The sequence below is a fragment of the Xanthomonas hortorum pv. cynarae genome (assembly GCF_002939985.1).
GTDB lineage: Bacteria > Pseudomonadota > Gammaproteobacteria > Xanthomonadales > Xanthomonadaceae > Xanthomonas > Xanthomonas hortorum_D.
In genome coordinates, this window is sequence record NZ_MDFM01000002.1 from 1 (window position 1) to 57,671 (window position 57,671).

General features: G+C 63.9%; 32 protein-coding genes, 1 other RNA gene and 4 pseudogenes (1 of these 37 running past the window's edge). 17 read left to right on the plus strand and 20 right to left on the minus strand.

Features of this window, described 5'->3' with window-relative positions:
- Nucleotides 1-276 precede the first annotated feature (276 nt).
- Together XcyCFBP4188_RS01500 and gshB are read right to left on the minus strand one after the other, a co-directional pair.
- Entirely contained in the window at nucleotides 277-1,152 is an 876-nt protein-coding gene (locus tag XcyCFBP4188_RS01500) for an energy transducer TonB (RefSeq protein ID WP_023904778.1), read from the minus strand.
- A complete protein-coding gene (gene gshB, locus XcyCFBP4188_RS01505; protein WP_006450733.1) occupies nucleotides 1,149-2,099 on the minus strand; it encodes a glutathione synthase in 951 nt (316 codons plus the stop codon). Before gshB ends, XcyCFBP4188_RS01500 begins: the two co-directional genes overlap by 4 nt.
- A gap of 236 nt (nucleotides 2,100-2,335) precedes the next feature.
- Between gshB and pilG the strand changes: the two genes are divergently transcribed.
- From pilG to XcyCFBP4188_RS01545, 8 genes are all read left to right on the plus strand, one after another.
- Nucleotides 2,336-2,737, plus strand: a complete 402-nt coding sequence (gene pilG / locus XcyCFBP4188_RS01510) for a twitching motility response regulator PilG (RefSeq protein ID WP_023904776.1) — start codon at nucleotides 2,336-2,338, stop codon at nucleotides 2,735-2,737.
- Nucleotides 2,738-2,754: 17 nt separating this feature from the next.
- Nucleotides 2,755-3,117 carry a response regulator gene (locus XcyCFBP4188_RS01515; protein ID WP_006450735.1) on the plus strand — a complete coding sequence of 121 codons (363 nt, stop codon included), beginning with the start codon at nucleotides 2,755-2,757 and terminating at the stop codon, nucleotides 3,115-3,117.
- Nucleotides 3,117-3,647: a chemotaxis protein CheW gene (locus XcyCFBP4188_RS01520; protein ID WP_006450736.1), complete on the plus strand. Its 531-nt coding sequence runs from the start codon at nucleotides 3,117-3,119 to the stop codon at nucleotides 3,645-3,647. Before XcyCFBP4188_RS01515 ends, XcyCFBP4188_RS01520 begins: the two co-directional genes overlap by 1 nt.
- Before the next feature lie 39 nt (nucleotides 3,648-3,686).
- On the plus strand, nucleotides 3,687-5,723 hold the full coding sequence (locus XcyCFBP4188_RS01525; RefSeq protein ID WP_006450737.1) for a methyl-accepting chemotaxis protein: 2,037 nt from the start codon (nucleotides 3,687-3,689) through the stop codon (nucleotides 5,721-5,723).
- A gap of 115 nt (nucleotides 5,724-5,838) precedes the next feature.
- Nucleotides 5,839-13,017 carry an Hpt domain-containing protein gene (locus XcyCFBP4188_RS01530; protein WP_006450738.1) on the plus strand — a complete coding sequence of 2,393 codons (7,179 nt, stop codon included), beginning with the start codon at nucleotides 5,839-5,841 and terminating at the stop codon, nucleotides 13,015-13,017.
- A gap of 7 nt (nucleotides 13,018-13,024) precedes the next feature.
- Nucleotides 13,025-14,212 carry a chemotaxis protein CheB gene (locus XcyCFBP4188_RS01535; RefSeq protein ID WP_006450739.1) on the plus strand — a complete coding sequence of 396 codons (1,188 nt, stop codon included), beginning with the start codon at nucleotides 13,025-13,027 and terminating at the stop codon, nucleotides 14,210-14,212.
- Between the two features lie 34 nt (nucleotides 14,213-14,246).
- Nucleotides 14,247-14,723 (plus strand): chemotaxis protein CheW, encoded by a 477-nt coding sequence (locus XcyCFBP4188_RS01540; RefSeq protein WP_006450740.1) that lies wholly within the window; start codon nucleotides 14,247-14,249, stop codon nucleotides 14,721-14,723.
- A 51-nt stretch (nucleotides 14,724-14,774) separates the two neighbouring features.
- Nucleotides 14,775-15,347, plus strand: a complete 573-nt coding sequence (locus tag XcyCFBP4188_RS01545) for a GNAT family N-acetyltransferase (protein WP_006450741.1) — start codon at nucleotides 14,775-14,777, stop codon at nucleotides 15,345-15,347.
- A gap of 659 nt (nucleotides 15,348-16,006) precedes the next feature.
- Here the strand turns inward: XcyCFBP4188_RS01545 and XcyCFBP4188_RS01555 are convergent.
- Nucleotides 16,007-16,687, minus strand: coding sequence for a hypothetical protein (locus tag XcyCFBP4188_RS01555; RefSeq protein WP_146094020.1), 681 nt, complete (start codon nucleotides 16,685-16,687; stop codon nucleotides 16,007-16,009).
- 482 nt (nucleotides 16,688-17,169) lie between these two features.
- Here XcyCFBP4188_RS01555 and XcyCFBP4188_RS01560 point away from each other — a divergent pair, with 482 nt between their 5' ends.
- Nucleotides 17,170-17,358 (plus strand): hypothetical protein, encoded by a 189-nt coding sequence (locus XcyCFBP4188_RS01560; RefSeq protein ID WP_146094021.1) that lies wholly within the window; start codon nucleotides 17,170-17,172, stop codon nucleotides 17,356-17,358.
- 462 nt (nucleotides 17,359-17,820) lie between these two features.
- Here XcyCFBP4188_RS01560 and XcyCFBP4188_RS01565 read toward each other — a convergent pair whose 3' ends face one another.
- Both XcyCFBP4188_RS01565 and XcyCFBP4188_RS01570 read right to left on the minus strand, forming a co-directional pair.
- Nucleotides 17,821-18,393: a sigma-70 family RNA polymerase sigma factor gene (locus XcyCFBP4188_RS01565; protein WP_043907183.1), complete on the minus strand. Its 573-nt coding sequence runs from the start codon at nucleotides 18,391-18,393 to the stop codon at nucleotides 17,821-17,823.
- A gap of 29 nt (nucleotides 18,394-18,422) precedes the next feature.
- The gene (locus XcyCFBP4188_RS01570) at nucleotides 18,423-19,910 is read right to left on the minus strand and encodes a vWA domain-containing protein (RefSeq protein ID WP_428977225.1); all 1,488 of its coding nucleotides are present in this window, start codon (nucleotides 19,908-19,910) and stop codon (nucleotides 18,423-18,425) included.
- Between the two features lie 926 nt (nucleotides 19,911-20,836).
- On the opposite strand from XcyCFBP4188_RS01570, the gene XcyCFBP4188_RS01575 reads away from it, so the two are divergent.
- Nucleotides 20,837-21,901, plus strand: coding sequence for a glycosylasparaginase (locus XcyCFBP4188_RS01575; protein ID WP_104591521.1), 1,065 nt, complete (start codon nucleotides 20,837-20,839; stop codon nucleotides 21,899-21,901).
- Nucleotides 21,898-22,629 (plus strand): copper homeostasis protein CutC, encoded by a 732-nt coding sequence (locus tag XcyCFBP4188_RS01580; RefSeq protein ID WP_006448637.1) that lies wholly within the window; start codon nucleotides 21,898-21,900, stop codon nucleotides 22,627-22,629. The genes XcyCFBP4188_RS01575 and XcyCFBP4188_RS01580 overlap by 4 nt, the downstream gene beginning before the upstream one ends.
- Nucleotides 22,630-23,211: 582 nt before the next feature.
- Here the strand turns inward: XcyCFBP4188_RS01580 and xopL are convergent.
- Both xopL and XcyCFBP4188_RS01590 read right to left on the minus strand, forming a co-directional pair.
- Complete coding sequence (xopL, locus tag XcyCFBP4188_RS01585) at nucleotides 23,212-25,020, minus strand: type III secretion system leucine-rich repeat domain-containing effector XopL (RefSeq protein WP_046932925.1); 1,809 nt, start codon at nucleotides 25,018-25,020, stop codon at nucleotides 23,212-23,214.
- Between the two features lie 85 nt (nucleotides 25,021-25,105).
- Nucleotides 25,106-26,255 (minus strand): annotated as a pseudogene (locus XcyCFBP4188_RS01590) (sialidase family protein).
- A gap of 394 nt (nucleotides 26,256-26,649) precedes the next feature.
- Between XcyCFBP4188_RS01590 and XcyCFBP4188_RS01595 the strand changes: the two are divergent.
- Nucleotides 26,650-26,979 carry a RebB family R body protein gene (locus XcyCFBP4188_RS01595; protein WP_074058000.1) on the plus strand — a complete coding sequence of 110 codons (330 nt, stop codon included), beginning with the start codon at nucleotides 26,650-26,652 and terminating at the stop codon, nucleotides 26,977-26,979.
- A gap of 62 nt (nucleotides 26,980-27,041) precedes the next feature.
- Here the strand turns inward: XcyCFBP4188_RS01595 and XcyCFBP4188_RS01600 are convergent, their stop codons facing one another.
- On the minus strand, nucleotides 27,042-27,257 hold the full coding sequence (locus tag XcyCFBP4188_RS01600; protein WP_095575229.1) for a hypothetical protein: 216 nt from the start codon (nucleotides 27,255-27,257) through the stop codon (nucleotides 27,042-27,044).
- Nucleotides 27,258-27,574: 317 nt separating this feature from the next.
- Between XcyCFBP4188_RS01600 and XcyCFBP4188_RS23720 the strand changes: the two are divergent.
- A pseudogene (locus XcyCFBP4188_RS23720) lies at nucleotides 27,575-27,688 on the plus strand (transposase); the annotation flags it as partial.
- Nucleotides 27,687-27,871: pseudogene (locus tag XcyCFBP4188_RS23725) on the plus strand (IS3 family transposase); the annotation flags it as partial. The pseudogenes XcyCFBP4188_RS23720 and XcyCFBP4188_RS23725, both read left to right, overlap by 2 nt.
- A gap of 147 nt (nucleotides 27,872-28,018) precedes the next feature.
- Here XcyCFBP4188_RS23725 and xopAU read toward each other — a convergent pair.
- Nucleotides 28,019-29,680 carry a XopAU family type III secretion system effector serine/threonine kinase gene (xopAU, locus tag XcyCFBP4188_RS01610; protein ID WP_233397301.1) on the minus strand — a complete coding sequence of 554 codons (1,662 nt, stop codon included), beginning with the start codon at nucleotides 29,678-29,680 and terminating at the stop codon, nucleotides 28,019-28,021.
- A gap of 284 nt (nucleotides 29,681-29,964) precedes the next feature.
- On the opposite strand from xopAU, the gene xopK reads away from it, so the two are divergent.
- Both xopK and XcyCFBP4188_RS23730 read left to right on the plus strand, forming a co-directional pair.
- Nucleotides 29,965-32,538 carry a type III secretion system effector XopK gene (xopK, locus tag XcyCFBP4188_RS01615; protein ID WP_267929404.1) on the plus strand — a complete coding sequence of 858 codons (2,574 nt, stop codon included), beginning with the start codon at nucleotides 29,965-29,967 and terminating at the stop codon, nucleotides 32,536-32,538.
- Between the two features lie 426 nt (nucleotides 32,539-32,964).
- A pseudogene (locus XcyCFBP4188_RS23730) lies at nucleotides 32,965-35,243 on the plus strand (Ulp1 family isopeptidase).
- A gap of 232 nt (nucleotides 35,244-35,475) precedes the next feature.
- Here XcyCFBP4188_RS23730 and XcyCFBP4188_RS01635 read toward each other — a convergent pair.
- The 9 genes from XcyCFBP4188_RS01635 to XcyCFBP4188_RS01685 form a co-directional block, all read right to left on the minus strand.
- Nucleotides 35,476-37,317: a glycoside hydrolase family 35 protein gene (locus XcyCFBP4188_RS01635; protein ID WP_074057994.1), complete on the minus strand. Its 1,842-nt coding sequence runs from the start codon at nucleotides 37,315-37,317 to the stop codon at nucleotides 35,476-35,478.
- A 56-nt stretch (nucleotides 37,318-37,373) separates the two neighbouring features.
- Nucleotides 37,374-39,719, minus strand: coding sequence for a GH92 family glycosyl hydrolase (locus XcyCFBP4188_RS01640; RefSeq protein ID WP_104591525.1), 2,346 nt, complete (start codon nucleotides 39,717-39,719; stop codon nucleotides 37,374-37,376).
- Between the two features lie 137 nt (nucleotides 39,720-39,856).
- Nucleotides 39,857-41,320 (minus strand): glycoside hydrolase family 125 protein, encoded by a 1,464-nt coding sequence (locus XcyCFBP4188_RS01645; RefSeq protein WP_006451434.1) that lies wholly within the window; start codon nucleotides 41,318-41,320, stop codon nucleotides 39,857-39,859.
- Between the two features lie 203 nt (nucleotides 41,321-41,523).
- The gene (locus XcyCFBP4188_RS01650; RefSeq protein WP_006451435.1) at nucleotides 41,524-42,948 is read right to left on the minus strand and encodes a 6-phospho-beta-glucosidase; all 1,425 of its coding nucleotides are present in this window, start codon (nucleotides 42,946-42,948) and stop codon (nucleotides 41,524-41,526) included.
- A complete protein-coding gene (locus XcyCFBP4188_RS01655) occupies nucleotides 42,945-43,862 on the minus strand; it encodes a carbohydrate kinase family protein (protein ID WP_006451436.1) in 918 nt (305 codons plus the stop codon). The genes XcyCFBP4188_RS01650 and XcyCFBP4188_RS01655 overlap by 4 nt, the downstream gene beginning before the upstream one ends.
- Complete coding sequence (locus XcyCFBP4188_RS01660; RefSeq protein ID WP_006451437.1) at nucleotides 43,859-45,226, minus strand: APC family permease; 1,368 nt, start codon at nucleotides 45,224-45,226, stop codon at nucleotides 43,859-43,861. The genes XcyCFBP4188_RS01655 and XcyCFBP4188_RS01660 overlap by 4 nt, the downstream gene beginning before the upstream one ends.
- Nucleotides 45,220-47,133: a beta-galactosidase gene (locus tag XcyCFBP4188_RS01665; RefSeq protein WP_006451438.1), complete on the minus strand. Its 1,914-nt coding sequence runs from the start codon at nucleotides 47,131-47,133 to the stop codon at nucleotides 45,220-45,222. Before XcyCFBP4188_RS01665 ends, XcyCFBP4188_RS01660 begins: the two co-directional genes overlap by 7 nt.
- A gap of 64 nt (nucleotides 47,134-47,197) precedes the next feature.
- A complete protein-coding gene (locus XcyCFBP4188_RS01670; protein ID WP_233397307.1) occupies nucleotides 47,198-50,086 on the minus strand; it encodes a TonB-dependent receptor in 2,889 nt (962 codons plus the stop codon).
- A gap of 739 nt (nucleotides 50,087-50,825) precedes the next feature.
- Complete coding sequence (locus XcyCFBP4188_RS01685) at nucleotides 50,826-53,495, minus strand: glycoside hydrolase family 3 C-terminal domain-containing protein (RefSeq protein WP_104591527.1); 2,670 nt, start codon at nucleotides 53,493-53,495, stop codon at nucleotides 50,826-50,828.
- 151 nt (nucleotides 53,496-53,646) lie between these two features.
- Here XcyCFBP4188_RS01685 and XcyCFBP4188_RS01690 point away from each other — a divergent pair.
- Nucleotides 53,647-53,723: non-coding RNA, sX9 sRNA (locus tag XcyCFBP4188_RS01690), on the plus strand.
- A 150-nt stretch (nucleotides 53,724-53,873) separates the two neighbouring features.
- Here XcyCFBP4188_RS01690 and XcyCFBP4188_RS22985 read toward each other — a convergent pair.
- Together XcyCFBP4188_RS22985 and XcyCFBP4188_RS01700 are read right to left on the minus strand one after the other, a co-directional pair.
- The gene (locus XcyCFBP4188_RS22985; protein WP_104591528.1) at nucleotides 53,874-56,555 is read right to left on the minus strand and encodes a beta-mannosidase; all 2,682 of its coding nucleotides are present in this window, start codon (nucleotides 56,553-56,555) and stop codon (nucleotides 53,874-53,876) included.
- Nucleotides 56,556-56,576: 21 nt separating this feature from the next.
- Nucleotides 56,577-57,671, minus strand: partial view of a family 20 glycosylhydrolase gene (locus XcyCFBP4188_RS01700; protein ID WP_167393492.1) — the end only. It continues 1,350 nt past the right edge of the window; only the last 1,095 of its 2,445 coding nucleotides appear in the window; its start codon lies beyond the right edge, outside the window; it ends in the stop codon at nucleotides 56,577-56,579.

The window sequence follows — 57,671 nt, forward strand, 5'->3', positions numbered from 1 at the left end:
AGCCGGCACCACCGTGCCCGGCTTACGGAGTGGCCAAAGCCCCTCCAACAACACAGTTGCTACAAGGACGTACTTGCGGCGTGTCCTGCGATGGTGGGCGGGCAAGGGCCCTGCAGCCAGGCTGCAGATCATCCGCTCTGCTTCTGCTCCTCCCAACACAGCCAAGATCTCACGGTCTTAAGGTGGCTGACAAACCGTCGCGAGCAGTTGGCAAAAGATGGCGACATATTTGGTCGCATCATCGATCAAACACACCACACCTCAACCCACCACACCTCAACGATCGTCGTGCAGCTCGCCGCCGGGCAAAAACAACCACGTGCGCGTGACCTGCAGGATATCCACATCGTCCTTGGTGCTGGGTAGCGGCGGAAACGGCTGCGCCAGCTGCACCACGCGCAGCGCCGCTGCATCCAGCGCCGGGGTGCCGCTGGAGATCAGCACGCGGCTGCTTTCCACGCTGCCGTCGCGGCGTACGCCCACGCTGATCACCACCTTGCCGCCGAGTCGGCGCCTGCGCGCTTCATCCGGGTAATTGAGATTGCCGACGCGCTCGGCGCGGTCCACCCATGCACGCAGATAGTTGGCGTAGGCGTATTCGCGCGTGCTGGCCGAGACGAACTTGCGATTGGGACGCTTGGCGTATTGCTCCGAGCGCAGATGCACCTCTGCCGCGAGCCGGGCCATTTCCGCGTCGCGCTGCACGCGTTGCGCATCGGCCGGGGTGAGCGGGTCGGTCTGCGGATTCGGTTGCGGGGTCGGCACGGTCTGCTCGCCGCGGCGACTGGCGACCACGCGGGTCTGCGTCGGTTCGGGCGCCTGCACCGTGGTGGCGCGCTGCGCCTGCGCTGCCAGTCCACTGCGGTCCTGCGGCACCACGCCGGGCTGGCTGTCGCGCGGGCGCTGCGCGGTGGCGTGATTGCCGCCGCCCTGCTGATTGGCCTGGGCCAGGAAATCGGCCTGCTTGGGCGTGAGCGGGGTGCTGGTCTGGCTGAAGATCACATCCAGCGTCGGCACCAGCGGCGCGTCTTCGCTGACCGCAAAGCCCACGCCCAGGATCAGCACCCCGTGCAGCAGCAACGAGATCACCAGCGTCGTGGTCAGCCGCCGGCGCTCGTCCATGGGGGCCGGCAGTGCCGCAGCCGCGCTCATTGCGCAGCGCCGGCCTCGATCGCGTCGAACAGCAGCCCGGCGATGTTCAAACCGAACTGCGCATCCAGCTCGCGCACGCAGGTCGGGCTGGTGACGTTGACCTCGGTCAGGTAATCGCCGATCACATCCAGGCCGACGAAGCGCATGCCGCGGCGGCGCATTTCCGGGCCGACCTGCGCGGCGATCCAGCGGTCGCGCTCGGACAGCGGGCGGCCTTCGCCACGTCCGCCGGCGGCCAGATTGCCGCGGAATTCGTCGCCTTGCGGAATCCGCGCCAGGCAGTAGTCCACCGGCACCCCATCGACCAGCAAAATGCGCTTGTCGCCGGCGGTGATGTCGGGGATGAAGCGCTGCGCCAGGGTCAGGTTGCGGTTGCCGTCGGTCAACGTCTCCAGGATCACGTTGAGGTTGGGGTCGCCGGTGCCGCTGCGGAAGATCGAGCGCCCGCCCATGCCGTCCAGCGGCTTGAGCACGGCTTGCCCATGTTCCAGCACGAAGGCCTTCAGCGCCGCCGCATCGCGGCTGACCAGCGTCGGCGGGCAGCATTGCGGAAACAGCAGCGCGGCCAGCTTCTCGTTGTAATCGCGCAGACCCTGCGGGTCGTTGACCACTTGCGCGCCAGCGCGCTGGGCGACGCTCAGCACCTGGGTGTCGTAGATGAACTCCGCATCCACCGGCGGGTCCTTGCGCATCAGCACCACCTGGCCGGGACCGAACGCCAGCTCGGCGAATTCGCCCAGCGTGAACCAGCTGGCCTTGTCTTCGCGCACGCTCAGGGGCGCGACCTGCGCCACCGCGCGTCCGTCGCGCAGGCTGAGTCCGCCGGGGCGCACATACTGCAAACGGTGGCCACGGCGCTGCGCTTCCAGCAACATGGCGAAGGTAGTGTCTTTGGCGATTTTGATGGAGGCGATGGGATCCATCACCACAACGACGTCGAGCGACATGGGACTAAACCTTTCGAACAGACTGCCGATGGTAACTTCAAGCGGTGGGCGATGGCGCGCCTGGCGGGTCGTAGTGCGCGACTAGCCGGTCTTGACGCACCCAGACGCGGTCGGAACGTCCGCCTGGCGGGGCCCCGGCAATGCGCCCTTGACAGTCAATGCGGGTCTTGGGATATACATGCAGTTTCGTAGCGACGACGGAAAGGAAGAAGCGTTGCACGTCCGGGGATATTTGCATGAGTGAACACATTGCTGCGGGTGGGGAACTCGCAGGACTGAAGGTGATGGTCATCGACGATTCGAAGACTATTCGCCGCACCGCCGAAACGCTGCTCAAGCGAGAAGGGTGTGAAGTAGTGACAGCAACGGATGGTTTCGAGGCACTGGCCAAAATTGCGGACCAACAACCTCAAATCATTTTTGTCGACATCATGATGCCGCGCCTGGATGGGTACCAGACGTGCGCGTTGATCAAGGGCAACCAGCTCTTCAAGTCGACGCCGGTGATCATGTTGTCGTCCAAGGATGGCCTGTTCGACAAGGCACGCGGCCGCATCGTCGGCTCCGAGCAATATCTGACCAAGCCATTCACTCGTGAAGAACTACTGAGCGCGATTCGCACGTACGTCCACGCCTGACCAGGGGGAAAGGCAACATGGCTCGAATTATATTGATCGAGGACTCGCCCACCGACCGGGCAGTCTTCAGTCAATGGCTGGAAAAAGCAGGCCATACCGTCGTCGCCACCGACAACGCCGAAGCGGGACTTGAGCTGATTCGCAGCCAGGCGCCCGATCTGGTGTTGATGGATGTGGTGCTGCCCGGCATGAGCGGCTTCCAGGCAACGCGTGCACTTGCACGCGACCAGGCCACCAAGGACATCCCCGTGCTGCTGGTCAGCACCAAGGGCATGGAAACCGACAAGGCCTGGGGTTTGCGACAAGGTGCCAGCGACTACATCGTCAAGCCGCCGCGCGAAGACGATCTGATCGCCCGCATCAAACAACTGGTGCGTTGATGCGTTCTCCATTCGACATTCTTGAAGACTACGAGCGTCGTAGTCTTGCGCACGCCACGGCGCTGCCGGAACGCCAGTTCTCGGCCGATATCTGGCGTGGCGTCGGTTATCGCGTCGGTACCCGGCGCCTGGTCTCGGATTTCCGCGAAGTGGCGGAAATCGTGCCGATGCCGCCGGTCACACCGGTGCCGGGCGCACAGCCCTGGCTGCTGGGCGTGGGCAACCTGCGCGGCAACCTGTTTCCGGTGATCGATCTGAAGCAGTTCCTGGAGGGCCGGCGCACGGTGTTGCAGGAAGGCCAGCGTGTGCTGATCATGCGCCAGAGCGGCGGCGACGTCGCGCTGACCATCGATGAGTTGTACGGCCAGCGCAGCTTCGAGCAGGTCCAGGCGGTCGAACCCGGCGAGTTGGCGCAAGGCCGCTACGCCCATTTCATTGAACGTGCCTTTCGCAACGAGACGCAGGACTGGGGTGTGTTCTCCCTGGCGTTGCTGTCGCGCACTCCTGAATTCCGGCAGGCCGCGGCCTAAGCCGCGACCCCGCCACGTCATACAGATCGAGGTCGAACCATGAGTACCGCCCCGGACGCCCGCAAGACCAACAAGCTCGGCAGCGTCAGCACCAGCTTCTGGCTTGGCTTGCTGGTGTTGTCGATGATCGTGTTTGGCGCCAACACCGGCGTCGCCACCTGGCAGGGCAGTCGCCTTGCCGGCGCCGGCACCGGCGCGGCCGATCTGCAGGTGCTGTCGCAGCAGCTGGCCAACCAGGGCCGCGAAGCGGTCTCCGGTGATGCGAGGGCGTTTGCCACGTTCAAGGAGACCAAGGGCCGCATCGACAGCACGGTCAGCGAACTGGATGGCCGTTACGGCCAGGAAGGCTCGGTGGCCAGTGCGATGGCGCAGCTCAAGGCGACCTGGGTGCCGCTGAGCAAGAACGCCGATCAGATTATCGCCAGCGAACCGGCGGTGCTCGGTCTGGCCGGCAACGCCGAGCGCTTCTCCGGCAGCGTGCCGCAGTTGCAGGCGCAGTTGAACGAAGTGGTGCGCGCGATGACGGTCAGCGGCGCGCCGGCCTCGCAGATCTACAACACGCTGCAGCAGGTGGTGGTCGCCGGCACCATGGCGCGTCGGGTCACCGAAATGCGCGCCGGTGGCGCCAATGCGGCGGCCTCCGGCGATGCGCTGGCCCGCGACTCGGTGGTGTTCACGCAGATGCTCGAAGGCCTGCGCACCGGCAACGACGAACTGGGTATCGCCGCAGTACGCAACCCGGCCGCGCTGTCGGCGCTGGAGCAGTCGCAGGCGCAGTGGACGACGATGAAGAAGGACATCGACGCCATCCTCGCCACCTCGCGCAATCTGTTCGCCGCGCAGTCCTCCGCTGCCGCGCTGACCGTCGGTTCGAACAAGATGCTCGACGACAGCAAGAAGCTGTTCGACGCGTTCTCGGCGTTCGGGTCGGTACGCGACACGCGCCTGTTCCCGAATTTCTGGCTGGGCGTGGTGTCCGGCCTGGTGGCGTTGCTGGCGATCATCGGTTTCGTCTGGAGTTCGGTGCGGGTGCGCTCGCGCGAGCAGGACGTGCGCTACCAGGCGCAGGTGGAATTCAACAGCCGCAACCAGCAGGCGATCATGCGGTTGCTGGACGAAATCAGCTCGCTCGGTGAGGGCGACCTGACCGTCAAGGCCTCGGTGACCGAGGACATGACCGGCGCGATCGCAGACGCCATCAACTACGCCGTGGACGAGTTGCGCCACCTGGTGACCACGATCAACGACACCTCGGCAAAAGTGGCCGTGTCGACCCAGGAAACCCAGGCCACGGCGATGCAGCTGGCCGACGCGGCCGGCCAGCAGGCCAACCAGATCACCACTGCCTCCGAGCGCATCAGCGAAATCGCTGCCAGCATCGAACAGGTCTCGCGCAACTCCACCGAGTCGGCCGAAGTGGCGCAGCGCTCGGTGGTGATCGCCGCCGAAGGTGCCGGCGTGGTGCGCGAGACGATCCAGGGCATGGACCAGATCCGCGACCAGATCCAGGAAACCTCCAAGCGCATCAAACGGTTGGGCGAGTCCTCGCAAGAGATCGGCTCGATCGTGGAGCTGATCAACGACATTTCCGAGCAGACCAACATCCTGGCGCTCAACGCCGCGGTGCAGGCGGCCTCGGCGGGCGAGGCCGGTCGCGGTTTCGCCGTGGTGGCCGACGAAGTGCAGCGCCTGGCAGAACGTACCTCCGGCGCGACCCGGCGGATCGAAGGCCTGGTGCAGACCATTCAGGCCGATACCAACGAAGCGGTCAGCTCGATGGAGCAGACCACCTCCGAAGTGGTGTCCGGTGCACGCCTGGCCGAAGACGCCGGTACCGCGCTGACCGAAATCGAGCGCGTGTCCAACGCACTGAATAATTTGATCAAGAACATCTCCATCGCCGCGCACCAGCAGTCGGCCGCAGCGACGGATATCACACAGACCATGGGCGTGATCCGTCAGATCACCAGCCAGACATCGCAGGGTGCGGAGAAGACAGCCAAATCGATCGGCAACCTGGCCGAGCTCGCTGCCGATCTGCGCCGTTCGGTCGCCGACTTCAAGCTGCCGGCGTGACCACGACGCGCAACGGGAAAGGATCACAGCAGATGGCGCGTAGTCGCGTTACGTCGATGCAGGAACAGACCGGTCGCCGCGTGAGCGGTGCCTCGGTCGTAGGCAGGGGGCTGCAATGAGTGCGCTTCGCGATGCGATGAGTCACGCCGCGCTGGGCTGGGTCAAGCCGGAGTTGGACGAGACGTTGCGCCAGGCGCGCAACGAGATCGAGTATTTTGCCGAAGAACCGTCCGACACCAGTCGGATGCGCTTCTGCGCCGGCTATCTGCACCAAGTGCAGGGCACGCTGCGCATGGTGGAGTTGTACGCCCCGGCCATGGTGGCCGAGGAGCTCGAGCTGCTGGCCCAGGCCGTGCAGGTGGGCGAGGTGGCCGACCGCGACGAAGCCTGCGCCATGCTGATGCGCGGCACCGTGCTGCTGCCCGATTATCTGGAGCGCCTGCAAAACGGCCATCGCGATATTCCGATCGTGCTGCTGCCGTTGCTCAATGAAATCCGTGCCACGCGTGGTCAACCGGGCCTCAACGAGAGCGTGCTGTTCGCGTTCGATCCGCAGGCCGGTGTCGCCACCGAAGCCGAACTGGATCACGCACGCGGCAGCCTGAGCGGGCGCAATCGCGAGTTGCTCGACACCGTCGGCAACGCGGTCAAGGAAGAATTGCTGCGCGTCAAGGACGCGCTGGATCTGCACCTGCGGACCGGCGGCGACATCGCCGAGCTGCAGACCCAGGTCAAGGATCTCGGCAGCGTTGCCGACACCCTGGGCATGATGGGCCTGGGCGTGGCGCGCAACGTGGTCGTGCAGCAGCGAGATGCGCTGGCACGCGTGGTCGATGGCCATGTGCAGATGGACGAAGGCGTGCTGCTGGATATCGCCGGCGCGCTGCTCTATGTGGATGCTTCGCTGGACGATCAGGTCGCCAGTCTGGGCGCCGACTTCAGCGAAAACGAAGACGGCAGCAGCAGCGCCACCTCTGCAGAAGTGCGGCGCACGGTGGACGTGCTGGCACAGGAAGCGATCGCCAATTTTGGTGCGGCGCGTGAGCATTTCGTCGCCTTCATCGAAACCAATTGGGACCACGCGCGTCTGAGCAATGTGCCGCATCTGCTCGGCGAAGTCGGCGGTGCGTTGCGCATCCTCGAATTGCCGCAGGCGGCCGATTATCTGGAAGGTGTGCGTCGTTACGTCGATCTGGAATTGATCGGCAAGCAGCGCGTGCCCAGCGGGCGTCAGCTCGATACCTTGGCCGATGCGATGGCCAGCCTGGAGTATTACCTGGAAGCCCTGCGCGAGCGCCGTCCCGGCCGCGAAGAGATTCTGGACATCACCCGCAACAGCCTGGAAACGCTGCGCTATTGGCCGCTGCCGTCGGGCCAGCCGTCCGAATTGCCGGTGGGTGCCGACCAGCCGGGCGACGTGGTCGAGCCGCCGCCGGTTGCCGCCGCGTTCGCACCGCTTGCCGCTGCGCCGGGCGTTGTGGCCGCCAACGATATTGCGCCTACGCCTTCGCTGGAATGGGCCAACGAAACCGTGACCGAGGCGCCGTTCGCTGCCAGCGTGGTGCACGACACCGGCGCTGCCGCCACCGATACGGTGTTCTCGTTCGACCCGGTCGCTGCCGAAGAAACCGTGTCCGGTCAGGCGCACGTGCCGTTTACGGTCGCGCCGCTGGACCTGTCCGACGATGGCGCGCAGGCGCCCGGCGACTGGCAGTTGGAAACCACCGAGCAAACCGCCCCGATCGCCACCTCCGCGTTCGACCCGGTATCGGCCGAGCAGGACGGCACGGTGGCGGCCGAGCTTGCGCAGGTCAGTTACACGGTGGATCTGAGCGCGCTGGAGCAGGACGACATCGCAACGCCGGTGGTTGCCGAGCAGGCGCCGCTGCAGATCGAGCAGATCGATCTGCCGGGCGATGCGGATCAGACCGAAGTACCATTGGACTTCATCGCCGAGGCCGAAGCCAACCCCCGCCGCGCGCAGACCAGCATCGACGATGCGTTCTCGCCGCCGCCGTTGCCGCCACTTCCGCCGCAGGAACCGGACAACCCGTTCGTCGACGTCGAGCCAGAGCCGCAGACTCCGCCGGTGGAAGACACCGCAGAGTCGAGCCCGCCGCGCGTGCAGCAGGCGGTGGTCAGCGAGTTCGAACTGGACGACGCATCGGCCGCGTTCCTGGCCCAGCTCGACGCTGCCGCTGCGCAGTTCGACGTGAATCGTCCGCAGGCGCCGTTGACGACCAAGACCACTTCCTACGCTGCCGCCGACACCCACGCAGAGCCAGACACTGCGCAAACAGCGCCGGTGCAGGTACCCAGCGAACCCGTGCAGGGCACTGCGGACGCCGGCATCTTTGGCGGCTTCGGCGACAGCGATATCGACGACGATATCCGCGACGTGTTCCTGGAAGAGTTCGACGAAGAACTGGTCAATCTCGGGCAGCTGTTACCGGTATGGCGTGCCGCCCCGAACAGCCCCGAAACCATGCGTCCGATCCGCCGCGTCTTCCACACCTTGAAGGGCAGTGGTCGGCTGGTCGGCGCGCATGTGCTGGGCGAGTTCAGCTGGAAGATCGAGAGCATGCTCAACCGCGTGCTCGACAACTCGCGGCCGGCCAGCCCGGCGGTCGTGGCGATGGTGCAACTTGCGTATGACGTGTTGCCGCAATTCAATGCGGCGCTGCGCGCTCAGGGTCGCATCAGTGCAGATCTGCCTGAAATCCAGGCCGTTGCCGAGCGCGTTGCCGCCGGCGAAGAACTTTATTACGTGCCTGCGCCGGCGACGCCAGCGACGGCTGGTGTTGCAGATGTCGCAGTCATTCCAGACATTCCGGCCATTGCCGGCGTGCTGCCCGCAATCGGCGGCACCCCCGCGTCGGTAGACAGCGTGCTGCGCGAGATTCTGGAAGCAGAAGTCGCCACCCACCTGGAAACCGTCAACGCCTGGCTGCAGGCCGCCCAGGTAGAGCCGCAACTGGTCAGCGAAGAAGTGCTGCGCGCCGTGCACACGATGAGTGGCGCGTTCGCGATGACCGACGTGCCGGAAATCACCTTGGTGACCACGCCGGCCGAAAGTTACGTCAAGCGTCTGCTCGCCGCCTCGGTGACGCCATCGGCCGACGGCATCGATGCCATCAAGGCGACCGCCGCGGCGATCGCCACCACCGTCACTGCGTTGCGCGCCGATGCGCCGCTGATTCCATCGTTTGCGCCATTGACCGAGCGCCTGCGCGCGTTGGCGGATACGCTGCCGGAAGCGCAGTGGCCACCGCAGGTGTTTTTGGAGGAATTGGACGGTCTCGACGCGACGAGCGACGAGGCAATCAGCAACGACACGGCGGTCGAGCTGACCGGCATGCAGGATCTGTCGCAGTATCTGGATGCGAGCGCATTGTCGTCGCATCCGGCCGATACCGCCACGCCGACCCCTGTTGCCGATGAGGCGACGCAGGATGCCGATACGCAGGCTGCTGTCGATGCCGATGTACCGATCGCGGTCGACGAGCTGGCCGAAGCGGAAGCCGAAGACACCTCGGCGCTCGCGTTGGAAGCGCCTGCGCCAAGCGAAGCACACGAGACCGCCGATGTTGTGTCGGCAGAGCAGGGTGTTGCATCGGCAGAGCAGAGTGGCGATGTGGCCGAGACCGCGCATGCAGCGAGCGGTGATGCGTTCGCATCTGCCGCCGAGTCGGAGCAGGTCGTTGACGCGTTGCAAGGCGATGTTGCGCAGCACGAGGGCACAGACGAAAGCGCATCGCACACTGCCGACGCGCACGACACCCCGGCCGATGAGCCGGTGGTCGAAGCCGACGCCTGGGATGCGACCGAACTGCAGCACGCCCCGATTGCCGACACGGCGGCGCATCACGACGAAACACGCGACGTGCCGGAAGCGACCGAGCACGTTGCGGTGGACGAGTTGGCCGACGCAGAAGCTGCGTTGGGTGATGCGCAAACGCTTGTTGCGCCGGACGCTGAGTTGGCAGATGCCGAGCGCGCAGAGGCAGAACATGCAGAGGGCGAGCAGCAGGCGCTGACTGAGCACGCGGCCGTGCACGATCAGCACGCCCAGATCGATGGCGACGCACCGGCGCAGGATGCCGGCGCGCAGTTGGTTCACGCTACGCCGTCTGCTGACCAAGCGCCTGTCGAGACCATCGAAGCGTTGCAGGCGGTACACGACGAGGCCCCGGTGGCCGATGAGACGCCTGCATCGACGGCCGAAGACTGGACGCCGGAAACCGCAGCGCTGGACAGCGTATCGACCGATCAGGACGAACAGGTTTCCGCAGTGCACGACGATGCTGCCGTGGCCACGGAAGACAGCGCACAACTGGGCGAGCAGACCTATTCGGAACAACACGCCCAGTCTGGCGAACAGGTGCACTCGGAAGAGCCCGCGCCTTCGTATGAGCATGCGGAAGCTGAAACGCATGTTCACTCCGACGCGCAGACGGACGATCAGGCGCGTTCGGAAGAACACGCCCACTCGAACGAAGAAGTGCTGTCGGACGCACAGGCGCACGAGCAAACTGCCGAAGTCTTACCCGAGCACACCATCGAGTCGGTGCAGGCCTTCGAGATGGCACAGGTGGCCGATCAGGTCGAAGAGACCGGCGATCCGCAGTCCGAGATCGCACCGGAGCTGCATGCCGACGCGGCTGCAGATGTCGATGCGGATGCCGACAGGGACGGCGACACCGATGCCGACGCTCGACACAGCGACGAACACGCAACGCACGACACGATCGTGGCAACGGATCATGTCGAACCCACTGAGTACGTGGATCACACTCAACAAGCCGAACACATCGAGCACATCGAACCGGCCAGCGAAGAGTCGGCCAGCGAACCAGAAGCCAGCGAGCAGGAAGACCCCACAACCGCAACCTTCAGCGCGCCGGTGGAAGAAGCCGCACCGGCCGACACCACTGCCAACGATGCCGGCGCTGCCTTCGATATCGGCCAGCTCAATTTCGATCAGCTCGATGGCGAATTGGTCGACATCTTCGTCGAGGAAGGCCGCGACCTGCTGGACCATTGCGATGGTCTGATCGCCCGCATGCGCGAAGTGCCGGAAGACCGCGATGTCCTCAACGGACTGCAGCGCGATCTGCACACGCTCAAGGGCGGCGCGCGCATGGCCGGCATCAACGCCATCGGCGATCTCGGTCATGCGATCGAATCGTTGCTCGAGGCGGTGGCGGCCAACCGCACCGACATCGATCGCGATGACGTGCGCCTGTTCGAACGCGGCTTCGATCGTCTGCATCAGTTGTTGACCCGAACCGGCATGCACCGCGCAGTGGCGATGCCGACCGACCTGGTGGAAGCCTTCGAAACCCGCACCCGTGGCCGCAACGCCGCCCCGCCCAGCGACGCCGATGTGCGTGCGATCGCCAAGGCGTCGGTGGAACCGGCACCGCTGTCGGCGCCGATCCCGGTCGAGGGCCAGGTCGAGGAAGAACTGATGCCGCGCGCGCAGCAGGAACAGGTGCGCGTGCGTGCCGACCTGCTCGACCGCTTGGTCAACCACGCCGGCGAAGTGGCGATCTACCGCTCGCGGCTGGAACAGCAGATGGGTGCCTTCCGCGGCGCCATGGGCGAACTGGATCGCACCAACGCCCGTCTGCGCGACCAGTTGCGGCGTCTGGATCTGGAAACCGAAGCGCAGATCGTGGCGCGTTATCAGCGCGAGCAGGACCAGGGCGACCGCACCTTCGATCCGCTGGAACTGGACCGCTTCTCCACCCTGCAGCAGCTCAGCCGCGCGCTGAACGAATCGGCAGCCGACTTGGGCGGTCTGCAGGGCGTGCTGGAAGATCTCTCGCGGCAATACGACGGCCTGCTGCAACAGCAGTCGCGCGTCAGCTCCGAACTGCAGGACGGCCTGATGCGCGCGCGCATGGTGCCGTTCGACGGGCTGGTGCCGCGTCTGCGCCGGGTGGTGCGCCAGGCGGCCACCGATACCGGCAAGCAGGTGCATCTGGTGCTGGAAGGCACCCAGGGCGAACTGGATCGCAATGTGCTCGATCGCATGGTCGCGCCGTTGGAGCACATGCTGCGCAACTCGGTCGCGCATGGCCTGGAAACGCCGGAACAACGGCGCGAAGCGGGCAAGCCGGAAGAGGGCAGCATCGCGATCCGTCTGCGCCGCGAAGGTTCGGAAATCGTGCTGGAAGTGGCCGACGATGGCGCCGGGCTGGACCGCGAGGCGATCCGTCGCCGCGGCGAGCAGCGCGGCCTGATCGAGCCGGGCCAGGAGCTCAGCGAGGCCGAACTGGATGGCCTGATCTTCGCCTCCGGGTTCAGCACCTCCGAGCAGGTCAGTCAGCTGGCCGGCCGTGGCGTGGGCATGGACGTGGTGCGCAACGAAGTACGTCAGCTCGGCGGCACGGTGGATATCCACTCGGTGCGCGGCCAGGGCGTCACCTTCACCCTGCGCCTGCCGCAGACGTTGGCGGTCACCCAGGCGGTATTCGTGCGGATCGGCGAAACCACCTTCGCGGTGCCGGTGGGTTCGGTCAGCGGTATCGGCCGCATCTCGCGCAGCCGTTACGAATCGGGCGAGGGCGGTTACCACTACGCTGGCGAGGAGTACGTGCTGCACGATCTCGGCTCGCTGGTCGGCCAGCCGGTTGCGCGTGCCGATGGCCAGGCGCAGGTGCCGTTGTTGCTGGTGCGTGCGGGCGACCTGCGCGCGGCAGTGGCGATCGATCAGGTGCTGGGCAACCGCGAAATCGTGGTCAAGCCGGTGGGTCTGCAGATCGCCTCGGTGCCGGGTATCTACGGCGCCACCATCACCGGCGATGGCCGCGTGGTGGTGATCCTGGACGTGGCCCCGCTGGTACGTCGTTACCTCAGCCAGCCGGCGCGTCCGGCGCTGGAAACGCCGGCCGAAGCGCAGCGCCAGGTACCGTTGGTGATGGTGGTGGACGATTCGCTGACCATGCGCAAGGTCACCAGCCGCGTGCTGGAGCGCCACAACCTGGATGTCACCACCGCCCGCGACGGCGTCGAGGCGCTGGAACTGCTCGAAGAGCGCGTGCCCGACCTGATGCTGCTGGATATCGAAATGCCGCGCATGGACGGCTACGAGCTGGCGACCGCGATGCGTGCCGATCCGCGCTTCAAGGCCGTGCCAATCGTGATGATCACCTCGCGCAGTGGCGAGAAGCATCGCCAGCGTGCCTTCGAGATCGGTGTGCAACGTTATCTGGGCAAGCCCTACCAAGAGTTGGATCTGATGCGAAACGTGTATGACCTGCTGGGGATCGCCCGTGTCCGAGAATAATGGCGCAATGGGAACGCCGGTCGCCCTGCTGGGCCGGCCCGGTCCGGCGCGCGAGCGCCTGCGTGAAGCGCTCGGTCTGGCCGGCGCGCAGGTGGTGCTGGAAGACGATCCCTCTGCGGTGGACGTGCAGATGCTGCGCGACGCCGAGCCGGTGGCGGTGCTGGTCTCGCTGGAGCCGTCGATCGAAGACGCACTCGAGGCGCTGGAGCCGGCCTTCAACATGCCGGGCGTCACGGTGATATTCGACGAGGCCGAGCTGACCGTGCGCCGCGAGGGCTGGGAAGCGCAGCGCTGGGTACGCCACCTGGCCGCCAAGCTGCACGGCCATGCCGACGTGTTGCCGCCGGGCACCGAGAGCGAGCCCTCGCTGCAGCCCGAGCCGGGCCTGGAACTGGCGCCGCGGCAGCATTCGGATCTGCAGCTCGATCAACATCTGGAAGCGGCGGCGCAGATCTTCGAACGCATTCCTGGCGATGGATTTTTCACGCGTTCCGGCAGCACTGATGCCGCTGCGGTTGTTGACGACAAACCTGGTCTGTCGCTGGGCGATTCCAGCACCTGGGGCCTGGTCGATGAGGTCGCCGTGGTGGTGCGCCCGCGTGCCGAGCTGGACGTGGCGTCGCTGTCGACCGGCGGTTTGTCGCTGGTGGAGCTGGACCACACGGGCGAGGCCGCCGGCGCGGTGCTGGTGATGGCCGGTATCGGTGGCCCGGATGCGATCCGTCGGCTGCTGGGCGCGCTGCCGCCGCAGTTTCCGCGCCCCGTGCTGGTGCGCATGACGCTGGATGGTGGCCAGTACGGCAACCTGGTGCGGCAGATGGGGCGTGTGTCTGCGCTGCCGGTCGAACTGGCTGAAGTCGGCCAGGTGATCGTGGCCGGCAAGGTGTATGTACTGCCCGAAGAAGTCGGTGTGCAGCAGCATGCGGGCGCCCTGGCCTTTATCGCGCACACCGATCCTGCCGCGCTGGTGGCCGCGTTGCCGCCGGCCGACAGTGCGGTGCTGATGCTCAGCGGTGCCAACGAGGCGCTGGTGGATGCGTCGCTGGCACTGGCGGAACAGGGCGGTTGGTTGGCGGGTCAGTCCGCCGACGGTTGCTACGACCCGGCCGCGGCAGCACGTCTGGCGCGCCAAGGCATTTTGACCGGCGACCCTGCGCAATTGGCGCAGGCGTTGGCTCAGCGCTGGCCGGCGTAAGCCGGGCGCTTCCTCTCAGATCGGAACAAGTGCGATGAGCTACGCCAACAATGACGAAATCCGCGGCGTCCTGATCCAGGCCGGACAGGAGCGCGTGCTGCTGCCGAATGCCACTGTGGCAGAGGTGATGTCGCGGGTAGCGGTCGAGCCGATGGCCGACATGCCGCGCTGGGTGGTCGGGCGCATCGACTGGTACGGCTGGAAAGTGCCGTTGCTGTCGTTCGCGCGCCTCAGCGGCATGGGCGAAGAGCCCGCCGCAGTCAACAACAAGGTGATCGTGCTGAAGGCGCTGGGTGGCGATCCGGCGCTGCCGTATTTCGCGCTGCTCACCGCCTCGTTCCCGCAGTTGATCTCGGTGCCGCGCGATGGCCTGCTGGCCGACGCCTCCGAAGACGCACTGCCCGACGGCGTGCACATGCGTGTGCTGCTGGGCGAGCAGAGCGCACTGCTGCCGAACCTGGATGCGATCGAAGCGCAGGTTGCGCAGGCGCTTGCGGCGGTTGCTGCCTAAGCGCGGCTGGCTAGACGACGACGCGGCGGCATCTGTACTACGCGCACTGTCATGAGCCTTCCCGTCTTCGCGCCAGTGCATCATGCAGACGGTGTGGTGCTGTGCGATCTGGCGGTGGTCGATCCAGCGGCGATGGCCGAGTACCACACCCGTAACCGCGCACATCTCGCCGGTGCGATGCCGTTGCGGCCGCCTGCGTTCTACACCACCGACGGCTGGCGGCGGCTGAGTATCGCCTATCGCACTGCGGTGCCCGGCGAACGCGAATTGCAACTGGTGTTGCTGCGCGAGGCACAGGTGATCGGCACGGTCGGCTTCACCCAGATCCAGCGTGGCGCTTTCCAGGGCTGCCATCTGGGCTACGGCCTGGATGCGCAGCAGCAGGGACGCGGGTTGATCCAGTGGGCGGCCACGCAGGGCATCGCCTTCGCATTCGGCCCGCTCGGGCTGCATCGGGTGATGGCGCAATACGTCCCCGACAATCTGCGCAGTGCACGCGTGCTGCAGCGGCTGGGTTTCCAGGTCGAAGGTTATGCCCGGCGTTATCTGCAATTGAACGGCGTCTGGCGCGACCATGTGTTGACCAGCAAGTTGCGCGACGACGACCCGCCTGTTGGCGCTTAGAGCGGCTAACAAAACTACTTCACGCCAGTCCACTGCAGGCCGGCTGATCTGCTGCCTGCCTGCAGGGCCCTTGCCCGCCCACCATCGCAGGACACGCTGCAAGTACGTCCTTGTAAGCTCTTACGCGGCATCCATGCCGCGTAAGGTCCCGCGACGGTGGGCGGGCAAGGACCAGTCGAGATGGTCGTTATGCGTGGTTTTAAACACAGCAACCGATCAACTCTCTGTGCGGTGCCCTCGCCGATTGCGGGACCGTGTGGCGGCATGGATGCCGCCACCGAGCCCCCAGGGACGGGTTCACGGCGTGTCCCGCGAGCGGTGAGGGCACCGCGCATTCGACCCACTCAGCGTTTGATCTGCGCTTTTTTTGACTGCATCCACCAAGATGCGGCCGACAAAATCGCTGCACTCACTGACAGGCGCTCGCTCGCTAGGTTTTGTTAGCCGCTGTTAGTGCCTGTGGTGTACGCGTTGAGTCGCTGATGCGCGCGGTCGATTTGCTGAGCGTTTATTCGCGATGTGCTGTGCAGCGCCTGACGTTTGAGAGACGACTGATCCACCAAAAGGTCAGGGCTTACACAACTGCGCGCGTTGCCCAGTGGCGCTACCTTGCGTTGATGTCTGCGTTGATCGCAGCATTGTGCTGAAAGGGGGCGCCCTTATTGCGCAGTGTCGAATGGTTCAAGGCGTAGCTGGTCAGCTGCCAGATGCGTGTCTTGCACGATATCCACCTGCGTCGACCAGCTGCGTTGCTTGAGTTGATCGCGCAGTTGAGTGGCCCAGCTCTGCACCTCGGGCGCATCCGCTGTGGCGGCCCGGAGGCGGATCTGGGCAGGCACTCGATCGGCAGACAGTGCGTAACGCGCAAGCCAGTCGCGTGGTGAGGTGGAAAGCGGTAGCGGACCGGGCTTGCGGGCCATGCTGCCCTTTGCCTGGTAGACCGTTGCGTCCGGTGCGGCTGCGCTTGCGGCTGGTTTGGATGATGGAGATGCATCGCGATAGGCATCGAGGTGCAGTGTGGGTGCATTGCGCACGCGCAGCGGAGCAGCCTGGCCTGCGACAGGCGCGGCGCGGGAGATCAATGGTGTTTCTGCTGCATGCGCGTCTGTCTGTCGCTCGACCAGTGAGGTTTGCGCTGGCGGCGATGCAGGTGCCGATGCCGCGTTTGGTGCAATCGGTGCGGCTGCGGGTGTGCTGCGATCTGCGGTTGCGGCAAGCGAGCCACTGACGAACGCATCGGCCGGGCTTGCGACGATGGGAGCGGGCGGCGGGGGCGCTGCTGGTGCCTGCGCGTCGATGGATTGCGCATCAACGCCTGGCGCAGGTTCGGCGACGATCACGGCTGCAAGTGCAGGCGCCGCAGCAGGCGCCTGCACAGCAGCAGGTGCAGGTGCCGCAGCAGGAGTGAACGATGGCGCACTGACTGGTTCCGGAGTGAGGGCCGGAGCTGGCGATGGCTGCGCTGGGGGCAGTGGTGGCGATGGCGACCGCGATGGCAACGCCGCTGTCGGAGGCGCCGCCGCATTGGGAGCCTCGGCATACGCCGGTGCCGGCAGTGCAGGCATGTCGGATGTGCTGTCTGCTGTGCGATCAACTTGGTGGGCGTCGCGCGTTGCCTGTTGAGTCTTTTGCGGTTCTGCCAATGCCGTATCAGGCGTCGTAGCCGTCGGCAGCTCCAGCGTGGGTTGGCTGGCCTGCCACTGCAGGCCAATGCCAACGGCCAGCGTGATCGATGCAGCAAAGGCGAGCGTCGGCATCCAGCGCGGGCGACGGCTGCTGCGCCGGGAGGCGACAGCGTGGCTGGTTTGAGTGGAGGTTGTGCTTGATTCGAGTGCTGGCAGTGTTGATGCCTGAGCCTGAGCCTGAGCATGAGCAGCAGACGCAGATGCAGATGCAGACGCCGATGAAGATGCAATTTCAGGCGCAGATGAGGAGCGCGATGCAGCTCCAGATGTATCTGCTGCTTCATTCGAAGAAGCCGACAGATCCGCAGTTATCGACGCATCTTTAGCTAGAGATAAATCCGCAGCCATCGAAGTATCTTTAGCTAGCAATACCTCTGCAGCCATCGACACATCTGCAGCGGAGGGCACATCCACACTCGGCTGCATAGCTGCCTTGTCGGTGCGCGCTTGCTGCTCGATCCACGCACGCGCAGATGCGCTCAACGCCGTCCCCAATGCCTGATCGGCACGTTCGCCCTGTGCAAGACGCGCCTGTACGGCAGCGCGCTGTGCTGCCTGCGCTTGTTCGGCTTGCGCTGCGGCGGCGGCAAACACGGCTGCCATCGTGGAGGGTGCTTCGAATTGCAATCCGTCCTGTGCGGGAGTCGCTGCATTGCGTTCGGCATCGGCAGTGCGCGCGGCCTGCGCAAACCATGCATCCATGGACGCAGGCGGTGTATACGCCGGCAGGGCACGCAGCAGTGCGGCAAGGCCATCGCTGCCCGCGAGAAAGCGGTCGGATGCGCTACTCATTGCGTCGCATCCAGGCTAAGGCGCAGTTTTGCGAACGCATAGCGCAGCCGGCTCTTGACGGTCTCGAAACCTTCGTCGATCACCTGGGCGATTTCCTCCATGCTGAGTTCGGCAAAGAAGCGCAACACCACCACTTCGCGCTGTGCGTGCGGCAATGCCATCACTGCGGCGCGCACGCGGTGTTGCTGCTGGCCGAGCATGGCCAACTGCTCGGCGCTCAGGTCGTCGTCGGGCAGCTGCAGATGCGCATCGTCCAGCGCAACCGAGGTGGTGTGATAGGCGCTGCGGCGGGTGTCGATCCAGCCGTTGCGCGCGATCTGAAACAGGAAGCTGGTGAACGTCGCTTGCCCGGGGCGATAGTCGCTGCAGCGGGTCATCAGCTTGACCCAGGTCTTCTGCGCGAGATCTTCTGCTTCGCTCAGGTTGCCTTCGCACAACCAGGCCAAAAAATTGAACAGGGCGCGGTTGTGGCGCGTGAACAACTCGGTGGCCGGTTGTTCGACAAACCCATTGGCGACGAGGAGCATGAGCTCCTCGTCGGGAAGATGCGCAAGATCGGCAGGTTGCATGCGCGCAGTATAGGCAAGCGCCGCGTGCATCAGTCGGTGTTGGCGAGTGGCCGGGTGCTCAGGGTGTCGGCCTGCTGCACCATGCGCAGAAAGTCGGCGCGATAGCCGAAGCGGTCGCTGCCCAGGCTGCCGGCAGCCAAGGCGCGTACCTGCGGATAATCCCAGCCACGCAACTGACTGCCGCCACGCAGGCGCTGGCCGAACCCGGCCACTGCGGCGGAAAAGCGGAAGGCATCGCTGGTGGCGTTCAAGGCGCGGCGTTGATCGCTGCGGACCACCGTGTCGAGCAGCTGGCTACGCTGTGCGTCGGGCAGTTTGTAGCGCAATTTGACGTGCGCAAGTTCGCTGTCGACCGCCCGCTGCTGTCGAGGCGCGGTGGTTGTGGTGGCATAGCGTAGCGGGTCCACCGATGCGTGGCCGTCGGTCGGAGTAATTTCATACAACGCGGTGACGGTGTGGCCTGCGCCGATCTCGCCTGCATCGACCTGGTCGTTGTTGAAATCCTCGCGTTGCAAGGCACGGTTTTCGTAGCCGATCAGGCGATATTCCTTGACCGTGTCGGGATTGAATTCAACCTGGATCTTGACGTCGCGCGCGATGGTGGCCAGCGTCGCGCCCAGCTCGTGGGTGAGTACCTTGCGTGCTTCCAGCGGCGAGTCGATGTAGGCGTAGGCACCGTCGCCCGCATCGGCCAGCTGTTCCATCAAGGTGTCGTTGTAGTTGCCGGTGCCGAAGCCCAGCGTGGACAACGCCACACCGGAGCGCCGCTTTTCGGCGACCATGCCCTTGAGCTGATCGAAGTCGGTGACGCCGACATTGAAGTCGCCGTCGGTGGCGAGCAGGATGCGGTTGATGCCGCCGCGCAGATAGCCCTGCTGCGCCGCCTTGTAGGCCAGTTCGATGCCACTGGCGCCGGCGGTGGAACCGCCCGATTGCACGGTGTCGATCGCTTCGATGATGCGGCCTTGCTGGTCGCCGGGCGTGGGCGGGAGTACGACCGCGGTGTTGCCGGCGTAGGTCACCAGGGTGATGCGATCTTTCGCACGCAACTGGCGCACCAGCAGCTTGAGCGAGGACTGCAGCAGCGGCAGTTTGTCGGGCGATTCCATCGAGCCGGAGACATCGACCAGAAACACCAGATTGGCCGGCGGCAAATCGGCGGTTGCGATAGCGCGACCGGCGACGCCGACGCGCAGCAGCAGGCTGTCGTTGTTCCAGGGTGTGGGCGCCAGTTCGGTGCGCACCGCGAAGGGTTTGCCGTCGGCCGGTGCGGGATCGTCGTAGCGGAAGTAGTTGATCAGTTCTTCCACGCGCACTGCGTCGACCGGCGGCAGCGTGCCTGCACTCAGGAATCGACGCACATTGCTGTAGCTGCCGGTGTCTACGTCGATGCTGAAGGTGGACACCGGATTCGCTGCGGTCTGCACGATCGGGTTGTCGCTTAGCGTTTGATAGGTTTCGCGGTTGTCGGCGGGTGCCGGCAGGATCGGCGGCATCGGCATGAGGTTGTCGAGCATTGGGCGCTGTGCGACCAGTTTGGCGGCCGGTGCGCGTTGTGCCACGAAGGACTCGAGCGCGATGGACGCTGCCGGCATCGGCGATGGCATCACTGATGGCGATGATGGCGATGATGGCGGAGGTGGTGGGCTCGGCGTGGAAGGCTGCTCCATTGCGTGTGCAGGGGCAGGCACTGCGAGCTGGCCTTCGGCGTGCGGCGTCGTCGATGCCGTGGGTTGCGAAGGCTGAGTGGTGGCAGGCAAGGCGGTGGTGCGCGACCTGTCGCTGTTCGGCTCGGTGGGTTCGTGCGAGCAGGCGCTCAGTAGCAGGGCGAGCGCGAGAAGGCTGTGACGTGGCATGGGAATCCTTTGCGTGGCGAAGATGGGATGGGTGAACAACCGGACAGCCCGAGGTCGCCGTGCACTGCGCCTCTGTTGAGTAAACGGGCCAGTGCGGCGAATGGGGTTACGTGAGTCGAAGATTTTTTCGGTCGCTGGTGGGTGCTGCTGTTTGCAGCGCCAGATGAAGGGTTGGCTGGGTGAAGTGGCATTACTTGCTTCCGCCTTCACCCCAGCCCCCGCTCCGCGCCCCGGCCCGCGCTAGCAGCGCGGGCGCTCCGAGGCACGCGCGCCAGTGGCGCGCAAGCCGTGCCTTCTCGCCCCGATGTGAGAGGGCCTTGATTCCTCCCTTCTCGCATCGGGAGAAGGTGGCGCGTAGCGCCGGATGAGGGTACGGCTGGGCAGGGCGCTGTCGGTCGCCCCGTACTCTCACCCCAACCCCTCTCCCGATGGGAGAGGGGCTCTACAGCCTTCACGGTGCGTTATGCGCGGATCCGCATTGCTGGGGGCCGCAATACGGTTTATCCGCACGCGGCGCTGCCGCATGATGGAAGGCTGTTGCCGCGTCCTGCGGCTGCCTGTTTTCTTCATGCATGGAGTTCGCCCGGATGATCCAACGTCGTCACTTCCTCAAGAGCGCCACGCTTGGTGCGATCGCTTCCGGTCTGGCCGGGTGGAGCGCGCGTGCGCAGGCGGCGGTCGGTGCCAACACGCCTGGTCGTGTTGCGGTGTTGCCGCGCGGCGCGGCGCGGGTGATTTCCACCTGGGATTTCGGCATTGCGGCCAACCAGGAGGCCTGGAAAATTCTCAGTACCGGCGGGATCGCGCTGGATGCGGTGGAAGCCGGCGTGCGCGTGCCCGAAGCGGACCCGAGCAATCCCACGGTGGGTCTGGGCGGTTACCCGGATCGCGATGGGCGGGTGACGCTGGATGCCTGCATCATGGATCACCTGGGCAATTGCGGTTCGGTGGCGGCACTGGAAGATGTGGTGCATGCGATCTCGGTGGCGCGCGCGGTGATGGAGAAAACCCCGCATGTGATGCTGGTCGGCGATGGTGCGCGGCAGTTTGCGCTGGAGCAGGGCTTTCCGCAGACCAAGCTGCTCACGCCTAGCTCGGAGGCGGCGTGGAAGGAGTGGTTGAAGACCTCGAAGTATTCGCCGGAAGCCAATATTGAAAACCGCGCCTGGCGCGATGCCAAGTTACCGGGTGGCAAGGACAATCACGACACCATCGGCATGCTGGCGCTGGATGCGCACGGCAATCTGTCCGGTGCATGCACCACCAGCGGCATGGCGTGGAAAATGCATGGCCGGGTGGGCGACAGCCCGATCATCGGTGCCGGTTTGTACGTGGATAACGAAGTCGGTGGTGCGACCTCGACCGGCGTTGGCGAAGAAGTGATCCGCAATGTCGGCAGTTTTGCGGTGGTGGAAATGATGCGCCAGGGCAAGTCGCCCGCCGAGGCGTGTCGTGACGTGGTGATGCGATTGATACGGCGCAAGCCGGAATTGACCCGCACCTTGAAGGTGGGCTTCCTGGCGATGAACAAACGCGGCGAAGTAGGCGCCTTCGCGATCCAGAGGGGCTTCAGTTACGCGGTTTGCGATGCGCAGCGGCAGGATCTGCTGGTGCCCGGAGAAAGCCATTACACCAACGAGCCTGCGGCATGAGCGCGTTGGGGCTGGAAGTGGCTGCGGATTCCATCGCCTCGGCGTTGGCGGCGCAGCAGGGCGGCGCGATGCGGGTGGAGCTGTGCGGTGGTTTGGACGGCGGCGGGCTGACGCCTTCGTTCGGCACGTTGGCGGTGGTACGCGAGCGCTTGCAGATTCCGTTGTATGTGCTGATTCGCCCGCGCGTGGGCGATTTCGTGTTCGATGCGGCCGAGGTGGAGGTGATGCGGCGCGATGTGGAGCAGTGCGTGCGGCTGGGGTGCGATGGTGTGGTGCTGGGCGCGCTGGATCCGTATGGGCAGGTCGACATGTCCACGATGCGGGTATTGATCGAGGCAGCGGGTTCGTTGGGTGTGACCTTCCATCGAGCGATCGATGTCAGTGCGGATCCTGCGCGTGCGCTGGAAGATGCGATTGAACTGGGCTGCGAGCGCGTTTTGACCTCCGGTGCGCGTGCGAGCGCGCTTGAAGGTATCGAGACCATCGCCGCGCTGGTGCGGCAGGCGGGTGAGCGCATCAGCATCATGCCCGGTGCCGGGCTCTCCGAGTACAACCTTCGCACCGTGAGCGAACACACCGGCGCCCAGGAGTTCCACGCCTCCGCGCGCAGCGTGATCGCCGCGCAGGTGCAGGCGCCGCACCCGTCTATTCGCGATCTGGGCGGTGACTACCAACGTACGGATGTCGTACGGGTGCAGCGGATGGTGGAATTGTTGCAGCAACGTTGAACAACGCGCAGCGCGCACCGTGGCGAGAAATTCGATTGCCACGGTCTGTTCGCGCCGTTTCAGCCGCAAGGCGGCTGTGCTTTGGGTATTCGCGTCTTCGTTCCCGGAGATCGGTGATGGCGTGAGCCATGTACAGCTCCGCCAGGCGCAGCCGGCTTCCTCGAACACCATGAAAGCCAACGCGAATTCGTCGATTTAAAACGCCCCTCGAAGTCTTCTCCGAGGAGGTCCTCAACAGCGTTGCGAATCGGAGTTGAATCCGCCTCCCCAATCCGTGATCACGCGTGGCGTCATGGGGTCGCGCGGAGGTTCCGATGTTCTCGGCTGGAAGCGCTTGCTGATCGGTAGATCACCGAAGGTCTGTTCGCGCCAGGACGTCAGCCGGCGCTACAGGATGCAAGGCGAGACAGATCTGATGTACCTGGAAGTGCGCGCTGTGCGGCGGTTGGGCAAGAGCAGCCTGCCAGCTGCCGGCGCGTTGCCGGGCAGCACGGTCATCGCTCTGAACGCTTCCACATCGGTGGCATGTTGCGGCTTCTGCACGCAGCCTGTCGGCAGCCAGGATCCATCGCCCAGGTCTTTCTATTCGCCATCCGAGCGTTCGTGCGCATCCTCGGGGGGATAGAGCGTGAAAAGGGGAAACTGTGGGCGATCTTGCGGGCGTGCATCGACGAGCAACTCACGGGTCTTCCACATCTGTACCGCTTTGGCCAGCGTCGATGCGTTTATTTCGCTGTTTTGGTGATAAACGTAGTGTCCGAGATGATCGACGATGCCCAGGTGTGCATTTTTCTGCGCCTTCCAGTTGCTGACGGCCGTGTAATGATCGCTCAGGTCTTCACCGGTCATCCCTTCGACTCTCGGCGTGTCACCCGCCATTGCTTGCACCCTTGTCAGGAAATCCGGATCCCTGCTTTCATCGAGCATTTTCTTGAGTGCGGGTACCTCGCCAAGCGTGGTGGGAGTTCCTGAAGGCCGCTTTTCAGGAAGATAAGATGGGGCGCCTTCGATAAAAGGGTTTCTTTCGTCATCAACGACAACGCTCAACAGGGCATGTGCGGTGGTATCGATTCTTTCGAGCGCGTCTTTGCGCGCCTCCATGCCGGTGAGCGCAGTGCCAGAGGAAGATGCACCCGCCGTATCGGTCATGGGGGCGCGGCGGGGATTCGTGTCGACGCGGGCGGTGCGATCTTGTCTTGGCGGCATTATGTGCTGCCTGAGTCGGTCGAGTTGCGCTTGCAGATGCGGTGGAACCCGGATTGTGCAAGCGGCAGGCAGTGCGGCGATTGTCGGAGGCAGTGCTTCCAGTCTGTTGCAGCCTCGCAGGTCAAGTTCTTCAAGCTGCGTCAGCGTATGAATATCGCGTGGCAGAGTGACCAGCTCGCTGCAGTCTCGCAGGTTGAGTCTCTTCAACGGCGCACGGCCCCTGGTAACCGGGGGATAGTTGCGTAATGCCGAGCCCTGCAAATCCAGCTCTTCCAGCCTGGGCATGTGATGAATGTTGATGGCAAGTTGTGCCAATGGTGAATGCATCACCTGCAATCTTTTCAGATTTTCCAGGGACATGATCGAGGTCGGAAGGACGCGTATTCCTGTGCCTAATAGCTGCAGTGTTTGCAGGTTGATCAGCCCTTCGTATTGGCCGGATGCGTTGCGGATCGCAAGATTTCTGGGGAGCTCTGTCAAGTCCCGACAGAAGACGATGCTGAGCTGGCGCAATTGGCTTAGGTGAGAAATGGATGCCGGCAGCGAGCGAATCGGATTCTGCTCCAACGTCAATGTCTGCAAGTTGGCGAAGTCTTGCATGGATTGCGGAAGTTCCAACAAGCCCGCTGCACTGATGGTGATGTGTTCCAGGTGAGAAAGACGGCGGGTCTGCCCAGGGAATCGGGGCAGTGGCAGGGAGTGGAGATTCAGCGATGCGACAGCGGGGTTGGCTGCCCCCGCCAACGTTGCTGCGGTTGCCCTCAGAGCCCGGTGCGGATTCGTCTCGACGGCCGGCATGCCGTCGATGGCAGCGCTCCATGCGGTGCGCCATTGCGCATTGGCCGCCGCGCATTCCTGCCGCCATTGCGACAACGCGCTTTCGTAGCTGGAAGTCGATGCGCCGTGCTCCAACTGCGCGTCGCCTGTCGTGGCGTGCGAGCCTGGGCGCGCAGCGTCCGACCTGGGCTGCTGACCAGAGATCTCGAATGACGCTGGTGTCGATGATGGGCGACGCGGACGGTTGCCGGTCACACGCCCGAGCAGGCCACCAAGCAGGCCTGAACCGCGTACGGGAGCGGCGCGGGGCCGCGTCCGATCAGAGGGGAGCGCGTTTGGGTTGGAGACGTCCTGAAGTGGAAGCTCCGGCGGAACCTCTGGCGTGCGTGCCTGACCGATGCGCGGCATCCTATTTCCTCGTTCGTTGCATCACGTGCAGTGGAAATCATCCAACTGCAGCGCATTGCACAAGCGTCTCGACGCGAAGCCCTGGTCAGGGCAGCGAAGCGTCGATGGAGCGGCCGTCGGTAGTCGATCTCCCCTTGGGTAGGACTGTGCCGGCAGACGCTGTGCAGGACGCACGCGCCAAGCCGCGCCGGATCGATCACCACATGCTTGATGCGTTGACGTTTCCAGGTGTAGCTGATGTGCACCAGGCCATCGCGGGTCTGGATCACCGCCGGATAGGAAAATTCGTCTTTTGCGCTGTTTTCCAGTGTGAGCACGCGTTGCCAGTGCACGCCATCATCCGAGAGCGCCACCGCCAGCGTGCCGCGGCCGTCCCACCAGTCCTTGCCGGCGATGCCGGGGTTGTAGACCAGCAGGGCGCGGCCGTCGCGCAGCATGACGGCGTCGGTGCCGGAGTTGGGATTCTCTACATCCAGCAATTGCATCGGCTGCCAATGCAGACCGCCATCGGTCGAGAACGTGCTGAAGAGTTTGTTCTGCTGGCTGCGACCAAGCGCCTGCACGCGGCCATCGGTGTGCAATAGCAGACTGGGTTGAATCGCACCGATGACGGACGGCTCGTTGAGCGGCATGCCGCGTTGCCAATGCGCGCCATCGTCGTCGCTCCATTCCAGATGCGCGCGCCAGCCGCGGTCTTCGCTGCTGCTTGGCGCCAGGATGCGGCCGTTCGGCAATTGCACCGGTTTGTTCTTGATCGGGCCGAGAATGCCATCGGGCAAGCGTTGTGGTGGCGACCAGTGCGCACCGTCGTCATCTGAGGTGATGCGCAGGCCCCACCAGTCGCGCGGATTGGGGCCGAGTTTGTAGTACAGCTGCACCGGCCCGATTGCCGGTTGGAACAGCACCGGATTCCAGGCCGGTACTGCGGCGCCATTCGCGCCGGCATGCGCGCCATCGGCAATGCGTCGCGGTGTCTGCCAGTGCTGCGGGCCGCGTTGTGCGAGCCAGATGCCGACATCGGCCGCACCTTCGTGCGCGCCGCCGAACCAGGCCGCCAGCAGCGTGCCGTCGCGGGTTTCCAGCAAGGTGGAGGCGTGTGCCTGCGGCGTCGGCGCCGGATCGGCGATGAACTCGCTGAGCACGATGGGCGAGGGCCGGGATGCGGGCGAATCCGCTTGCGCGGTGAACGCGGCAAGGCTCGTAACAAGGCAGGTCAGCAGGCGTGGCGGATGCATCGTGGTCCGGTCCTGTGCAGATTTTAAAGATACCTATTTATTATCTATTAAATACCATGCGCTCTGGTCATCCCAGGTGGCCGTGGTCGCCGACCACTGCGAGGCCCCGCGATGTCATCACATCCGCTCCCCCATTGCGCTGGCTTGCCGCACCTGGCTTGACCGCGACCGCCATCGCGCAGAACTTTGCTGCGCCTGCGACGTGCATTGCGTAGTGGTGTCGCTGGGATTCAGTCGTACGCGCGCAGGCCGTTACCGAGATGGCACGGTGTGCGGTGGGCTTGGCGCTTGGTCGGCGCACTGCGACGCGGTAAACAGGTGCGACCGGCTTTTTCAGTGCCGAGTTGCCTGCAGACGCGCAGCGCCGTGTATCCGTCCACTCAGGAGCGCGCACATGGCTTTTCCAACCGCAGTCAACGACCAAGTCACCGATGCCGTCACGCAGTCCAACGTCAAGGTCATTGGCCAAGCACCTGCATTCGCCATGGGCACGATCTATCAGAGCATGGCTCATTCAAACGGGATTCTCTTCAATAACGCGGTGGCCGTGCAGCAGCAACAAAACACGCTAGCGCAAGCCGCCACCAACCAGGGCGTGATGCAGATCTACAGCCTCGATACCACCGCCTCGGCGGCGGAGGTCGAGAAGGTCGCGCAAGCGGGTGTTGCCAACAATCTGAGCAGTCTGCTCACCGTGCTTGATGCGTTCAGAGCAGGTAAATAATGGCGGTTGGCGACAGCGGCAGTGCTGTCGCCAATGGTGCTGATACGAGCGCGTCATTGCACTCAGGCCGCGTTGTCGTCGCGCACTTGCGGGGGCAGCAGGATCTGCGGCTGCTTGGCCGAGTGGGTCTGGCACAGGAACGTCATCAGGTGCGCAGCTTCGGTGCTGCCGATCGGCTGGCTGGGGGCATGCTTGTTGTGGACGTGTTCGGCAAAGGCGTGCTGGGTCTGCTCCGGAACCGCGGAGACAGGGTCTTGCGAAACGGTGGACGACGACATGAAACGCTCCTGGAACTCACCAACTGACCGTCGCTCGATGGAACGACGGGAATGCGCCACTGCCTTCCACAACGGCGTGAGCCGGTGATCTTGCCTGGAATGCGATCCGTACGATACCAACAATAGGTAGCAGACGGTGCGCGGGCAGCGGACGTCCAGATAACGGCGCGCGCGCGGCACTCTGAAGGGCGCTGCTGAGAGTGCAAGCACCTCTTGCCGGATCTGGTCCACATTCTGGCAACTGACCTCCTCCCTGTAACTTGGGCCAGCCAGAACGAGAAAATTCGGCGACACTCAGGCCCAGGAGGCCGGTCGCCATGAAGAAGTCGAAGTTCACCGAAGAGCAGATCGCATTGGCCTTGAAGCAGGCCGAGACCGGCACGATGGTCGAGGAGAGTTGCCGCAAGGTGGATATCAGCCAAGCCACGTTCCAAGCGTGTGTATCGGCTGTACTGCCAAGCGAGCCTCAACCTGCGGCGCAAACGTCCGCGCAGACGCAAAGCCGCAGCACATCGCATGGAGCGCACGCTACTGAGCGGCCCAATCAGGTTTGGAGCATGGACTTCGTTGCCGCCGCCTTGTTCGACGGGCGCCGTTTCCGGGCGCTGACCATCTTCTGCGAGGGCCCAACGCGGGGAGTAGGTCAGTGACATCGGGACGTCGCGGCAGGCAATGTCTGATTTGGGATGGTAGTTTTCGCGTGATCTCCCTGCCCGATAGCTTCGTCGCTTGGGATTTCGAAGGATTTCAGGGACAACTCATCAAGTCACTTTTTCAAAGGTTGCATGGACACTGTCACGGGACTGCATCGCAGCGTCTTTGATGAACGGGTCCAGCAGCAGATCCTCTGCCGTGGCAGGACCATTCGCGTCTCGGTTAATCATGCGGTTGAAAAAAAGGACGATCTCTTCCTTGCGTTCTGAGGGCAGCTGTCTCAGTGCATCCATGAACGGAAATTCTTCCTCTGATTTCGCCCTGGAAATTCCCATGTAGCCCATGTCGTAATTCGGGCGCTTGATGAAATGCGCCAGGAGCTGAGCGGCGCTGTAGACATCCCGTTTATGACTAGCTTGCGGATCTGCCTCGATAAAGCCGGGCGTGCCGTAACGTGTGGGCTCACCTTCTTCTCCACCCAGGCCCATGTCGATCAGCCGGAACATCTTCTTGGATACGTCGTACATGACGTTGTTGTGCGAAACGTCCTGGTGCACGATTCCCATGTCTTCACAACAGGATAAAGCGATCAGGACATCAGTGATAAGTTGCCGCGCCATGTCCAGATACTCTGGCGCAGTGATCGTCCCTTGCTGCAATGCCGGGCGCATGAGCTTGATCAGGTTGCTGACAGTAATGCCGTTGATTTTTTCCAGCAGCATGCCGAATACGTTGTCGATCTGCACCAGACCGTAGGCACGCATGACGGGAGACCTCGTATCCAGCGACACGGTCATCTGGTACTCCCTGTATATGTGGGCTTTGTGCAACGAGACAGGGTCCCTTGGATCGGACGCATGCTGCTGAAATCGCTTTTCATACAAATTGATCGGGATCGGATCTTTGGGGTCGGGGTTCAACATCGCCTTGAAGACAAAGTCCCGCCCGCAATTCTCTTCGGAACGCCAGAAATCCTCAGCCAAGCGGACAGCATAGGCTCTCCCAGAAGCGCCTCTGCCGATCGGCTGCATGTCCTTGAGGCTTTGCGCATCGCTGTTGTGCGTTCCCTCAAGCCGCACTGGGAGGAAGCCGTTCTCGATTTCCAGCACACCAGGTTTCAATAACGACAGTCGCTTCATAAGTTCTGGACGCGGCGAATTGGTAGCGAGGTGCCTTATTGTGCGCGGACTGAGCACGACGTCCTGTTGACGATAACGCATGTCCCGCGTCCGCATTCTTTCGTTTCGCAAGATGCCGGAAGCACTCGAGGGATACGGCGCCAGGGCAAGGGATCCAGGTGTGGGCGGGTCGAGCAGCGACGCCAGCACCGGCAAATTGGAGTATGGCGACGATTTTTGGATGGAATCGGAGCCTGGCGTCGTTGGGGTGCTGCTGCCGCTGGACCACGAGCGTGAAAGGGAGCGTGGCACTGTCAGTTTGGCAGGTGAGCGCTCTATGTTCAGACTCAATTCCCGGACAGAGGACTCGCCGCTTCTGTTGCGCCTTTTTTTCAGCAGGCTGAGCGGGTGATCCTGGCCGGGAGCAGCTGGCTCATGTTGCTCGGATGCTGGATGCATTGAGTTCTCGGACTGATCGCCCTCCGCTTGCATGCCATGTTGGACAACCGAAGAAGTGGGCGAGATCTTTGTCATGGCGAGATCCAGGCCGTAATCGTTCAAGGGAGTGCTGGTAAATCGCAGCGAGCGGTCGGCTGAGAGGGCAGGCATGAAAAGGATCGCGGCAATGGCCGCCGTCGCGGGGACGCTCACCCGCTTTCTACCAAGACATGCAGTGCACGCGGCACCGTCGTGCGAAATCGTGTAAGGCTAGGCGAGGCGGCATGCAATTGCGCGATCACGCTCACTAAACACGCGCGATGGATAGGGCGATAAAAACGATGATTTCTCAGGCGAAGTCCTAGACGGCTTTGTGAGCCAGCCTTGAATGGGCCTTATTCTGCGATTCGTTCCTGGGCGAGTGCATTCGCAGGTGTACTGAGGCCCGTGTGCAGGAAGCGTAGCCTCGCCGCGTCACGATATGCGGAGTCTGAGTTATGCGCATCCAGCAGCACACAAACAGTCATGTTCGTCCGTCTGATTCGCCCACTCAAGATGTGCCTGTTTCCGCTGAAGATCTTCCAGCTTCCGATGGCTGGCCAATGGGCCTGGAATCTTTAAGAAAAAGCCCGCGTCAGAGAAATTCTGCCTCCAAGCACGCATCCCAACGGCACATTGGCGCAAATGCCATGGCCGAAATTCAGGAAGCAGAGGCAGTCTATGATGCATTCGTAGTCGCCAAGTATCTTGCCGATCCACTGCATGGCACGGTAGACAATACGGCGGAACTGATCGCGGAAGTGCCCCACTCGGGTGAACCGGAACATTCCCCGGAGGCCGACCACCCTGCGCAGTCACACGAACACACGCCGATCGATCACACGCCAGTGTCGGCAGACCATCAGACGCAGCATGGTATCGGCGCGGATCACTCTCTGGATCCGCATCCGATCGAGCCAGCAGCGCACGAGAGCCTCCTGCACACCCTGGCTGAGGAGGGCGCGCCGGGAGGCGCTGCCGATCTGGCGATGAGTTTGAGCATCAGTGGCGCCATGCTGCCGCTATCTGGCCTTGCGATCTACGCCGCTTACAGGGAAACCCGCGAAGTGGCCGAACAACGCGGTGCCCTGCGGCAACGCGAACGGCGGCTGCGGTCGGAGAGGGCGTTGCTGCGACCGGCGCTGGAGAGCGGCCCACTTACTGCCGTTGCAGGCGCTCAGATCCATGCCTTGAGCGAGGCGCTTGATACAGTCGCTTACCAACAACAGCGCAACGCACGTGATGGCGCCATCGCGATGACCTCGATGGCGTCCGCAAGCGTGATCTTTACCAAGGCCACGACAGAGCTCGGGACCCAAGGCGGGTTGGCACTCGGCGCCAAGAGCGCAAATGCCGCTGGCTTGATCGGCCACAGCACCGCTGCCGCAGGCGCCGCGTCGGCGGCCGGTATTGCTGGCACATTTGTGTTGGCTCCGCTGGCAAGCGTCGCGGCCACCGCGCTGGGCGGTACGTTCCTTCACCAGTCGCGCAAGGAAAAAACGCGCGTCGCTGCCGATGCGGCGCGCGTCGAAGACTTCCTGCACCAGCTGGAACCAGGCGACCTCAGCCCCGGCGCGCAACGCTACCAGCACTTTTTGAGCACCAAGCTGACCCAGCGCAGCGGATTCGCCGGCAGCTTCAACAACTGGAACAAGGGCTTTGTCGTTGGCGGCGTCACCTACACGGCCAGCACTTTGACCAAAACCGGAGTCAGCGCTGCTGTTGTGCTGGGTGCAGCCACCGTGACCGGGCCGGTGGGCACCGGTTTGGTGGTCGGTGCCGGTCTGCTGGGTGCGGTCACGATGGGTGTTGGTGGCCACCAGTTTCTGCTGGCGCATGGCAAGCAAAAACGGTATCGCAACTACGAGACTGCGGAGATGCCCAGCGTGGACCGGGCATTGCTTGCCATGGCCGACCTGCTGCCCACGACCGAGGCGGGCATCGCTGCCTCACCGGGGGAAGTGGATCCGCATGGCACACCACGCGTCAGTGACGGTGCCTCGGGAAAAGCGTCGGACACCGTCGTGACGACCGGCACTGGTGATCAGCTGGAGTCTGACCATGTCATGCCCGGCTCAACCGAACACACGGTGGCTGCCCAGTCGGTAGCGGCAAAACAGGCATCGCCTGCAGCCGACGACGCGTCAGCCGCGACGGAGGCAACTGTTGCCGTTCCGCAGCATGGATTCGAACTGCGCAGCGCCCTGTACGCCTGTATCGACGGTCAGGAAAAAGCACGGGACGCGCTCTTGCAGAGCTGCGCCAACGACATGAAGAAACGCTATCGGGCAGTGCCTCGCTCTACCGATCAGCGCCCAGCAACTGGTCAGGCGGCTCAACCGTCCTCGCTCGCCAAGCGAGCCAGGGCAGCGCTTTTTGCAGGGGCGACCTACGGGCGAGCAGTGCTCACCGGCAAACCCCGCGTCGCTGGCGAAAAAGCCGCGCGAAGCTATGCAAAACATACCGATACATTGACCGAAACAGCGTTTAGCCAGTGGCTGCAAACGCCAGGCTCGGTCAAGCCGCAGATTGCGTACATGCAATGTTGTCTTGAGTTACAAAAGAAATATCTAGAATCGAAACTGCGCCTGCGGGTGGAGCTGCCGGCGGAGGATGCTGCCATTGGTGCAATCCCAGACACAGAGACCACAGCCACGACGGCTGCGCAGGCGCAGGCACGCCTGACCACGCAACTGCATCAAGCGCGTGAGCGCGACGAATTCCAACTGCGATCTGTCAGCCTGATGTTGGAAGAACTGGGCATGGCAAACGAGGAGCTGGAGAGTTCAGACACAAGAAAAATCCAGCGCGCAGAAAACAGGATGCAAGGGCTGCAACAGCGCCTGGTCGGTGCGTTGACCGCAAACGCGATCACGCCGCAGCCAGGAAGTGCGGGCTTTGCGCATTTCTGCATGAAGCAGGTCCGGCGGCACACTACCGATGTGCGCGGCACGTTGCTGGCCACCGAAATGCAGGCCGCGCGCATCCGCGAAGGCGCTGCGGCTGCGGCAATGCCGTCCTTCAGCCCTTGAGCGATCAGCAGTCGTGGCGTCTTTAGGTTCAACTGGCGACCTGTCGCCTGTAGAGTTCGAGCGGCGCTACGCGCAACGAGAGTCCTGAGTGTCTACAAAACCTTGGGCGTATCAGCTCGATCATTCTCCGTGTCAATGCTTCGTCGCCTCAACCAGGACTTCGGTGAGCCACCGCGAAACGGAGCGCTTCTCGCCAAACCGCGACACGGGAAGATCGCTTTCAAGAAAACGGATTCGCCTCCGAAAGTTACTTGCATCGTGAACGCCTGAAAATATCAACGTCAACCCCCACAGGCATTTCAAATGATGGACAGATTATTTAGTTTTGACTATAAAAAATATCGCGAAATGACGGAGGCGGCTGATGATCACCGCAATTCTCCGCCCCCTGAAGAACGCAGGGAAGACTACAGCACGGGTTGCAACATACATCCGCTGCTTGAATCCCTCCCGCGAAGAAATCCCGCGCAAGTGCATGCCGATAGCTCGGTCCATCGGATGCGCGCAGCCGCGCCGACCTCCCAAACCCATGGAGATTACTCAAAAATATTAGAACTAATCGGCGCATATGGCGATGGCAAAGGTATTCCCGAGCTACGAAGAAGATTTACAAGTTTTTCTGGCTTTTTGACAGACAGCGGCCTGTCACATATAAGTGGCAGGCAGATGCTTCGGGAATTGAACGAAGATCAACGCGACCAGGTCATACATCAAATGATAAGACGAATTGGGCATTCTCCGGATCCTGAATATCGAGAACTTGCGATGAACCGACTGGAGTCGAATTGCAGTCAAAACATTGTGCTGAGCCAACTGACTTTGGATCGCATTGCCAAAGCCAAAGCCAAAGCCAAAGCCGAAACCAAGGCCAAAGCCGAAACCAAGGCCAAAGCCAAAGCCGAAGCCAAAGCCAAAGCCGAAGCCAAAGCCAAAGCCAAAGCCAAAGCCAAAGCCAAAGCCAAAGCCAAAGCCAAAGCCAAAGCCGAAACCAAGGCCAAAGCCGAAACCAAAGCCGAAGCCAAAGCCAAAGACAAAGACAAAGCCGATGCCATAGACGTAGTCCAAAGCAAGGTCAACGAAATTATGGAATATCTACCAAGATATGAAGCATTAGGGAAATTGCCATCGACTGTGGGATTCCATCAGTACTTGCGTATTGATGGCTCATTTAGCCGGATGCTACTTAACATCCTTCCATACATCACCCCAGATCAGTAGAAAAGATTTGATCTAGCAAGCGAGAGGCGCAAACTGGCCTTGGCCGCTCCAAAAAGCAAGCCTCTAAAAGGCGTATTCCGGCCCCTCCATAAAAACCCAGATTTGCTTCTTGAAATTTCAAGAAAATTCAGCAATAGAGCGTGCAGCATCAACGATGCAAGTAGCGGATATTTATTACAAGCAGAACTCGAAAAAATAGTCGACGAGAAAACCGGCAAACTGACTCGTCTGGGTGAAGCAGTGATTTCAGGAGCATCCGAAGGCATCCAGGTAGCAATTCGCGCCAATTTCAGAATTCGTTACCAACAACCGGACCTGCCATCCAACAGCCCCCCTCGGGCCTTCCATCGGCAAGAAGAGAAGTGGAATCCCGATACTCCGGCGGGTTCTTCCTATTCTTCCTATTCGTCCCTGTTCCCGCCCACCCCTTCTGGCGGTTGGCCGCAGAGCGCACCAGGCACGTGGAATCCCGATACTCCGGCGGGTTCTTCCTATGGTTCATGGTCAGCCCAGCCCGAAGCATCGAGTTCCACCTTCGATGATCTCAAGTCCTTGGACTCCAGACAGAACTATGGTCATCGCGAATTCGACCTCAATACGCCCCAGGAAATCGAGCAGCCAGGGTGGCAGTACGCCACGCCCGCCCAAAGCACGGACTCGACCTTCGACGGCCTCTCCTCCATGAGCCATTACGACCGCAAATTCGACCTCAACACCCCCCAGGAAGAAGCGGAGTCTTGGGACTACGGCACGCAGACTCCCATGGGCCACTCGGCCATGAGTCCCGAGAGGATCGATGTGGACAATCTGCCGTCGCCCCAGGACGTCGCAGACCCCGAGCTTCCTCAAGTGACGGCCACTTCGTGGCTGCTGGATGGACATCTGCGCGCCTACACCGACGACCTCGCTCGCCAATTGCGAGGGCAGCCCAATGTCCACTTACTCCACTTTGCCGACTCACAGGTAGTGACCATGCTGAGCTCCGCAGATCCAGACCAACAGGCCCGCGCACGGCGCCTTCTTGTTGGAGACGACGTCCCACCTATCGTGTTCCTGCCGATCAATCAGCCCAACGTGCATTGGTCATTGCTCGTCGTCGACCGGCGTAACAAGGACGCTGTTGCAGCCTACCACTACGATTCCTTGGCACAGAAGCAGCCACAGCAACGCTACCTTGCCGACATGGCGGCGTATCACCTTGGCCTTGACTATGAAGAAACTCATGAAATGCCCACCGCGATACAGCCGGATTATTATTCCTGCGGCGATCATGTGCTGACCGGGATAGAGATGCTGGCTCACAGGGTGATCGACGGCACCTTCGACTACGCGGGCGGCAGGGACTTGAGCGATATCGAACCGGACCGCGGCCTGATCAGGGATCGTCTTGCCCAAGCGGCGCAAGCTCCAGCAGAAAGCAGCGGCAGGTCAGTTCCCGAACGCCCATCGAACACAAGAAAAAGAAAAGCAAGTGGTGGAAGTTCTAGCAATTCGACCATCGGCGATAGAGGGTCGGCAGCAATTCGTTAAAAAGCTCTTTGCTGGCAGCGGGTTGGCTTATCTTTGGCTTTTTTTTACCCGAATCCCTGCCGACCCTCATTCCGAGCATCGACTGCGACCGTCTGGTGGCCACGCAGTAGTTTTGTTGGCGGCTCTTAACCGATTCGGAGCGAACGCCGCGCCCGTCTGACGATGAGCGCGGTGGTTTCTTGGCTGCTGTTATTCCTTCGGCGTGATCCACACCTGCTGCTGCAGGCCGCGCACGCCGGGCTTGGCGGTGCTGTCCAGGTCGAACACCACCACGGTGTTGTCGCCCTTGCGCTGGAACGGCGCCGGGAAATACAGCGCACGTTGCGGGCCGATGGCCCAGTGGCGGCCGAGGTTGACGCCGTTGGCCCAGGTTACGCCCTTGCCGAAGGCGCGCATGTCCAGATAGGTATCGGTGGGTGTGCCGATGCGCAGGGTGCCGCGATGGAAGGCAGGGCCATCGACGTGATTGCGGGTCCAGCCGCGGATGCTGTCGGGCGAGCGCATCGGTAGCGGGAAGGCCTGCCAGCCGGTGAGTTGCCGGTTGTCCAGCAGCACCGGGTCGACCAGGCCGGCGCGGCCGTCGGCCATGCGCGGGCCGTAGTTGATGCGGCCGCTGTTTTCCACCAGCACATCGAGCGTGTGTTCGCCGGCCGGAATATCCACGTTGGTGGAGACCTGCTGCAGGCGACGTTCGACGCTGCCGACCGGCTTCTTGTCCAGATACACGCGTGCTACGTCGCGCACCTCGCCCAGGTACAGCGAACCCTTACGCGGGCCGGTGACGGTGGTGCGGTAGAGGATGTAGCCGTAATCCTGGCCGAAATGTTCCATCGGCTGCGGGGTGTCGATGGCGATCGGGGCGGGCAGGTTGTCCCATAGCGAGGCGGATTCGCGCAGTTGGGTTTCCGGCAGGGCGGCGATGGCGATCGGTGCCGGTAATGCAGGCGGTTGCACGCCGGTGACGCGGGTGATGGCATCGCGCATCAGTGCGAACTTGGGCGTGGGACGGCCGGCCTCGTCGAGGATGGCGTCGTAGTCGTAGCTGGTGGTTTGCGGCGCGTAATGGTCGCTGGGATTGCCCTGGAAATTGGCACCATTCATGAAGCCGAAACTGGTGCCGCCGATGAACATGTAGAGATTGGCCGAGTGGCCCTGGCGCAGGATCCACTCCAGTTCTTCGGTCTGTTGTTTGGCATCGGTGCTGGCGTGCGGCTTGCCCCAGTGATCGAACCAGCCGGCCCAGTATTCGCCGACCATGCGCGGTTGCTCGGGGCGGAACTTGATCAGTTTGTCGAAGGCGCTCTTGGCTTCGCCCGGCGCGAAATTCACCACCGCCAAGGTGTCCGGCAAGGTGCCGTTGGCGAGCATGTCGGCGCCGTCGGAAGTAAACAGCAAGGCGTCGTCGAAACCAGCCTTGACGTACATGGCGCGGTTGTCGTCCATGTAGGCATGGTCATCGTCGTAGGAGCCGTATTCGTTCTCGACCTGCACGGCGATGATCGGCCCGCCGTTATGGTTAAGCAGCGGATGTACCTGTTTGGACACCGCATCCAGATAGGCCTGGCTGGCAGCGAGAAAGCGCGGGTCGCGGCTGCGCACGCGGATGTTGTCCTTGCCGAACAACCAGGCGGGGTAGCCGCCGGCTTCCCACTCGGCGCAGGTGTAGGGGCCGGGGCGCAGGATGACGTTGAGGCCTTGCGCGGCGGCTTCGCGTACGAACGCGGCCACATCGTTGTTGGCGGTGAAGTCGAACTGGCCTTGCTGCGGTTCGACCAGATTCCAGAACACGTAGGTCTCCACCGTGTTCAGGCCGAGTGCGCGTGCCTTCTGCAGGCGGTCCTTCCAGTATTCGCGCGGAATGCGCTGGAAATGGATGGCGCCGGAGAGGAGTTGATACGGCTTGCCGTCGCGCACGAACTGCGTGCCTTGGGTGCCGAAGCTGGGCCAGGTGTCGGTAGTAGCGGCAATCGCGGTGACGGGAAGTGCGAACGCGAGGGCCAGAACGAGCGGTGCGAGGGTGGTGCGCAACATGGGAAATTCTCGGCGGAAACGAGTGACTAATGACGAATGACGCGTAAGAACAAGCATCAATTAAACGACGGCGGCAGATCCTCCTTGTTCGCACCGAAGGCCAGGTTTGGTTTGGCGCCCATGCTGAATTCCAGCGTGCCGCCAGCCGCCAGATCGGCATGGCGCATCCAGCTGTGGTTGATCGGTTTGCCGTTCCAGGTCAGCGATTGCACGTACACGTTTTGCGCGCTGCTGTTGTTGGCCACGATGCGCAAGGTGCGGCCGTTGCCGACATCCAGTTCTGCGCGCTTGAACAGCGGGCTGCCGAGGATGTAATTACCGCTGACTGGATCCACCGCATACAGCCCGAGCGCACTGAGCACGAACCACGCGCTCATCTGCCCGCAGTCTTCATTGCCGGACAGGCCATTGCGCGCGTCGTGGTATTGCTCGCGCAGCAGCCGGCGCACCATCGCCTGGGTCTTGTACGGCTGGCCGGCGTAGGCAAACAGATACGCCACGTGATGGCTGGGCTCGTTGCCATGCGCGTACTGGCCGACCAGGCCATCGATATCCGGCGGTGCATCGGCAGGCAGTTCGGAGCTGGTGGAAAACAACTCGTCGAGTTTGGCGACGAAGCCGTCGCGGCCGCCGTACAGGTCCATGTAGCCGTACAGATCGTGCTGGTTGAGGAAGGTGGCCTGCCAGGCATTGGATTCGGTGAAATCGCGCCATTGGGCGATGTGGCCCATGCCGCGCGGGTCGAAGGGTGTGGCCCAGCTGCCGTCTTCCAGACGCGCTTGTACGAAGCCACTGTCGCGATTGAACACGTTGCGGTAATTGCGTGAGCGCTCGCGTAGTGCGCGTGCATCGTCGGTGGCACCGGCGGCCTGCGCCAGATGCGCACAGGCCCAGTCGTCGTAGGCGTATTCCAGCGTGCGGCTGACCGCTTCGTCCACCTGGTCGGCGGGGATGTAGCCGAGCTTGCGGTAGTACGCCAGGCCGTGGGTGGTGTCGTCCATGGCGCGCTTGCGGTAGGCCGGCCAGGCGGCTTTGTAGTCGATGCCGGTGAAGCCCTTGGCATGCGCTTCGGCCAGCACCACCGCCGAGTGGTAGCCGATCATGCAGCCGGTTTCCACGCCTTGCAGCGGCCAGATGCCCACGCCATCCGGGCATTCGTTGGCGCCGCGCACCAGGCATTGCACCAGGTCCGGCACGCGCTCGGGCTGCACCAGGGTGAGCAGCGGATGCGCGGCGCGGTAGGTGTCCCACAGCGAGTAGGTGCTGTAGTTGTGATAGCCCTTGGGCGCGGTGTGGATTTGCAGATCCATGCCGCGATAGCGGCCATCCACATCGCTGAAGAGCGTAGGCGCGAGCAGGCTGTGATACAGGCCGGTGTAGAAGATGCGCCGCTGCGCGTCGTCGTCGCTGTCGATGCGGACGCGTGCGAGTTCTTTTTCCCAGGCGGCTACGGCTTGTGCGTGCACGCGGGCGAAGTCGAAGTCCGGCAGTTCGGCATCCAGGTTGGCCAGCGCGTTGTCGGCGCTCACCGCCGAGATGCCGACCTTGATCAGCAGCGGTGCGTCGGCCGCATCCGGGTAATGCAGTGCGGCCTTGAGATGCACGCCATCGGCGCTGCGCGTGCCTGCGGCCAGCGGCTGTTCTTCGTTGTACAGCTGCACCTGTTTGAACGGCCGTGACAGGCGCATGGCGAAATAGATGTAGCGTCCCTGCGCCCACTGGTAGACGCGACGGCCACCGGTGAGGGTGCGTTCGTCGACCACGCGCAGTTGCGCATCGGTGATGCGGGTGGGGATACCGGGTTTATCCTGCATGCCGTGGCACAGATCCAGCAGCACGTGCGCCGGCTTGCCCTTGGGGAAGTGATAGCGATGCAGGCCTGCGCGCGCGGTGGCGGTGAGTTCGGCATGCACGCCGCTGTCCTTGAGGCGAACGCGGTAGTAGCCGGGGGATGCGGCTTCATCGGCATGGTCGTAGCGCGAGCGGTAGCCGGTGTCTGGTGCGTCGAGCGCGCCGGGCACCAGCTTCACCTCGCCGGTGGCGGGCACCAGCAGAAAATCCAGCATGTCGCCGATGCCGGTGCCGGACAGATGAGTGTGCGAGAAGCCCATGATCGATCCGTCGGACTCGTGATAGCCGGAGCACGAATCCCACACGGCGTTGTAGGTGTCCGGGCTCAGTTGCACCATGCCGAACGGCAGCGTTGCGCCGGGAAAGGTGTGGCCATGGCCGCCGGTGCCGATGAACACATCGACATGGCGGGTGAGGTCGGCGCGGGTGCGCGCATCGGCGGGAAGTGCGTAGTTGCCGGCGCGTGCGCGGGCGAGGCCTGTTGCCAGAGCACCGCTACCGAAGAGGGCTGCTGCGATGGCGCTTTGGAGAAAACCGCGTCGTGTTGCCATGTGGTGTGGTCTCTGATGTCACGAGGTGGGTGCGCCGTACCCTCATCCGCCCTTCGGGCACCTTCTCCCGAGGGGAGAAGGGAAGATCAAGCGCTCTGCAGTTCCGCGCTGGAAGGGCGGTCGGGCCCTTCGTGGAATCAGGCGCTACGCAGCAGCTGGGGTTTGCGTTGGTGCAGATCGATGATGAGTTCGCCGAACAAGGTGTTGGCCCAGGCGAACCAGTCGCGGGTGAAGGTGCTCGGGTTGTCCTTGTCGAAGGCTTCGTGCATGAAGCCGGTGCCGGCATGGGTGGTCTTGAGCCACTGCAGGCACTGGCGCAGTTGTGCGTCGTCGTCGCTGACCAGCGCGTACTGGATGATCGACATCGGCCAGATCGTGCCCATGCCGCTGTGCGGGCTGCCAACGCCTTCGGCTGCAGTGCCGCGCGAGAAATACGGGTTGCGTTCGCTCCAGGCCAGCTGGCGGGTGCGCAGGAACACCGGGTCGGCGCGGTCGCAGCAGCCCAGGTAGGCCAGGCTGAGCAGGCCGGGGGCGTTGGCGTCGTCGATGAACAATTGGTTGCCGTAGCCGTCCACTTCGAATGCCCAGTACGCCTGCCCATCGGCGTCGTGTTGCTGACCAAACTTGCGTGTCGCCGCTTCCACTTCATCGGCCAGCGCGGTGCAGTCGGCGGCGAATTCGGCATCGCGATGCAAGGCCGTGCTCATCGTCGCCAGCTGACGCAGCGAGGCCACCGCAAACAGGTTGGCCGGCACGAACAGCGGATACACGCAGGCATCGTCGGAGGGGCGGAACATCGAGTGGATCATGCCGTTGGGCCGGGTCGGCTGCCCGTAGCCTTCCAGCACCAGGGTTTCGGTGGCCAGCGGCGAGGGCCGCTGGAACACGTAGGGGCCGCGATTCTCTTTGCGCTGCTGCTCGCGGAAGGTCTTGACCACCACGTGCATCGCCGCGCGCCAGTCGTCGTCGAACGGGGCGCTGTCGCCGGTGGCACGCCAGTATTCGTGCGCGATGCGGATCGGGTAGCACAGCGAATCGATTTCCCATTTGCGCTCGCCCACACCCGGCTTCATCTCGGTGATGTCGTTGAGCGACCACTTCAGGCGCTGGGTCTGGCCGTCTGGCAGGAAGGCATTGGCATACGGGTCGAGCCGGATGCACGCGGCCTGGCGCTGGATCAGGCCATGGAACATGCGCCGCAACGCGGGGTCGCGCCTGGCCAGCGGCACATACGGGTGCACCTGCGCGGAGGAATCGCGCAGCCACATCGCGTGGATGTCGCCGGTGATGACGAAGGTGTCCGGCTTGCCGTTGCGGGTGCCGGTTTCCACCGTGGTGTCTAGCGTGTTGGGGTAGCAGTTCTCGAACAGCCAGGCCAGTTCCGGATCGGCGATGCGCGATTTGATCTGCACGATCTGTTGCTCGACCGCCTTGCTGACAAAGCGCCGCTGCGCCTTGGGTGGGCGCTTGCTGACGAACGCGCCGGCGGCACTGGACGCGCCGGTAGCGGGCGCGGCCGCCAAGGCGGGCAGCGCGGTGGCCAGCAGGCCGGCGCCCGCGCTGGCGCCCAGCAACTGAAGGATGTCGCGGCGGGTGTGCATGACCTGGAGGCTCCTTGGATTCTGCAAGCGGTCTGCACAGCGGCACCTCCGCATCAGCGGCGTGGCACGCCGGACCGACGATGAGACCTATGCAGGACCAATTCCCGATGACCATACAACGTGTGCGCCGAATGTGCATAGTGCGTTCGCACAATTCGGCGCCGTATGCGTGGGTTGCGGCCAACAGCCGACACGGCTCCCCATCACCCGGCCGCCTGCGCACGCCAATGCGCCGGCCCCGCGCAGTGGCCATCGTCGTGCTCATGCCCGAACAGCTCATCCAGCATGCGCCGCGACGGGCTCCATTCGCCGATCGCCGGGTGGATCAGCATCGCCTTGCAGGCGTCCAGATGGCTGCCGCTGAGCGCTGCCTCGATCGCGGCGTGTTCGTAGGCCTTGAACGAGCGCACCAGGCCCTGCACCGCGCTGGGCAGCGGCGCGGCCGGAATCGGCACGATGCGGTCGCGATCGATGTCGGCGGCGATCTCCACGATGTCGTCGTCGGCCAGCTCGGCCATCGCGCCCTGGTTGCGCACGTTGACCACGTGCCGGCTGGGGCGGGCGCCGGTCAGCGCGCTCATCACGTCCACGGCGATGCGGTGATAGCCGGTGCTGGCGCGGAACGGGTCCGGCTGCGGCGCCAGGTCCGGGGCGAAGGCCGAGCCGGCCTCGGCCTCCAGCTTCATGTACGAGCCGGAGCGCTGCGCCAGATAGGCCGCATAGGTCTGCACTGCGCCGGTGGTGTCGCTGGCGTCCAGGCGGCTGCGCAGGTCGCCGATCAGGCTGCGGTTGAGCCGCTCGATCTCGCCACCGCGGCTGGCCCCGCTGGCGCGCTGGTTGTCCAGGGCGCGGCGGCGTTCGTAGAAGAAATACAGGTACTCGGTGGGGATCAGCCGCAGCGCACGCAGCATGTCGAAGTCGAACAACGGCGCCAGGTACAGCTGCCGCAGGATGGCGTCGTCGGCCAGCACGCGGTCGATGATGTCCACGCCGCGCAGGCGCACCGCGCGGATCCAGCCCAGGTGGTTGAGGCCGACGTACTCGCATTCCACATCTTCGGCGGGTTCGCCGAGTGCGCGCGCGATGTTGTGGAACAGCTCCACCGGCGTGTCGCAGATTCCGACCACGCGGGCGCGGGTGTGGGCGCTGATGGCCTGGGTGATCAGCCCGGCCGGGTTGGTGAAGCTGACCAGCCAGGCATCCGGACTCAGGCGCTCGATCATGCGCGCCTGTTCGATCGCCACCGGCACCGTGCGCAAGGCCTTGGCCACGCCGCCGGGGCCGGTGGTTTCCTGGCCGGAATAACCGTGGCCGATGATGGTCTGTTCGTCGGAGGCGCGCTGGGCGATGCCACCGACACGAATGCTGTTGAGCACGAAATGCGCGCCTTCGATCGCCGCTTCCAGCGATGGCGCGGCGTGCACCTGCAACGCGCCCCCGGACTCGGCGACGATGGCGCGGCCCATCGCCACCATCAGCGCCAGGCGCTCCTGGTCGGGGTCGTACAGCACGATCTCGCGCGCGCCCAGCGCTTCGGCGGCTTCGTTGACGCCGTACACCACCAACGGCGTGCGCACGCCGCCGCCGCCGATCAGGGTCAGTTTGCGATTGTCGACAGAACTGCTCATGGAACGTCCTCGTGTGTGGGGGGAAAGAGTTGAAACAGACCGTCCAGCGCGCCGAGCGCGCTGCAGCACGCAGCGCCGCTAAGGCAGCCTTGCTGCGCGCAGGCATCCAGCGGCTGGCCGTGCATGTACGCGGCGATGAAGCCGGCATCGAATGCGTCGCCGGCGCCGGTGGTGTCGCGGACCTGCACGGCGGGTGCGGCGATCAGGCGCGCGCCTGCGTCATCGACGACCATCGCACCGCTGGCGCCGAGCTTGATCACCGTCTGGCGCAGGCCAAGTGCGCGCGCCCAGGCCAGGCAGGCATCGGCCCCGTCGCCGCAGTCCATCAGCGCGGCTTCTTTCTGGTTGGGCAGGAACCAGGTCACCGCACGGCAGGTGGCGTGGTTGGCCGGATCGGTGAGCCAGGCCGGGCTGAAGCCGACGTCGAGCGAGGTGGTGCAGCCGGCGCGTGCCAACAGCGGCAATAACGTGGCTGCCAATGCGGCCGGCAACGGCATCGCAAAGTGCACATGCGTGGCTGCGGACAGTGTGTCGATGATGTCTTCGCGCAGCAGCAACGCGCTCAACTCGGCGTTGGCACCGATATAGGTGAAGAACGAGCGGTCGTCGTGCAGCGACACGCTGGTGGTCACGCCAGTGCCGGCAGTCGAGTCGATCAAGCCATCGGCCGAGACACCGAACTCGCCCAAACGCTGTTCGAACAGCGCGCGGTCCTGCGCACCGATCGCGCCGATCACGCGCACGTTGCAACCCAGCTGCGCCAGCGCGCAGGCGGTGATGATGGTGCCGCCGCCCAGTTCTCGCTTGTAATGGCGGGCAAGCGCTTCTTCGCCCGGTGCCGGCCAGCGTGCGAAGCCGCTGAAGATGTGGTCCAGATAGACCTCGCCGACCACCACGAGTTGCGCGGTGTTCATTGCAGCTGGAACGGCCATGCGCGCTGCCTCCTTGCCTGGATCAGATACAACGCGCTGCCCACGCACAGCGCCACCACGGCGGCGAGCAGGCGTCGCCCCGGGCTGGTCGCCAGCAGATACAGCCAGCCGAACACGCTGATCAGCAGCGGCCATGGATACAGCGGCATCGCAAAGGCCCGCCGACGTCGCTTGCGTCGCAGCAGCACCACCGCCAGGCATTGCGCCAGAAACTGGAACAGGATCTGGATGATCATCAAGGTGGCGATCAGATCGTCCAGCGACAGCAGGCAAGCCAGCGCCGAGGTCGCACCGACGAACAGCAGCGACACGGTGGGAAACCCGCCGCGCGGATGCAGCCGTGCAAATACGCCGAAGAACTGCCCGGCCGCCGCGGCCGCGTACGGCACCCGCGAATAACCCAACTGCACCACCAGCGCCGAGCCCCAACTGGCGACGACGATCAGCGCCACCGCCACGGTGCTGCCGATGGGGCCGTAGATGGCCTGCATGAAGTCGGCCATCACCGCCTTGGATTGCGCCGCCTGCTGCCAGGGCAGTACACCGAGCAAGGTGATGTTGAGGCCCAGATACAGCAGCGCCACGATCGGGATGGAGATCAGCACCGCGCGCGGAATCGTTCGGCGCGGCTTGCGGATTTCCCCGCCGAGCATGCACACGTTGTTGTAGCCGCCGTAGTCGTAGACCGCGATCAAGGCCACCGCACCGAAGCCCAACCAGAATCCATGCGGCGACGCGGGGCGCGCGTGCAAGAACGCCGATGCAATGCCGAAATCGAAATGCAGCACGCCGCTGAGAATGATCCACACGCAGGCGCCGATCACCACCGCACTGACCAGCAGCGACAGCACTTGCACCGAGCGCACTTTGCGATACAGCAGCAGCGTGTTGAACGCGCACAGCGCCATCGCGATCGCGGTGAGCTGGGTATGGCCCAGCCCCGGCATCAGGAACGCCAGGTATTGCACGCAGCCCACCGCGGCAGAACCCACCGACAACGGTGCGGTCAGCAGGGTCTGCCACAGATACAGAAAGCCGAACAAGCGCCCCCAGCGTTCGCGGCCGTAAGCCTCGCGCAGATAGTGGTACGGCCCGCCCGAGCGCGGAATCGCCGCGCCCAGCTCGGCCCACACCAAGCCATCGCACAGGCACAGCAGCGCACCGGCAACCCAACCGACCAACACCGCCGGCCCGGCCAGTGCCGACAACGCCAACGGGATGGTGATGAACGGCCCGATGCCGATCATGTTGAGCAGGTTGGCCGACAGCGCACTCCAGAAACCGAGCGTGCGCGGCGGTGCCGAGGCCTTTGTGTTTGCTGGCAACACGGTGGGTACGGTCAACATGCGTGGTGCTCTGCGTGCGCGACTGCCGCTGCGTTGGTCGCAATGCGTGTCGATGTCAGCCCGTCTGCGCAGTGAATCGCGGTGGGTTGCAGTTGATGCAGATCCAGCACCAGCACTGTGTTGTTGCCCTGCTTCAACCACGCGCCCGGGCAGAACAGACATTGCTGCGGGCCGATCTCCCAGTAACGCCCCAGCAGCCGTCCGTTGATCCACAGATAGCCTTTGCGCCACTGGCTCATGTCGAGGTAGATGTCGCCGACTGTTTCCAGCGCGATGTCGGCCGCGAAGAACAGGCCGGGCCGTGTGGGTGGTGCCTGCAGCGGGCGTAGCGTGGGTGCGTTGTCGCCATCCAGCGGCAAGCCATGTACCTGCCAGTCGCGCAGCTCCTTGCCATCGAGCCGCACCGGGCCGAGCAATCCCTTGGCATCGCCCAGGGCGGGGCCGAAGTTGATATGCCCGAAGCTGTCGACCAGCACCTCCAGCGTCCGCTCACTGGATGCAGCGCTTGGAAGTGGCAGCTGTGGCGAGCTGTTGAGGCGCGCGTGCTGCACGCGCGAGACATACCCGATTTCGTCACCATCGAGTTGCACCGCCGCGTAGTCGTGCACCTTGCCAAGATCCAGCTGTGTGCCAGCCGCGATGCGGCGCCGGTACACCACCAGCCCCAGGTTCTGCCTGAGCAGGGTCTGGTTGTCGGTGGGCCGCTCGGTGTGTACGGGGCCGACACTCAAGTTGTCCCAGAGCGCGGCCACCGGGCGTGCAAGGACCGATGCAAAGCGCGCGCGCGGTGGCGCGCCCGGGATCGCTGGCAGCGCCGTGCTGCTGTGCTGGGCGATGATCCGGCGCAGCGCCATGTACGCAGGCGTGGCGCGGCCGCCTTCGTCGATCGGTGCACTGTAGTCGTAGCTGGTCAACGCAGGCTGGAATTGCGAACCATCGTCTTCGGCATTGGCACCCGCGCTCAAACCAAAATTGGTACCGCCGTGCACCACGTACAGATTGAACGAGTAACCGGCGGCCATCAGTTGCTGCAGCATTGGCGCGTAATCGCGCTGCGCGAACGCGTCTTCGCCCCAGTGCGTCAGCCAACCGGGATAGCCTTCGGCCACCCACACCGGTGCATCGCCTGCAATCTGTTTTGCTTCCTGCAGTTCAGCCAGATCGGCGCCATCCAGTCCCAGCGCGGCGTCGGGCAGATAGGCCTTGCGCCGGCGCAGATCCTTCATGCCTTCGGCCAGTGAGAACGGACCATCGATACCGTGCTGGCGCCACAGCGCGGCCAATGCCTGCAGATAGCCCACATCGCTGCCCTGCATGCTGTATTCGTTTTCGATCTGCAGCATCAGCACCGGCCCGCCGGCGCTGGCCATCAGCGGTGCGATGCGTGGTGCGACTGCGGCGATATATCGCTTTACTGCTGCCATGTAGCGCGCATCGCTGGCATCGCGCAGGCGCATGCCCGGCTCGCGCAACAGATACGGTGGCAGCCCGCCCAGCGTCCACTCGGCGCACACGTACGGGCCGGGTCGCAGATACACCCACAGCCCTTCCTGCTGGCACAGCCGGATGAAGGCAACGAAATCGCGTTCGCCGGTGTCGAAATCGAACTGCCCCGGCTCGCGTTCGTACGCATTCCACATCAAGTACAGCGCGATGGTGTTCAAGCCCATTGCCTTGGCCATGCGGATGCGCTGCAGCCAATCCGCACGGGCGATGCGCAGCGGATGCATCTCGCCGCTGCGCAATTGCCACGGTTGCTGATCCAGCACGAACTGGCCACGCTCGAATCCAAACGTATGCGGCCGGCCATCCGGCAGCGGCGCATGTGGCGACGACAGCACCGCCGGCGCGGCCGCCAGGCCGAACGGTGCGAGCAGGCCGAACGTACACAGGCTTCTGCGTTTCATCGTCTCTCCAACCAGGGTGAGCAACTGTCGAACTGCACTGCACTGCGCAGCGCGACGCGTGCCGCTAGAACGCGTACTTGACCGTGAACAACGCCGTGCTACCGGCATCGACGATGTCGGAGATCGCCAGGTTGTTGCGGCCCACATGCGCCCAGTAGCTGTATTCCTTGGTCAGGTTGGAGATCGACAGATCCATGCTCACGCCGTTGTCGAAGCGGTAGCCGGTGTGCAGGTCCACGCGCCGAGTCGGGCGCGCCCACAGGTCGTTCCAGGGCGCGCTTTCATGCAGAAAATCGTAGCCCAGCAGGTACGAACTGCTGAAGTGGTAGCTCAGGTTCAACGAGAACCCGTTGTGTTCGTAGAACAGTTCCAGATTGGCCATCGCCGACGGCGCAGATTGCATGTGCTCATTGTCGAAGCCATCCAGCCCAAGGTCGGCACGCGCATGCTGGCGGGTGGCGTTGGCGCTCACGCCCAGGCCGTCGAACGGCGCGGGCAGATCCTGGAACTTCTGCCGCGCGCTGAGTTCCACACCGTAGATCTTGCCATCGCCGCCATTGGTGGGCATGTGGTACAGCACCGTGCCGCTGCCGCTGGTGTTGCCATTGGCCTGGGCCGATCCCGCATCGTAGATGTAGTTGCGTAGTTGCTTGTAGAAACCGGCCAGGGAGAAGAACCCGCCGCGTTCGGTGGACCATTCGCCGGACAGATCCAGGTTGGTGGATTCGATCGGCTTGAGATCGGGATTGCCCTGCGTGATGGTGGTGATGCCGTTGGAAATGTCGATCTGGCTGCCGCCGCCCAGTTGCACGAAGGCCGGGCGGGTGTAGCTGGTCCACAGCGATGCGCGATACGCAGTGCGCAGATCCGGCCGCCAGGTCAGGAACACGCTGGGTAGCGGTTCGTTATACGAGGTGCTGTTGTGGTCGAAGTAACCGACGATCTCGTTGCCGTCCGCATCCACCGGACTCACCCAGAACGTGTTGTCGATGGCGGTGTGCTCGAAGCGCACACCCGGCACGATATCCAGATTGCCCATGGTGAAGGTGGCAGTGGCATAGGCGGCGCTGACCGCCTCGGTGCCGCGCATGGTGTTGCAGTTGTAGTTGTTGACGTAGAACGCGCTGCCGCAGGTGTCCAGGTCATCGTCGGTGAGGTGCTGGGCGATCACACCAGCCACCGCCGCTTCGCTCACGCGCGGCGTATTCCAGTCGTATTTACCGGGGAAAATCGAGGCATAGGTACCGGTGAAGATACCCAGATCGCCCAGCGTGGTGGTGCCGTCCACGCCGCCGGTATACCAGTCGCGATTGGTGTAGCGGCGGCTGCTCTTGCTGTATTTCACCCCGAACTGCACTGACCGCAGCGCGCCATCTTCGAAGTCGTAGCGGGTATCGAAGCGCGCGCCGCCTTTCTTCTGGCCGGAGTAGATCTTGGTCTGCTCGCCATAGCTGCTGGCAAACAACGCCGGGATGTTATTGACCTGCGCCAGCAGTGTGGGCGTGAGCTGTGGATACGGGAACGCACCGCCGCCATAGCGCACGAAGCTGTTGCCGGAATAGGTGTAGTTATCCTGGGTGAACTTGTCTTCGCGCCCGTCGATTTCGACATGGTCGGGTCGGTCGTTGTTACCGAAGCTGTAGAACAGGTTGGGCATGAAGGTCCAACCCCCTGCGGTCTTTTTTGCGCCGATCTGGAAGGTGGCCAGGTCGGCGATTTCCGGGTTGGTCTCGTACCAGAAGCGTGAAGCGATGCGGCCGATATTTGGCGTAAATACGCCCGGCGTGCCGGTCGGCACGTAGCTCACATCCTGCGGCAGCAACTGCACGAAGGTGGTGCCTTGCTCGGTCTTGGCATAGGCGGAGGTCATGCGCGCGTACAGCGACAGGCTGTCGTCCACATGCCAGTCGAACGAGGCATTGCCGCCGTAGCGGCGCTCCCAACCGGCAGCGATGCCCACATTCATGCCGGTACTGGTGAGGTTGTGCTGCGGATCGAAACCGGCGGCGTTGCGGCCATCGGCATCGGTGTTCAAGTATTCCCACGAGCCGTCGTTGAGCGCGCTGGTGGCGGCGGCCACTTCGCTGTTGGTGGTGGTGCGGTAGTCGTAATACGCGCTGGCATACACGCCAAACTGTTGCGCATCGCCGAACTTGTGCTGGAACTCGCCGCCGAAGCCGCCGCCCAGGCCGTCGCCGCCGTAATCGCGCGCACGGCTTTCCACCCGGCCGCTGCCGGTGATGCTGCCGCTGGTGGTGTCCTTGTAGTCGTAGGCGGTGGGCGTGCGGAAATCCAGCGTGCCGCCGATCGCATCGCCGTCCATGTCGGCGGTGGAGGTCTTGTTGGCCACGATGGTCTGCAGGCCGCTCGGCGGCAACAGGCTGAGCTGCACGCTGCGGCTGTACGGCATGCCTTGCGCCACGGTGACGCCGTCGATCATGTTGACGTTGTATTCGGAGGGCAGCCCGCGCACCGAGGCGAACATGCCTTCGCCGCGCGCTGCACCATCGATACCGCCGAAGTAGCCTGAGCCGGTGCTGGTGATGTTGATGCCGGCGATCAGGCCCAGCGCTTCGGCCACGTTGTGCACGGCGGTGCGTTGCAGGTCGTTGGCCGACAGCACGTCCACCGTGTTGGCAGCGTTGATCTTCAGGTCGCTGGCGTCGTAGCGATTGCTCACCACGCTGACCGCTTTCAGTTGTTTGACCTCCTCCAACGCGATGGCCACCGATGCGGTGCCGCTGTCGCCGACCTGCACGCTGGTTTCGGCTGCGCTGAAGCCTGGGTAGTCCAGATTCAGTGCGTATTGCCCGGCCGGCACATCGTGGATGACGAAGTGCCCGCGTGCGTCGGCCACCGCGCTGTAGGCGGTGCCGGCGATGCGCACCTTCGCATTGGCTGCGGGTTTGCCGCTGCTGCTTTCTTTCAGGTCTCCCTCCACGGTGCCGGCCATTGCGGCTGCGGCCGAGGCCAGGCCGGTCACGGTCAGGATTGCCACGATCCATTGCTTGCCGTTCGTACGCTCACGCTTGTCCACATGCCACCTCGCCAGATGCTGGGCAACGTTGCCGATGGCAACGCCCTCCGATGCCTTGCTCTAGGGCAGACGGTCTGCACGGCGATGTGCGCGCACGGCAACGCACGGCACGCAATGGAAGCGTGTGCGAAAGACCGAACGGAGTGGCGCCGGAGCGTCTGCCAGCTGTTACAGCGGTGCAGGCGTCAGTGGCGAGGCGGGGAGTACCCGGCGATGCACTTGGAGCGCGAGCGCATCGCGCTCAATTTGTAGTGCTTGGTCATGACGGCTGCACCAGCGCGACAGCAGCGCAGCATGCGTGCGTGCGATGCACTGCAAGATCGGCAACACGCAAGCGCTGGTCGATACGACGATGCTGCATCCAACCATCTCCCAGTGCAGGTGCTGCGTGGAAACGCTGTTGCCATCAAGGTGAGTCGCGCATCGCCGATGGCGTGTGTTGCCGACTGCGGTCAGTGATAGACCTCGTTTTCGCGTCTGTCAAGCAGGTGTGAAGTGTGTGCGGAGATCATCGTATTGCCTGCGGATAGATCACCAATTGGATGTTGCGCAGGCGCGATGGCTGCATCTTGCGATGCACTGCAATACAGATGCATAACGCAACAGGCGCCGGCCATGACAGCCGACGCCTGTTGATGTCCTGCAGTCGAACTCCTTACTTCGGCAACGGCGAACGCCCCGAAATCGAAAACGCTGCCGCCTCGCCAACCGCGCCGGTGCCCCGCTGGCCACCACCGACAAACAGCGTGTAATCGCCGGCTTCCACCGCACGCTGGCCGGTACGATCCACATCGCTCAAGGCGCGCGCATCCAGGGTGAAGGTGAGCGTGCGCTGCTCACCTGGTTTTAGATGCACGCGTTGAAAGCCGACCAGGCTGCGCAATGGAGATTGCGGGCGATCCGGATACTGCAGATACACCTGCGCCACTTCATCGCCGGCGCGCGTGCCGGTGTTGCGCACCGTGGTGGTCACTTGCAAGGTGCTGCCGGCTTGCAGCGTGGTGCTGGAGAGCTGCGGCGCGCCGTAGGCAAAACTGGTGTAGCTCAAGCCGTAGCCGAACGGAAACAGCGGCTCGCCCTTGAAGTAGCGGTAGGTGCGGCCCTTCATGTCGTAGCTGACGTACGGCGGCAGGTCCTTGGTGGAGCGATAGAACGTCACCGGCAAGCGCCCGCCGGGGTTATCGTCGCCGGCCAGCATGCGCGCGATGGCGGTGCCGCCGGATTGGCCCGGGTACCACGCCGCCACGATCGCGTCGGCATGTGTCTTGGCCCAGTTCAAGGCCACCGCGCTGCCGCTCATCAGCACCACCACCAGCGGCTTGCCGGAGGCCTTTGCCCGTTCCAGCAGCGCTTGCTGCGGGGCGGGCAGGGCGATGTCATTACGGTCGCCGCCGTCGAAGCCAGGCACGTCGATGCGCAGTTCTTCGCCTTCCACATCCGGCGACAGACCGACGAAGGCCACCACCGCATCGGCCTGCGCCACGGCCTGCTCGGCTTCGGCCAACTGCGCGGCGGCCGGTGCCAGCCACTCCAGGCGCACGCCCTGATCCTGGCCGCGGTGTTCCATTTCCAGACGGATCTTGCGCGGGCGGGTGTCGTCGAAATGCAGCACGGTTTCCACGCTGCGGCCATCGGCGTTATGCATACCGGCCGGCACGTGCTTGTCTTCGGCATTGCCTGCGACCACCAGCTTGTCGTCGATGTACAGCCGTACCGGATCGTGGCCGGCGCAGTCGAAGCAGCGCGCCACCCGTACCGCCAAGGTGTAGTCGCCAGCGCTCGGCGGCAGCAACTCGCCGCTCCAGCGCACTGCGTAACGATCGGCCGGCACGCCCTTTGCGGGTGCGACCTGATCCCAGTTGAAGCTCACGGTGCGATCCTGCCGCACCACGCGCGCCGCACCTTCCATGTCCACATTGTCGAAATACTCGCCACGCAATCCCGGCTTGCCATCGCTGCGCAGCGCGGTTTCCGGAATCATGCCGGGCACGCCCGCCGCCAGCGGTGCACCTTGTGCGTAACTCACCTGCTGCACGCCGAAGCGCTGGCGCAGGCCGAGCAACGGGGTGACCGGCGTGGACGAGGTGCCTTGATAATTTGCTTCCAATGCCGCCAACGCATCGGCATTCGGGCCGATCACCGCCAGCCGCGCGCCGGCTTTCAACGGCAGGGTGTTGGCGTCGTTCTTGAGCAACACGATCGATTGGGCGGCTGCTTTCAGCGCCAGCGCACGGTTGGCTGTGTTGTCGATATCCTTGGCGCCGAGCGTTGCATACGGATCCTTGTGCGGCGCTTCCAGTTCGCCCAGGCGATAGCGCGCCGCGAATAGACGCACCAGCGACTGGTCGAGCAGGGCTTCGTCCACTTCGCCGCGTTCGATTGCGGTACCCAAGGCGCGATACGCGTAGCCGCAGTTGAGATCGTGCCCGGCCTTGAGCGATGCAGCCGACGAGCCGGCGTTGTCGGGGCGGAAGTAATGGAACTGGGTCATGTCGTCCACCGCATCGCAGTCGGACACCACAAAGCCCTTGAAGCCCCAATCGCCACGCACCCGGCCGTTGAGCAACCAGTCGGCCGCGCAGGCCGGTGTGCCGTGCAGCGAGTTGTACGCACACATCACCGAGCCGGCCTGGCCGTCGATCAATGCGGCGCGGAAGGCAGGCGTGTAGGTCGCTTCCACATCGCGCGGCGACACATCCACATCAAAGCTGTGCCGGCCGGGCTCCGGCCCACTGTGCACGGCAATGTGCTTGGGCGTGGCGATGGTGCGCGGGTGATCCAGATCGTCGCCCTGCAGCCCGCGAATGAAGCCGACTGCGAGCTGCCCGGTGAGGAAGGGATCCTCGCCGTAGGTCTCCATGCCACGACCCCAGCGCGGGTCGCGGAAGATATTGATGTTGGGCGACCAGATGGTCAGGCCCGCATAACGCTTGTGGTCCTTGCCCGGGCCGCCGGCCTGATTGAACTTGGCGCGCGCCTCGGTGGAGACCACCGTGCCTACCTGCTGCATCAGCTGCGTATTCCAGCTGGCGGCCAGGCCGATCGCCTGCGGAAACACCGTGGCGTAGCCATTACGCGCGATGCCATGCAGGCCTTCGCTCCACCATTCGTAGGCGGGGATGCCCAGGCGCGGAATCGCCGGCGCATCGTTCATCGCCTGCGCGACTTTTTCCTCGCGGCTCATTTGCGCCACCAACGCGGCGGCGCGTTGTTCCGGCGTTTCATTGGTTGATTTTGGGGCGAATGCCGGCGCGCCAATCAGCGGCAGGCCCAACCCCAGACTCAGCGCAACGGCCAGGCGGCATGGAAATACGGACAACGACATCGATTCACTCCTGCGCCACGGTACTGGCCGTCACGCGTTGTTCTTGGATTGCCCGCAGTGACACTGCGGGCGGTGGTTAGTGACACTAAGAGCGGATAACAAAACCGCTGCGCTCACCGCCAGGCGGATGCGGTCGGTGCTCGTAACCGGCATGTACCACTCGTAGACTCCGGTTCTGAGCGCGCCGCCCGTATCCACCTGACGACCCCTCGCTGCGTGTTGTTAGCCGCTCTACGAGCGGTGGTTGTTGCTGATCGGACGCTGGATCGTGTGCGAATGCGTTGCACCACGCAGACACTGCGCAAACCGCCCTCTTCGCTGATCGCGCAGCGCCTTTGTGCGAGCGCTGCGCAATCAGCCGACGCCTTTTCCGGCGCCTTACTTCGTCTCGGCCGCCTCCGGCGGTGCACCGGCCAGCGTGCTCGCAAGGTCGCGCACCTGCAGCGTGGACTGCAACTGCGCCAGCGCAGCCTTGCTGCTCACGTGCACGGTCAACGGCTCGCCCGGCAACAGGTCGAAGGCGTTGTCCGACAGCGTGGCATCCACATCGCCGAACGACAGCCACACCTCGCGCGCCAGCGTAGGGCTGGACAGCGTCAGTGCATAGCCATCGCCATCAACGCGCCACTGGCTGTCGATCTTCGCGCTCGGCAAGGCCACTTGTTTGGCCGGTGCGAAGAACACCACTTCGCGCGACAACAGCGTCTCGCCGTCCAACAATTCTAACACCGCATAGCTGCGCTTAGGATCGGCGCTGCCCAGCAATTGCTTGTCGCTGAAGTTGCCGACCTGCAGGCTGCTGAGCGGTTTGACGGTGGCTTTCTCTTCGCGCTTGCTCAGCAGCTTGCCATCCATGCTCATCACCCGCATGCGCCAGCGTGCGGCCAGCGGGGTGGTGCGGTCGGACACCAGCGACACCTCGGTCTGGCCCTTGTCGTTACGCAGCGCGGCGATCAGCTCCGGCGCGTAGAAGCGGCGGGCGTGGTAGTGCAGCGCCTTCCAGCGGCCGTAGTAATCCACGCTGGACCACGACGCACCCGGCCACACATCGTTGAGCTGCCAGTACAGCGAGCCCATCGACTGCGGACGCGAGGCGCGCAGATGCGAGGCAGCCAGGTTGATGCCCTCGGCCTGCATCAGCTGGCTCAGGTAGACGAAGCTTTCGAAATCCTTGGGCTCGCCGAATTCGCGGCGGATATACAGCATCAGCCGCTTGTTGCCGTTGCCCTTGTCGAACTTCTGATGCACGCGCATCACCGGCGATTCCGGATCCATGTCGCCGGGTTCGGCGAACGCGCGCACGGTGCGCATATCCGGGAACGACTGCAGGCCGTATTCGGACATGAAGCGCGGGGTGACGTTGAGGTATTCGGTCACCGGCAGTGCAGGGCCGCCCCACACCTTCCAGTAGTGCATGTCGCCATCGTTGGCCTGATCGGCGGCGCCATCGAAGTTGGTGCCCGGCGAGGTGGACCAGTACGGCACGTCGCTATCGTAGGTGGCCACCACTTCGCGGAACACCGTGCCGAACAAGGTGGTCATACCGCGCTCGATACGCGTGCGTTCTTCCGGGTCCACCGACTGCTTGAACTTGACCCGGTCGCCCCAGTTTTCCCAGCCGGTCTGCACTTCGTTGTTGCCGCACCAGAGAACAATACTGGGATGGTCGCGCAGCCGCTTGACCTGTTCGATCGCCTCCTGCCGGGTGTTCTCGCGGAACTCCACGTCGTACGGCGGTACCGCGCCACCGAACATAAAGTCCTGCCAGATCATGATGCCCAGCTCGTCGGCCACCTCGTAAAAATGGTCGTCCTGGTAATGCCCGCCGCCCCACATGCGCAGCATGTTCATGTTGGCGTCGCGCGCATCCTGCAGGGTGCTGCGCATGCGCTCGTGACTCACACGCGCGGGGAACGCATCCAGCGGGATGAGATTTGCGCCCTTGGCGAAGATCGGGATGCCGTTGATCACGATCTCCATGCTCTTGCCGTACTTGTCCTTTTCGCGACGCAGCTCCACCGAACGCAGGCCGGTGATGCGCTTGATCTGCTGGCTGTCGCCATCGGCATCGCGCACGCTGGCCACGAAGGTGTAGCGGTCCTGCGCACCGTAGCCGGCCGGAAACCAGCGCTTGGGCTTGGCGATGCGCACCGGCAGATCGATACGGTTCTGGCCCGGGTCGACCACCGCCTGCTGGGTGAACTGGCCGACACTCTTCCCATCCGGCCCAAGCACATCCAGCGTCACCTGCACCGGGCCGCTGCGGCCAGCCTGCAGTTCCAGCTGCGCCTGCAGTTGCGCACTCTCGGCGTCCACACGTTGCTGGGCGATATGCAGCCCGTCCACGCGCACGGCATCCCAGGCTTCCACACGCACGTCTTTCCAGATGCCGGCGTTGACCATGCGCGGGCCCCAATCCCAACCGAAGTTGTACGGCGCCTTGCGCACGTAGGTGGAGCTATGACGCGACTCGGGTTCGTCGCCGAATGCCGAATCGTAGGCGCCCGGCAGCGCGTACGGCTGCTTGGCCAACCACGGCTGGATCTTCTTGATCGGCGAGAACAGCTTGACCTCGAGCACGTTGTCGCCGCGCTTGAGCAGGGATTTCGCATCCACCCGCCACTGCCGGAACATGTTGTCGGCGCTGAGCAGCGGCTTGCCGTTGAGGGTGACCTCGGCAAAGGTATCCAGGCCATCGAACACCAGTTCGACATGCGCGCGTTTGAGCGTGGCCGCATCGACGTTGAAGCGTGTTTGATACTGCCAATCGCTGAGGCCCGCCCACTGAATCTTGCCTTCGTTGTCGCGATAGAACGGGTCCGGCACCACCTTGGCGGCGATCAGATCGGTCTGCACCGCGCCCGGCACCTGCGCCGGCAACCATGCCGCCGCTTTCGGATAGGTCTTGGCCTGTTCCTGACCCGGCACCAGCCGCACCTGCCAGCCGGTGTCCAGGGTCGTTGCCGTGGGCGGCGCGGCCCAGGCCTGCGAGATGGCGAAGGCCAGGGCAAGCCCGAGACGGGCGGGGGTGGGGACGAAACGATGACGGGACAGGGGCATGGGTGACTCTCCTTGGATGGATCAGCGCGTGGCGGCGGGGGGCGCCTGCGCGGTGGTTTCAATCAACTGGACGGCGCCGATGGCATACAACGGGCCGCGAATCGGTGCGGTGAAACGTAGACACAGATCATGGACGCCGGTGCGTGCAGGCAATGGGGTTTCCAGGGTGAGCTGCTCGCCCACGCTGTCGCCCTGGGGCAGACGTACGCTCGCCAGCAGTTCGCCCTCGCAGCCTTGTCGCACTTCCAGCTCACCGCCGCGCGATTTGGCCGGGTACTGCACGACCTTGGATTGTTCATGGGCCAGACCGAAGTTGTTCGGCAGACGTGCGGCCTCGACCCTGATCGCACCGATGCCGTCCAGGCGCGCCTGCGGATAGAGGCGGCAGGCATGGAACAGATCGACGTTGTAGACCGGCGTATCGGCAGCGGTCATCTCCGGCAATAGCGGCAAGCGCAGGCCGAGTGCCCCTGTCTCGACGCAGTCGCGCAGGCCTTGCGTATCCACGCGCAACAACCCGGCACGATCAAACGTGCGGCTGCGCGTGGCGGCCAGCGCTGTGCCATCGGATGCGAATGCAGTGGCCTTGACCGTGGTCGGCAGCTGGATCGTAAACGGCGCCTCGTAGCGCGGCGATGCCGGCGTGGGATCGCTGCCGTCGGTGGTGTAGTGCAGCGTGCCTGCGCCAGCCTGGGTGCGGAGCGCCACCTTGGCCGGGCCACCCGCCAGCACCGGGTTGGGGCCGGATTCCAGTGCGATATCGGCAGCGAATGCACCGTCGCTGTAGTCGATGTCCAGCGCCTTGTAGCGCTGCAATTGCGCCGGCAGGCGCGCCAGAAAACCCTTCCAGTTGCGCGCAGCCACCGGCGACCACGTCACTTCCGCAACGGCAGACAGACGCGGGAACAGCGCGTGATCGATATGCCACTTCGATGGAATGTATTCGGACCACAGCGCGCCCTGCGCACCGAGTACATGCGTGGCCTGCTCGGCGCTGAGTTCTTTTGGTACCGGGTCGAACGCGTAGACCTTCGACAGCGGCAGGATGGTCAGGCGGCCGTTGGGCTCGTCGCTTCGCGTGGTCTGCAGATTGTCCAGATACAGCCAGTCGCCTGG

What these genes read in the sequence shown, in the direction of transcription:
- XcyCFBP4188_RS01500 (WP_023904778.1), bottom strand. Translation starts at nt 1,152, where the DNA reads ATGAGCGCGGCTGCGGCACTGCCGGCCCCCATGGACGAGCGCCGGCGG.
- gshB (WP_006450733.1), bottom strand. Translation starts at nt 2,099, where the DNA reads ATGTCGCTCGACGTCGTTGTGGTGATGGATCCCATCGCCTCCATCAAA.
- pilG (WP_023904776.1), top strand. Translation starts at nt 2,336, where the DNA reads ATGAGTGAACACATTGCTGCGGGTGGGGAACTCGCAGGACTGAAGGTG.
- XcyCFBP4188_RS01515 (WP_006450735.1), top strand. Translation starts at nt 2,755, where the DNA reads ATGGCTCGAATTATATTGATCGAGGACTCGCCCACCGACCGGGCAGTC.
- XcyCFBP4188_RS01520 (WP_006450736.1), top strand. Translation starts at nt 3,117, where the DNA reads ATGCGTTCTCCATTCGACATTCTTGAAGACTACGAGCGTCGTAGTCTT.
- XcyCFBP4188_RS01525 (WP_006450737.1), top strand. Translation starts at nt 3,687, where the DNA reads ATGAGTACCGCCCCGGACGCCCGCAAGACCAACAAGCTCGGCAGCGTC.
- XcyCFBP4188_RS01530 (WP_006450738.1), top strand. Translation starts at nt 5,839, where the DNA reads ATGAGTGCGCTTCGCGATGCGATGAGTCACGCCGCGCTGGGCTGGGTC.
- XcyCFBP4188_RS01535 (WP_006450739.1), top strand. Translation starts at nt 13,025, where the DNA reads ATGGGAACGCCGGTCGCCCTGCTGGGCCGGCCCGGTCCGGCGCGCGAG.
- XcyCFBP4188_RS01540 (WP_006450740.1), top strand. Translation starts at nt 14,247, where the DNA reads ATGAGCTACGCCAACAATGACGAAATCCGCGGCGTCCTGATCCAGGCC.
- XcyCFBP4188_RS01545 (WP_006450741.1), top strand. Translation starts at nt 14,775, where the DNA reads ATGAGCCTTCCCGTCTTCGCGCCAGTGCATCATGCAGACGGTGTGGTG.
- XcyCFBP4188_RS01565 (WP_043907183.1), bottom strand. Translation starts at nt 18,393, where the DNA reads ATGCAACCTGCCGATCTTGCGCATCTTCCCGACGAGGAGCTCATGCTC.
- XcyCFBP4188_RS01570 (WP_428977225.1), bottom strand. Translation starts at nt 19,910, where the DNA reads ATGCTCGACAACCTCATGCCGATGCCGCCGATCCTGCCGGCACCCGCC.
- XcyCFBP4188_RS01575 (WP_104591521.1), top strand. Translation starts at nt 20,837, where the DNA reads ATGATCCAACGTCGTCACTTCCTCAAGAGCGCCACGCTTGGTGCGATC.
- XcyCFBP4188_RS01580 (WP_006448637.1), top strand. Translation starts at nt 21,898, where the DNA reads ATGAGCGCGTTGGGGCTGGAAGTGGCTGCGGATTCCATCGCCTCGGCG.
- xopL (WP_046932925.1), bottom strand. Translation starts at nt 25,020, where the DNA reads ATGCCGCGCATCGGTCAGGCACGCACGCCAGAGGTTCCGCCGGAGCTT.
- XcyCFBP4188_RS01595 (WP_074058000.1), top strand. Translation starts at nt 26,650, where the DNA reads ATGGCTTTTCCAACCGCAGTCAACGACCAAGTCACCGATGCCGTCACG.
- XcyCFBP4188_RS01600 (WP_095575229.1), bottom strand. Translation starts at nt 27,257, where the DNA reads ATGTCGTCGTCCACCGTTTCGCAAGACCCTGTCTCCGCGGTTCCGGAG.
- xopK (WP_267929404.1), top strand. Translation starts at nt 29,965, where the DNA reads ATGCGCATCCAGCAGCACACAAACAGTCATGTTCGTCCGTCTGATTCG.
- XcyCFBP4188_RS01635 (WP_074057994.1), bottom strand. Translation starts at nt 37,317, where the DNA reads ATGTTGCGCACCACCCTCGCACCGCTCGTTCTGGCCCTCGCGTTCGCA.
- XcyCFBP4188_RS01640 (WP_104591525.1), bottom strand. Translation starts at nt 39,719, where the DNA reads ATGGCAACACGACGCGGTTTTCTCCAAAGCGCCATCGCAGCAGCCCTC.
- XcyCFBP4188_RS01645 (WP_006451434.1), bottom strand. Translation starts at nt 41,320, where the DNA reads ATGCACACCCGCCGCGACATCCTTCAGTTGCTGGGCGCCAGCGCGGGC.
- XcyCFBP4188_RS01650 (WP_006451435.1), bottom strand. Translation starts at nt 42,948, where the DNA reads ATGAGCAGTTCTGTCGACAATCGCAAACTGACCCTGATCGGCGGCGGC.
- XcyCFBP4188_RS01655 (WP_006451436.1), bottom strand. Translation starts at nt 43,862, where the DNA reads ATGAACACCGCGCAACTCGTGGTGGTCGGCGAGGTCTATCTGGACCAC.
- XcyCFBP4188_RS01660 (WP_006451437.1), bottom strand. Translation starts at nt 45,226, where the DNA reads ATGTTGACCGTACCCACCGTGTTGCCAGCAAACACAAAGGCCTCGGCA.
- XcyCFBP4188_RS01665 (WP_006451438.1), bottom strand. Translation starts at nt 47,133, where the DNA reads ATGAAACGCAGAAGCCTGTGTACGTTCGGCCTGCTCGCACCGTTCGGC.
- XcyCFBP4188_RS01670 (WP_233397307.1), bottom strand. Translation starts at nt 50,086, where the DNA reads ATGGCCGGCACCGTGGAGGGAGACCTGAAAGAAAGCAGCAGCGGCAAA.
- XcyCFBP4188_RS01685 (WP_104591527.1), bottom strand. Translation starts at nt 53,495, where the DNA reads ATGTCGTTGTCCGTATTTCCATGCCGCCTGGCCGTTGCGCTGAGTCTG.
- XcyCFBP4188_RS22985 (WP_104591528.1), bottom strand. Translation starts at nt 56,555, where the DNA reads ATGCCCCTGTCCCGTCATCGTTTCGTCCCCACCCCCGCCCGTCTCGGG.